Genomic DNA, 57,671 nt, shown 5'->3' with positions numbered 1-57,671 from the left:
CCGGATCGGGAACAGTGGGTACATCGGGGGAATCGGACCGTGTTCCCGAGGTGATGCCGCTCACTGCGGACCGGCCGAGTGAGCCACATCACGCCTAAATGCCCGATTTAATACGCTACTTGGGGATATCAGTAGCTGCCGGGCGAGCCGCCGATCCGGCCGTCGAGCGACCGGCTGAGCCGGTACGCGACCGGCCGGAAGCCGACCGCGGGCCAGTGCCCCGCGGCCAGCGGTGAGGCGGAGTGCCAGCGGGCCGACATGTAGCGGTGGCCGTGGTCGTACGCCCAGGCCAGCGCGGTGGCGAGCAGGACGCGGCTGACGCCCTCGCCGCGCGCGGAGGGTTCGACGTACGCCTCGGCCAGCTCCACGCAGGACTCGGGGATCACCGGGTCGGGCGTGGCGGGGACCAGCAGCACCATGCCGATCTCCTCGCCCCTGCGGGAGGCGATCCAGGCGCCGCTGCGCGGGTCGCCGAGCGCGTCGGCGTAGTAGACCCGCAGGGCGGCGAGCGCGCGTTCCGGCTGGGGCTGGAACACCGCGGACTCGCGCTGCCTGCGCGAGGACTCGGCGGCCATCCGGCCGATCTGCGGCAGGTCGCCGACGCCCGCGCGCCGGATGCCGAGCCCTTCGACGCCGCGCGGCTGGCGCCCGCGCGCCTTGACCGCCATCAGACCGTGCACCAATTCGCGGCCGAAGCCGAGGTCCGCCCAGGGCAGGGTGGCGGTCTCCCCCGCAGGCACGTCGACGTAGTGGACCAGCCGTCGCTCCGCGACGAGCCGGGCCGCGACGCGGGCGTACAGCGCGCGCAGCACCTCCGATTCGCGTCCGCCGGGCAGCGCGTGACCGCCGTGCGGGACCAGCGCGGAGTGCGGGTGGCTGCGCAGCCCCGCCGGGTCGTCCTGGGTGAGGTCCACCGGGACGGCGGCGAGGTGTCCGATCAGGCCGCCGTCGCCGTCGAGCGCGCGGGCGGCCTCGAGACCCGGAACGCCGATCAGCTTGCCCAGCAGTTCCTCACCGCGCACGGGGCCGTCGGCGAGCCACGAGCGTTGCGACGGCGGGCGGCGGGCGCGCGCGAACCAGCGGTCGTAGCGCTGCACGGCCTGGGGTATGTGCTCGGTGGTCAGCGGCGCGATGGCGACAGTCATGGTGGATGGGGACGCTAGCGGGGTGCGCGGTCCCACGGCAAGGCGAGGCCGGACCGGCGGCGGCCGGGAGGTCAACGGGCTTACGCGCGAGGGTCGTTCAGCCTGTCCAGGCGGGGTGTCGCGGGTCGTCGGCACGTACCAGGACATCGGCGGTCTGTTCCGGCATCGCCTCCCGGTCGTAACGGTCGAATGCGGGCAGCGTCCACCGGTCGGCCTGCGCCGTGCGCCGCTCCAGCGCGGCCGGGGACAGCCGCAGATGGACCGTCAGATCGAACGGCAGCCCCTGCCCGAGGAGCAGCGGCCCGTCGAGTACGAGGACGCCGCCGGGCGGCAGGCGCACGTAGTCGGCGCGCGTGGCGCGGTCGGTGGCGGCGTCCCACAGTGTCGGCAGGACGCGGCCCGAGCCGTCGGTGCCGAGCGGGTCGAGCACTTCGCGGCGCAGCGCGCCGGTGTCCAGCCAGAGCTGGTAGTACGCGTCGGCGTCCTGGTGGCCGTACTCGTAGCGCAGGGACGCGGGCCGCAGGAAGTCGGCGGCGCGCACCCGGAGCGCGCGGCGGCCGAGAGCGGGCAGCGCGGCGGCGACGGCGTCCGCCAGATCGCCGGGGCGGGCGGCGTCCGCGCCGTCGACGGCCACCCGCCACCAGGGCCCCTGCCCGTCCGCGCTCACCCCCGCGGTCGCGTCCGCGATCCGCTCGGCGAGGGTGTCGGCCAGCCGTGACCAGGTGATCGGGGTGAGCTGCACACCGGCCATCCTGCACCGCCGTCACCCGTTCGGGCGACTTCGCTGCGCCAGGAGCGGGGCGGGGGGCGCGGTGGGCACATGAACCGGTCCTGGCGGGCAATGCTCGCGCCGGGCACCGTTCGCCGCCTCCCCCACATGGTGGAAATTCGCTACAAATCACTCATTTGCCACCGTGCGTGATCTATTACTTTTTGTGAGCCTGGAAGAACTCATGGTGACCGTCCCCATCACCCAGGAGAAAGCCCAATGATCCTGTCGATCTCCGGCGTCGTCCTTCTCGGCGTCATCTGCTTCCTGTTCTTCCGCAAGGACGGGCTGAAGGTGTCCCACGGCCTCGTCTGCGCCCTCTTCGGCTTCTACCTCGCGGGCACGGCCATCGCCCCGAGCATCAAGGCGGGCGGCGCGAGCCTGGCCAGCCTGCTGGGCGGGATCAAGGTCTAGGGCCCCGGCCCGGGACCTGGCCGTCGCCGGCGGGCGGCCACTCCAGTACGGGCCCGGCGCGGTCGTCCGCTCCGGGCCCGTGTCCATTCCGGCCGCCGCCCGTCCCCCCGCCGCACCCTCAGGGCGCCGCCCTTCCCCACGCGGCCCTTCCCGCACCCGAAGCCCGAACCCGAACCACCCATGGAGCACCCCGTGGCCAGGCGTCCCCTTCCCAGCATTCTGACCAGCCGACCCGCGCTCGTCCGCGGGCGCGATCTGGCGCGCACCGCGGCAGACAGCGCCACCGACGTGCTCCATCCGGTCATCACCATCGCCCGCGGCATGCGCAAGCAGGTGCTGTGGGCGGGCGGCTGGTGGGGCCGCACCCCCAAGGACCGCCGCGGCCCCGCGCTGCTGCTGGCCGCCGCGGGCGTGGTCGTCGTCGTGATGATGCCGTACGGCCCGCTGCTGGCGATCGGCGCGATCATGGCGTCCGCCGCGTGGATGGGCCGCGACCGCACCCCCGCCGCCCCGGCGGGCCCGAGCGAGGCCGAGACCGGCCGGCTCCAGGCGCTGTACGAGGCGCTGGTGCCGTACCTGTCGGACGCCGGGGACCCCGCGCCGCTGTACGCGCACGAGGGAAGCTGGGAGAAGGTGTTCAGCGAGTACGAGTTCCAGGGCGGTCGGCTCGCCCGGCTGCACCTGCGCTACCCGGCGTACTTCACCGACGGCGAGGCCGAGTCGCGCGCCCGGGTGGAGCAGCTTCTGCACGCCAAGGCGGGCCGGGGCCGGGAGTACCGCTTCGACTGGAACGAGGAGGAGAACCACCTCACCCTCACCGCGCTGGCGCCGCTGCCGACCGACATCGTCGCGCAGCGCTTCATCACCTCGCCCGGCGAGACGGTCCTCGGCTTCACCGACGCCGGTGCCGTCCAGCGGACGGTGCCGGTGACCGGCGGCGAGGGCACCAGGGACGCCCCGCCGGTCGTCTGGCGCACCGGCCCCCGCTCCACCGAGCCGCACCTGCTGGCGCTCGGCCAGCCCGGCACCGGCACCACCAGCCTGCTGCGGTCCATCGCGCTCCAGGCGCTGGTCCACGGTGACGTGGTGGTCGTGGACGGCAGCGGCACCGGTGAGTACGCGTCGCTGATCGGGCGGCCCGGCGTCCTCGCCGTGGAGGGCGGCCTGTCCGGCGCCTCCGCCACCCTCGAGTGGGCCGCGCACGAGACGGAACGGCGGCTCATCGCCGTCAACCGGGCGCGGCAGAACGGCGATCCGGTCTCCGAGGACGTACGCCGTCCGCTGTGGATCCTGGTGGACCGGCCCACCGCGCTGACCCAGCTCGCCCTCGCCGAGGGGCGGCCCGATCCGCAGACCCTCCTCGACGTCCCGCTGCGGCACGGGCGCGCGGCCAATGTCGCCGTCGCCGTCGCCGACCAGCTCGACGCCACGGAGGCGCTGGCGCCCGTCGTGATCGCCCAGACCCGGGCCCGGGTCGTCCTCGGGCCGCTCGCCCCCGAGCACGTCGAGGCCGTTCTCGGCGCCCCGCAGCGCACCACCCCGGCCGCCGACGTTCCCCCCGGCCGCGGGTACGCCCGGCTCGGCACCGGGCCCGTCCTGCGCCTCCAGGTGCCCTCCACTCCCGACCCCTACGACGACGAGTGCGCCCAATCGCACCGCGACGCCGTCCTCGGCCTCCTCCCCACCACCTCCGAGGCCGAGGCCGACTCCGACTCCGTCGAGGTCCCCGAGCCCGAGGAGTCCTCTCCCGCCGTCCTCGAACCGGCCCCCGTCGCCCTCCGCAAGGACGCCGTCGTCCGCACCGTCGCCGACCTGGAACTCGGCTAGCCCCCTCTACGCCCCGCCGCGCGAGACGGTGAGCCGCTTTTCTTGGCCGCGCCGCGGCCCGCTGTCCGTACGTCGGGACGTGCCCCGTAGGGGCGCGGGGAACTGCGCGACCAGCCGTCGCGGCGGCGAGCTGTGAGAACCGGCCCCGGCGGGGCATTCGCTGTCGTGTCCGGGCTGACAGCCCGTCGTGGCTGGGCGCGCAGTTCCCCGCGCCCCTGAAAGAGCGGCCCTGCGCAAGGGCATCGCAAGGGGGGCGCCCCCCAAGGCGGGCCCTGCGCAAGGGCAGGGAACGAGGAGCCGGGCCGGAGGCCCTAGGCCACGAAGAGGCCGGTGGTTTCGCCGTCGGCGGCGCCGCCGGAGCGGACGACGTGGGCGGCTTGGGCAAGCCGGGCGGCAGCCTCAACGGCGGCGGCCCCGCTGACGGTGAAGGGAAGCCGGATGTACGGCTCAAAGGCGCCGTCGACGCCGAAGCGCGGCCCGGACGGCACGCGGACACCGAGCCGTTCACCGGCGACGGCCAGCCGCGAGCCGGACACGTCACCGGTGTGGACCCACATGGTCATACCGCCGCGGGGCACCGCGAAGTCCCAGTCGGGAGTGTGCTCACGCAAGGCGGCGACGAGGTCGTCGCGACACTCGCGGGCCCGCTCGCGGCGAGCCGCGAGGGCCAGGTCCCAGCCGCCGCCGCGCAGCAGCCAGGCGACGGCGAGCTGGTCGACGACGGGCGAGCCGATGTCGAGGTAGGCGCGGGCCGAGACCAGGCGGCGTACGACGTCCGGGGTGGTGCGGACCCAGCCGATCCGCAGCCCCGCCCAGACCGCCTTGCTGGCGGAGCCCACGGTCATGACGGTGCCGCCGCGGTCGAAGGCGGCCATCGGCCGCACCCCCGACTCCTCACCGTCCAGCACGAGTTCGGCCATCGTCTCGTCGGCCACGACGACGGTGCCCGCCGCGCGCGCGGCCTCGACCAGGTCGCGCCGCTGGTCCTCCCCGATGAGACTGCCGGTCGGGTTGTGGAAGTCCGGCATGACGTACGCCATGCGCGGCGCGGCGTCCCGCAGCACGCGCCGCCAGGCGTCCATGTCCCAGCCGCCGAGCCCCTCGCGGAGCGTGACCGGCACGAGCCGGGAGCCGGTCTCGCGGAAGAGCTCCAGCACATTGGCGTAACTGGGCGACTCGACGGCGACCCGTTCGCCGAAGCCGACCAGCCGCCGGGCCGCCGCCGCGATGGCGCCCATCGCCCCGGTGGTCACCATGATCTGCTCCGGCATGGTGGGCACACCGCGCGCGGTGTAGCGGTCGGCGATGGCCTCGCGCAGCACCGGCAGCCCCGCGGGGAAGTCGCCGTGCGTGGCGGCGTAGGCGGGCAGTTCGGCGAGCGCGCCCTCCATCGCGCGGGTCAGCCACGGCTCGGGCGCGGGCAGCGAGGCGCAGCCGAGGTCGATCACGGACCCGGCGGCGTCCGGCGGCAGCGGCTCCAGGCTGCGCGAGGGCAGCACATGGCCGTCGGGGATCGCGGTCCAGCTTCCGGCGCCGCGCCGCGAGCGGGCGAATCCCTCGGCGCGCAGCGCCTCGTAGGCGGCGGCGACGGTGGTCCGGCTGACGCCGAGCGCGAGAGCCAGTTCCCGTTCCGCGGGCAGCCGCGCGGCGACCTGTACCCGGCCTTCGAGCACCAGCAGCCTGATCCCGTCGGCCAGCCCCCGGTAGGCGGGCAGTTTCCGCCCGTGGCCCGCCGCCGCTCCGGCGCCGCGGCCGCTTCGCGGGCGCGGTTCGAGAAGCCGGGCGAGGTGCGCGGCGCCGACCGTCGCAGTCCACTGGGACACAGAAATCAGTCCACCTTCCACAGATTGGCCGTGGATCCGAAGCACTTACAGGCCACAGAGTGGCATGCGCGCCAACACGTCCGCCAGGGGGGTTCCGTTGTTCTCGTCGTTCCCGCACCCGTCGCTCTCGCCGGTCCCGTACCGCCGCCTCGTCCGTCTCTACGTCGGGCTGGTCCTGTACGGGGCCAGCTCAGCGCTGATGATCCTCGCCGCGCTCGGCCTGGACCCGTGGGACGTCTTCCATCAGGGGCTGTCTCGGCTGACCGGACTGAGCATCGGCGTCGTCTCCATTGTCGTCGGCGCGGCCGTTCTCCTCCTGTGGTGGCCGATCCGGCAGCGCCCCGGCCTCGGCACGGTCTCCAACGTCTTCGTCGTGGGCCTGGCGATGGACGGGACCTGCCGCCTGGTGCCGCACGTGGAGGCCCTGGCCGTACGCGTCCCGCTGCTGGTGGCCGGGGTGGCGCTCAACGGCCTGGCGACCGGCCTCTACATCACCGCCCGTTTCGGCCCCGGACCGCGCGACGGCCTGATGACCGGCCTGCACCGCAGGACCGGCCGTTCCGTACGGCTGGTGCGTACGGGCATCGAGGTGACCGTGCTGGCCGCCGGTTTCGCGCTGGGCGGCGGCGTGGGGGTCGGTACGGTGCTCTACGCACTGGCCATCGGCCCGCTCGCGCAGTTCTTCCTGCGGGTCTTCGCGGAACCGGAGGGAGCGCCGGGTCCGGGCGTGGTCAGGGACGCGAACAGGGACCGGGCCACGGACGCGACCAGGGACGGGGAGGTGAATTCGGATACGAATTCGGGTGCTGACGCGGGCTCGACCCCGGACGTAATGCCCGCTTCTGCGGTGATTCGTCGGGACGCGCCCGAACGCGCTGCGGTCGATCCGATTTAGCCGGAGGCGGTGCGGACCGGTAGTGTACGCGGTTGGCCCAGCAGCTTGACCGTTACTGCACGCAAAAGATATGACGACACCGGGTGACATCTCCGCTCAGATGTGACAAACCGGGCACCGGTGGGTACAAACAGGGGCGACACGACGGGCGACGCATCTCCCTAAACGGGAATCTTCACCGCCGACCGGACGTTGACCGGATGACGACGACAGCGACACCTGTCCTGTGGGCGACCAAGCCCGGGAGGCACGATTCATGAGTGAGCGAGCTCTCCGCGGCACGCGACTCGGGGCCACCAGCTACGAGACCGACCGCGGTATCGATCTGGCCCCGCGCCAGACCGTTGAGTACGCATGCCGGAACGGACATCGATTTGAGATGCCGTTCTCGGTTGAGGCCGAGATTCCGCCGGAGTGGGAGTGCCGCGCCTGCGGCCAGACCGCCCTGCTGGTGGACGGAGAGGGCCCGGAGGAGAAGACGACCAAGCCCGCGCGCACGCACTGGGACATGCTGATGGAGCGGCGCACGCTCGAGGAGCTGGAGGAGGTGCTGGCCGAACGGCTGGCCGTCCTGCGCTCCGGAGCGATGAACATCGCCGTGCATCCGCGCGACAACCGCAAGAGCGCCTGACAGCGCGGGCTCACCCATGGGGGCGCCCCAGGGATCACCTCCCCGGGGACCAAGGCCCCCCGACACTTCCCCGCCGGGGGCGGAGCACCTGCTCCGCCCCCGGCGGGTTTTTGCGTGGCGCGGCGCTGATCCCGAGATCCGCGGGGCGCGGACCGCCGGACCCGCGCGCGTGATCAGTCCCGGTGGTCGACGACCTCGCCCTGGATGACCTTGCCGTCGGGCTTGTGGATCCGGATCTGCTCGTTGGCGTCCCGCGCCTGCTGGAAGAGGTCGCCGACGGAGCCGGGCTCCCCGGCGGCGGGCCGCGCCGCGAGGGCGCGGGCGTTGAGCCGGTCGACGCCCTTGCCGATGAGCCTGCGGGTCGGCGGGAAGAGCAGGAACAGCGCCACGGCGTCGGAGAGGAAGCCGGGGATGATCAGCAGCAGGCCGCCGAGCATCGCCAGTCCGTTGCGCCCCTTGCTCTCGGCGGGCGGGGTCGGGGCCGCGTTCGGGTCCCGCGCGGCCTGCGCCTGGGCGGCCTGCACCTGCGCGGTCAGATTCCGCCACGCGCTGCGCCCGGCCCGCTTGACCGCGCTCGCGCCCAGTATCAGCCCGGCGACGATCAGCAGGAAGACCGTCAGCCCGCTGGTCGCCCCCGCCACCACGACGAGCAGCCAGATCTCCAGCACCGCCCAGGCCGCGACAGCCAGCGGCAGGATGGTGCGGACGCGCGAACGGCGCCGTCGCCGCGGGCCGGGCTGCTGCGGACGGACAGAGGGCGGAGTGCTCATCGTCATAGCTCAAGTGTGCCAAAGATCAGGTAAAGACCGGATCGGTGGACGCTTCCCTCTTCGGCTTCCGCGGGGGATTCCCGCGGACGCCCGTGCGCACGTCCGCGCGCCCCGCCCCCGCATGCCCCACGAAGGGGCTCAGGGGGCCGTGGGCGGCCTTACGGCTTGCGGCCGACGATCTTGCCCGCCCGGGAGCCCACGCCCCACGCGGTGACCCGCCACAGCGCCTCGACCACGATGTTGCGGCTCATCTTGCTGTCGCCGCGCTCGCGTTCGACGAAGGTGATCGGCACCTCGACCACGTGGAAGCCGCCCTTGACCGCGCGCCAGGCGAGGTCCACCTGGAAGCAGTAGCCGGCGGAGGCGATCTCGGCCATGCCGAGACCTTCCAGGGTCTCCTTGCGGAAGGCGCGGTAGCCGCCGGTCACGTCACGGATCGGGACGTCCAGCAGGAGCCGGGAGTAGGTGCTGCCGCCGCGCGACAGATACTCGCGGGACTTCGGCCAGTTGACGACCCGTCCGCCCGGGATCCAGCGCGAACCGAGCACCAGGTCCGCGCTCTTGAGCGCGGTCAGCAGCCGGGGCAGTTCCTCCGGCTGGTGGGAGCCGTCCGCGTCCATCTCGACCAGGACGCCGTAGCCGTGGTCGATGCCCCACTGGAAGCCGGCGAGGTACGCCGCGCCCAGGCCCTCCTTGCCCTGCCGGTGCAGGACGTGGACCTGCTCGTCGGCGCCCGCCAGCTCGTCGGCGAGCTTCCCGGTGCCGTCCGGGCTGTTGTCGTCGGCGACGAGGATGTGGGCGTCGGGTACCGACGTGCGCACCCGCTGCACGATCGGCTTGATGTTCTCGGCCTCGTTGTAGGTCGGGATGATGACCAGAACCTTGCCGAGCGGCCCGAAGCTCCGCTGCTCGCCGTCGTTCACTACTGCCCCTTTGCCATGCCCATGCGTGTGCGGTCGCGCCTGCCGAGCGCGAAGGCGACCGCACAGGACAGGAGCCCAACAATAGCGAGTGACCACTCAGGAAACGTACCGACGCGGTCGGCGAGAGTGATCTCGTCGCGCAGCGGGATGTCGGCACTCAGCACCTGCTGGGTGAACTCCGCGCTCTGCTGTTCGATCTTGCCATCAGGAGCGACGATCGCACTGATTCCGCTGGTCGCGGCGGTGACGATGGCGCGGCCGTGCTCGACGGCGCGCAGCCGGGACATGGCGAGCTGCTGTTCGGGCTGGCCGGTGCGGCCGTAGGTGGCGTTGTTGGTCTGGACGACCAGGGCGCGCGCCCCGGCTTTCACCGTGTCGCGCACGATGCCGTCGTAGGCGACCTCGAAGCAGATCACGTCGCCGAGTTCGGCCGGGCCGATCCGCATCACGCCGGTGCCCTTGCCGGGGTAGAAGTCCCGCGGGATCTGGTTGAGCATCGGGACGACCTTGGTCAGCGCCTTGCGGAAGGGCACGTACTCGCCGAACGGCACCGGGTGCTGCTTGGTGTAGTGGGCGCCGGGGCCGGTGACCGGGTCCCACACGATGCCCTCGTTCTGCACGTGGTCCTCGTCCGGGCCGTCGACCAGGGCGCCGACCAGCACCGGCACGCCCACCGCCTTCACGGCCTCGGTGATCTTGTCGTACGCCTCCGGGTACGTGAAGGGGTCCAGGTCGGAGGAGTTCTCCGGCCACAGCACGATGTCGGGCTTGGGCACCTTGCCCGCCTCGATGTCGGCGGCGAGCTTGAGGGTGGCCTGTACGTGGTTGTTGAGGATCTGCATCGGGCGGCCGAGGAAGTGCATGCCGGGCTGCTGCACATTGCCCTGGACGACGGCGACGCGCACGTGGCCGACGGCATTGGTGTGCACCGGCACGAACAGGCCGGACAGCAGGACGGCCACCGACAGGGCCACGGCGGTCACGCCCGGCAGGACGGCGGCTCGGCGGGCTTTGTACGCCCGGTACCCGGCCAGGGCCGCCGCGGCCAGCAGCGTGCCGCTGAGCGCCACCGCGAAGGTCACCAGCGGGGCGCCGCCGAGCGCGGCGAGCGGGGTGTACGGGGAGGCGGTGTTGGCGAACGCCAGGCGCCCCCACGGGAAGCCGCCGAACGGCAGCCGGTCGCGTACCAGCTCCTGTGCGACCCACAGGCACGCGGTCCACAGCGGCCAGCCGGGCAGCCGCCGGGCGAGCACGATCAGCGCGGCCATCAGCACGAGATACGCCGCCTCGACCGCCGACAGCAGCGGTACGGCCAGCCAGATCACCGAGCGCAGCCACACCAGGAGCCACAGGAAGAAGGGGAACGCGAAGGCGAAGCCCAGCCAGGCCGCCTGGCGCACCGTCCTGCCCTCGAGCACCAGTGCCAGGGCCGCCACCGCCACCACCGACAGCGGCCACACCCCGTACGGCGGAAAAGCCAGCGCCAGCGCGCAGCCGCTCACCGCGGCCACCGCCGACCTGGGCGCGGCCGCCCGCGCCGCCGCCGCGAACCGCTCGCGGCGCGACGCCTTCCCCTCCGCCCCAACCCCTGGCGCCGCTGACGGCTCCGTCAACGGCTCAACCGCGGTCGCCGCGGAAACGGTGTCGGGTCGCGGGCGCACGTCGCGGCCTTTCTTGCAGGTGAAGTGGTGATGAAGGCGACGGTACCCCGCCCCACCCGCCTGGGGGCACCCCCGGACGAAGTCTGGGGACCCCCAGGCCGCGGAACAGGGAGCGGAAGGGCAGCGGAACGGGCCCAGGCGCCCATCGGGCCGACGCGGGACCCTCCCCCAGACTGCGGGAAGGCAACGGAACGGGCCCGGACGCCCTTCGGGCCGACGCGGGACCCTCCCCCAGACTCCGTCCGGGGGGACCCCCAGGCTGCGGGAGGGCAACGGAACGGGCCCGGACGCCCTTCGGGCCGACCTGGGACCCGCTGGCTGCGGGTCAGTACCAAGGCCGTTGTCTACTGGGCGTCCGGGCCCTTCCCGGGTCACACCTGCCGACCGGGGCGCGTACGCGTTCCGGCGCCGCTGACGCTGGACCTGGCTGCCAGTGGCGGCGTGCACGTGCGGCGCGGCGCCCCATGGCCCAGCGGCGGTCGACAGAACCGCGGAGGGCCCCCGGTCCGACGTCCTGTGGTGGACTTGGCCGAACCTACTCGCCTCCGACCATCGGCTGTCAACACCCCCTTGACCTGCGGGGTTTCGCCAAATCAGCAGGTCAGTGCGGGGCCCTGCGACACGCCGCGACAGGCCGAGGGCACACCGTTCGGCCGCATGTGCCGAGCGATGCTCACCCGTTCGGCCGCTCGAAGACGGTACGGCCGCCGACGACGGTGCGCAGGGCGGACGGAAGCGGGCGTCCGGGGGTGAGATCGGGCAGGCCCGGGGTGCCGGAGCGCGGGTCGGTGGACCAGTTGGCGACGCGTTCGTCGGGGGCCTGGACGACGAGGTCGCCGCTGTCCCAGACGGCGTAGTCGGCGGGGGCGCCGGGGACCAGGACGCCGGTGTCGTCCCGCCCGATGGCGCGCCAGCCGCCACGGGTGTGGGCGTTGAAGGCGGCGCGAGCCGAGACGCGGTGCTCGGGGGTGCGGTGGAAGGCGGCGGCGCGGACGGCGCCCCAGGGGTCGAGCGGGGTGACGGGGCTGTCGGAGCCGAGGACCAGCGGCACCCCGGCACGGGTCATGGCGGCGAAGGGGTTGAGGTCGCGGGCCCGGTCGGCGCCGAGCCGGTCGGCGTACATGCCGTCCTCACCGCCCCAGGCCGCGTCGAAGGCGGGCTGCACGGAGGCCACGAGGCCGAATTCGGCGAAGGCCGCGATGGTGTCGGGGGTCATCAGTTCGGCGTGCTCCACGCGGTGCCGCAGGGCCCTGACGCGTTCCAGGCCGACGGCCGCGGCGGCGGCCCGTACGCCGTCGACGACCGCGCCGATCGCCGCGTCCCCGATGGCGTGGAAACCGGCCTGGAGGCCCGCTTCCGTGCAGAGGGTGAGGTGGCGGGCGATGGTCTCGGCGTCCAGGTAGCTGACGCCGGTGTGCGGCGCGTCGGCGTACGGGGCGTGCAGGCAGGCGGTGTGGGAGCCGATCGAGCCGTCCACGAAGAGGTCGCCGCCCGCGCCGATCGCGCCGAGGTCCCTGACCCGGTCGAGGTCGGCGGGGGCGGACGCGGCCTGTGCCCAGTAGCCGAAGACCCGCGGCCCGGCGTCGGCGGCGGCCAGCGCGAGGAGGCCGGTGAGGTCGTCCTCGGAGGAGATGTCGGGGCCCGCGCACTCGTGCAGCGCGCCGATGCCCTGTTCCGCGGCGTGCAGCAGCGCGGCGCGCTGGGCGGCGGCGCGCTGGGCGGGGGTGACGGCGGCGTACGCGGCGCGGCGTACCGCGTGGTGCGCGTCGCGGGTCAGCGGCGCCTGCGGGTCGAAGCCGGGCTCGTCCCGGACGCCGGGCACCAGGTCGAGCAGCGCGGTGCTGACGGCGGCCGAGTGGACGTCCGTACGGGTCAGGTAGAGGGGTCGTCCGCCGACCGCCTCATCCAGCTCCGCGCGGGTCGGTGTGCGCCGCTCGGGCCACCGGCTCTCGTCCCAGCCGTGGCCGAGCAGCACGCGGTCGGCGGGCCGCTCGGCGGCGTACGCGGCCGTACGGGTCAGCGCGTCGGCCAGCGACGCGGCGCCGGACAGGTCGAGGCCGGTGAGGGCGAAGCCGGTGGCGGTGGTGTGCACGTGCGCGTCGGTGAAGGCCGGGGTGACCAGCGCCCCTTCGAGCCGGACGACACGGTCCACGCCGTCCGCGAAGGAGTCCGCGGCCCCTTCGGAACCGACCCACGCGACGGTGCCGCCGTCCACGACCATCGCGGTCGCGAAGGGGTCGGCGGGGCTGTAGACGGCGCCGCCGCGGAGCAGGACGGTGCCGGTCGGCGCGGGGGTGGCGGGGGGCTGCGGAGTGGAGGTGCGGTGCATGGGCACAAGTCTCCCCCGGTCGGGGCGCGCGCCGGACTCCGGGGTGGCGCCCCCGGCGCCTGCGCGCCTCCCGTGACGGCGGGTCCGCGGCGGCCGGACACACGGCTCAGACGCGCGGCGGCCTGGCCTCGTACGCCGTGGACAGGACGACCGTGGTGCGGGTGGAGACGCCCGCGAGGGTGCGGATCCGGGTCAGGAGGTGTTCCAGCTCGATGGGGGCGGAGACCCGCACCTTGAGGATGTAGTTCTCGTCGCCCGCGACGCTGTGGCATGCCTCGATCTCGGGGACCTCGGCGAGGCGGTCCGCGATGTCGTCGGGGGCGCTGGGGTCGAACGGTTTGACGGAGATGAAGGCCGTCAGGGACAGGCCGACCGCCTCGGGGTCGACGATGGCCGCGTAGCCGCGGATCACCCCGCGCTGTTCGAGCCTGCGCACGCGCTGGTGCACCGCCGAGGTGGACAGGCCGGTGGCCTTGCCCAGGTCGGTGTAGCTCATGCGCCCGTCGGCGACGAGAAGTTCCACGATGTGCCGGTCCAACTCCTCCATAGCGGATGACCTTACCCATAGGCACAGCGCCGCGTTACGTATGCATGTGCACGGTTCGGTCACATCCCGCGCCGGGTGTCGCCGTCGCGCTCACGCGGGCAGCAGCCGGTCCAGGTGGGCGTTGCTGAAGGTGCGGCCCGGATCCAGCTCGGCGGCCAGCGCCCGGAAGTCCGCCATACGGGGGTAGCGGGACCTGACCTCGGCGGGGTCGGCGACGTAGACCTTGCCCCAGTGCGGGCGCGGCGCGTACGGCGCGAGGCGCTGTTCGAGGCGGGCGAGGACGGGGAGGACGGCGGCGGTGTCCGGCACCCAGGTGAAGTGGAAGGCGACGCAGTCGTGCCCGTAGGCGGGGCTGAGCCAGAGCCGGTCGGCGGCGACGGTCCGCACTTCGCAGATCTGGAGCAGCGGCGCGATGTCGGCGCCGAGCGCGGCGAGGGCGTGGAGCGCGGGCAGGGCGTGTTCGCGGGGCAGCAGGTATTCGGACTGCAACTCGGCGCCGCTGCTGGGGGTGAATCCCGGCCTGAAGTGCGGCAGTCGCTCGTGCCAGGGTCCGGCCACGCCCTGCTGCGCGGTGCAGTTCACCGGGTCGGCGCCGGGGACGGGGTGCATCGGCCCGGTGGCGGGCGCGGCCCAGGGGAATTCGGGCGCGGGCGCGTCGTCGAGCTGCTTGAGCCAGACCTGCCCGAAGCGCGGCGCGCGCCAGTCGGTGAACATGCTGACGCTGTACGCGGCCCCGGTGATCGCGTCGAAGTGCCCGTCCAGGTCGGCCAGTTCGAGCCCGGTGAAGACGTGCTGGCGGAGGGCGAAGTCGGGGACCAGGTCGAGGGTGAGGGCGGTGACGGCGCCGAGCGCGCCGAGCGAGACCACGGCGCCGTCGAAGCGGTCGCCGTCCTTGTCGCGGCTCAGCACGGTGACTTCGCCGTCCGCGGTGACGAGTTCGAGGGCGCTGACCGAGGTGCCGAGGCCGCCGTTGGCGTTGCCGGAGCCGTGGGTGCCGGTGGCGACGCTGCCCGCCACCGAAATGTGCGGCAGCGACGCCATGTTGGGCAGCGCGAAGCCGGACTCGTGCAGCCGCTGGGCGAGTTCGGCGTAGCGGACGCCCGCGGCGACGCGGACGGTGGCCGCGACCGTGTCGATGTCGATCTCCGGTGGCAGGCCGGAGAGTTCGACGAGGGCGCCGTCGGTGTCGGCGATGTCGTTGAAGGAGTGGCCGCTGCCCAGCACCCGCACGCGGCGGCTCGCGGCGACCAGGGAGCGCAGGGCGCCGGTCGACTCCGGGCGGTGCACCCGTTCCGCCGAGAAGGTGATGTTCCCGGCCCAGTTGGTCCGCATCCCACCGTCACGCATTACGCCGCCACCCGTCACGCATCACGTCGCCACGCATTCTGCCGAGCCGCTTCCACCGGTCGGCGGGGCCCTGCCCGGCCACGCCCGCTCGCACCTTATCCGGCACTCCCGCAAGATGCCGCGCGGGGGCACGAGGGGTGCGCGGAGGCATGGTGAGGGCGCATGGACCGGGCAAAAGGCGGGATGTGACGAAGGCCACACCCCATGCATCCCTATGAGGTCGATGGCGTGATTACCCGCGTAGCGCGGCGGGAAGTGCTCGCTATGGCCGCGGGATTGACGCCGGGCCGGCCCGATGGAGGGCACATCCGTCCGATGGGGGAGACGCGAATATGCGTAACCATGTGCGCCACAACCGCAGTGAGCGGACCCAGCCGGCGCCCGAGGAGGGGCACGAACGCGAATTCGCGCTCGCGCTGCTGCCGGGACTGCCGGACGCCGACGACACGGATGACTCGTTCGAGGACGATCTCGACCTGGTCCGGGTGGACTGCCCGGAGTGCGCGCGGCCGATCGCGGTCTTCGCCGACGAGGACCGGCTTCCGGAGCACGCCCTGTGCCCCACGCCGTGGAACCCCTTCGGCCTCACCGTCTGCTCCGGCTCGGGCCGCCCCGTCGAGGAGGCCCGCCCCCTCGTCGGCTCCCTGCCCGGCGAGGTCCACGACCTCGACCTCGGCACCCTCCTGGTCCTGCCCGACACCCTGGACTGGCGCACCCAGCCCTTCTCGCACGTGGGCGGCCCCGGCTCGCGCCCCTTCCGGGTACCGGCGCCCCGCGCGGCCTGATCCGGCGCCCCGACCGGGGCGCCGGGGTACCGCCCGCCGCCGGGCGACCGCTCAGCTCCGCGACTCGGGGCCCGCCACGTGGCGGGCGATCACCATGCGCTGGATCTGGTTGGTGCCCTCGACGATCTGCAGCACCTTGGCCTCGCGCATGTACCGCTCCACGGGGAAGTCGGCCGTGTAGCCGTAGCCGCCCAGGAGCTGGACGGCGTCCGTCGTCACCTGCATCGCCGCGTCGGTGCAGAAGAGCTTGGCCATGGCGGCCTGCCGGGAGAAGTCGAGACCGGCGTCGCGGGTCCTGGCCGCGGCCAGGTACAGGGCGCGGCCCGCCTCGATCTTGGTGGCCATGTCGGCGATCATGAAGCGCAGCCCCTGGAAGTCGGCCAGGGGCCGGGCGAATTGGCGCCGCTCCTTGACGTACGCGAGCCCGGCGTCCAGCGCGGCCTGGGCGAGGCCGACGGCGCAGGCGGCGATGCCGAGCCGCCCGGCGTCCAGCGCGGCCAGCGCGATGGCGAACCCCTGGCCCTCCTCGCCGATGCGGCGGCTGTCGGGGACGGTCACGCCGTCGAAGTGCACCTGCGCGGTGGGCGAGCCCTTCATACCCATCTTCCGCTCGGGCGCGGCGGCGCTCAGGCCCGGCGCGTCGCCCGGCACCAGATACGCGGAGATGCCGCGCGCGCCGTCGCCGCCGCTGCGGGCCAGGACGGTGTAGAAGTCGGCGACCCCGCCGTGGGTGATCCACGCCTTGGTGCCGTCGATCGTCCAGTTCCCGGCGTCGCCGTCCGCGCCGCCCCCGTCCGCGCCGCCGCCGGTACGTACGGCGCGCGTCCTCAGGCTGGCCGCGTCGGAGCCCGCGGCGGGCTCGGAGAGGCAGTAGGCGCCGAGGAGGCTGCCGCCGAGCATGGCGGGCAGGTGCTCGGCGCGCTGTTCCTTGGCGCCGAAGTGCGCGAGCGCGTGGCAGGCGAGGGTGTGGACGCTGACGCCGAGGCCGATGGTGAGGCGGGCCGCGGCCAGTTCCTCCAGCACCTGGAGGTAGACCTCGTACGGCTGGCCCCCGCCGCCGTGCTCCTCCGCGTACGGCAGGCCGAGCAGTCCGGTCTCCCCGATCAGCACGAAGGTCTCACGCGGGAAGTGGCCCGCGTCCTCCTCCGCGGCGGCTGCGGGCGCGATCTCCCGCTGGGCCAGGTCCCGGGTGAGCGCGAGCAGATCCCGCGCCTCCTCGGTGGGCAGGTGGCGGACAACCGGCTGCGGGCCGTGCTGCGACATCGCGGCACGCTCCTCCCTGTCGGGGGCGTCGGCGGCACGCCCTGGGTGTGGCGGCGCCGTCGGTGGGCAGTGCCCATGAACCGATGGTCCCCTGCCGGGTCGCGGCACGCGGTGATCAGCGGTTCTGGCGCGTTGGAGTATGCCTGATCGGACGCGCCACGTCACGGGCGCGAGTGTGTCGTGTCTTTCCCGCCCGCCCACCCGTGCGGGTGTTTTCTTCGTCTGCGGGTGCCGCTTGTGCCTGGTCGGTGCCGGGCCGGGGCACCTCCTCGAAATCCGTACCACCTGGCCTTCGCGAATCCGGCACCCGGCCGTCAACGTATTTCTGCGGGGGCACCCCGCCCCGTCCCCTCCTCGCCCGTCGGCGTCCGCCTGCCGGTGGGGGTTGCCGGGGAATGGGGGTGGGTGGGGGCTCGGCCCCTGCGCCCCCCGACCCGCCCGCGTAGGCGGGAGGGGGATGGATGGGCTCGGGCACATCGGCGTCCGACGGTCCACTGTGGCTAAGGAAAGTCCCAAAGACCGGCGACGGCGCCCGGCCGTTCCTCCACCGTGGAATCGACGGAGAGCGCCCTCAGGGCGGAAGACACCCGGGGCACCCTCACAATCTTGGACACCCACCCCGGCCCCCCCACGGACAGGCGGACGCCGACATACCCGAGCCCACCCACCCCTTCTCGTCCGCCCCGGCTGGACGGTCGGTCGCGCAGGGGGCCGAGCCCCCACCCACCCCGTCCCATCCGCCCCAGGCGGACCGTCGGACGCCGACGTACCCGAGCCCACCCACCCCCTCCCGGCCACCCCCACCGGACAGGCGGACGCCGACGTACCGGGAGGGGACGGGCCGGGGTGCCCCCGCAGAAATGCGGTGACAGGGACGGCGCCGGATACAGGAGACCAGGTAGCCGCATTTCGAGGAGGTGCCCCGGACCGGCACCGACCAGGCACAAGCGGCACCCGCAGACGGAGAAAGCACCCGCACGGGTGGGCGGGCGGGAAGGAAAAGAAGCAAGACACGACTGGAGTGACAGGTGAGTACGGCGACGGACGCGGATGAGTACGATCACGCTCCCCCAGGGCCGCAAGCGGCCCTACGCTGCTGCCCATGGAGAGCTTGGACGCCACGGATCCGCGCACAGTCGGCGGATACCCGCTGTTCGCGCGGCTCGGCGCGGGCGGCATGGGACAGGTCTATCTGGCGCGCACCCCCGCCGGGAGGGCACTGGCGCTGAAGACCGTACGGTCCGAGTTCGGACTCGACCCCGGCTTCGGGGAGCGGTTCGCGCGGGAGATCCGCCACGCGGACCGGGTGCGTTCGCCGTGGACGGTGGCGGTGGTGGACTACAGCCCGCCCGGCACCCGCCCCCCGTGGCTGGCGACCGAGTACGTGGCGGCGCCCTCACTGGCCGAGTGGGTCTCGGCGCACGGCCCGCTGCCGGAACCGGCCCTGGCGTCGCTGGCCGCCGAACTCTGCGAGGCGCTGCGGTCGGTGCACGCGGTGGGTCTCGCGCACCGCGACGTGAAGCCGTCGAACGTACTGCTCGGCCCTGACCGGCCGCTGCTGATCGACTTCGGCATCGCGCGGGCCGCGGAGGACTCCCGGCACACCAGGACCGGCGGGGTGATCGGCTCCCCCGGCTACATGGCGCCCGAGCAGGCGACCGCGGGCGCGTCCGCCGAGCCCGGCGACCTGTTCGCGCTGGCGGCCGTACTGGTCTACGCGGGGACCGGGCACGGCCCGTTCAACCGGCCGGGCGAGGAGCCGTCGACGCCCGCGCTGATGTACCGGATCGTGCATGAGGACGGCGACCTCACTGGGCTGCCCGACGCGGTGGCGCCGCTGGTCCACGCGTGCCTCGCCAAGGAACCGGCCGACCGGCCGACCGCCGAGGAGGCGCTGGCGCTGCTGCGGGAGGCGGGGCACCGTACGGGCGTGTGGCACGAGGTCCCGCCGCCCGGCCTCACCGACGAGCTGCGCGGCCGTGAAGCGCGGGTCCGCACGCTGCTGGCGGACCCGACGGCCGCCGTGGGGCCGTCGCCCTACTCCCCCACGGCGCCGCTGACCGCGCCCGGCCGCGGCCCCGGCTCCGGAGGCCAGACACCCGCTCCCCCGCACGCCGCGTACGCGCCGCCGCGTACGCCGTCGCCCCTGCCGGGCCCCGTCCGGCCCACCGGGCCGTACTCGGGGCCTCAGCCCGCACCGTGGGGTGCCGCGCGCCGCGCGCCGGGGATGGGCCGCGGTGCCCGCGTCGGACTGGTCGTCGCGGGCGTGCTGGCCCTGTGCGTGGTGGTCGGCGTGATCCTCGACCAGCAGCGCGGCTCCGGCGACAACAACAACGGGAATCCCGGCCCGAGCACGAGCACCCACACCTCCGCGCCCGCCGACGCGCTGCCCGCCTCGTGGGTCGGCACCTGGGTCGGTACGGGGCCCGGCAATCCGAGCGGCAGCGGCGGCCAGCCGCGCAGCGACCGGTTCACCGTCACGCTCACCCTGCACGCGGGGGCGCGCGGCGAGGCCGTCGGCCAGGACGTCAGCAACATCCCCGAGGCGGGCACGGGGGCGGAGCGGGGCTGTACGGAGGCGCTGTCGCTGGCGCAGGTCCGGGGGAACACCATGACCTTGCGGGTCACCGCCGCCGAGCCCACGGACCCCGACTCGTCGCTGACCTGTCTGACAGGGCATGAGTACTCCGTCTCCATGACGGACGCGCGCACCCTGCGGATCGAGGCGGGGCCGCAGGCCGAGGGCGCCCCGAGCACGCTCACCAAGCGGAGCTGACGGGGAAGGCGCCGGTCAGGTTCCGGTGAGCCGCAGGCCCGCCCAGAGCGCGACCGTGGAGGCGATGAGCGTCGGCGGCACCGTGAGCAGCCCGAGCCGGGTGAAGGTGCGCAGGTCGGAGTCGGTGCCGTGGTCGCGCAGCACGCGCCGCCACAGCAGGGTGGCGAGCGAGCCCGCGTAGGTGAGGTTGGGGCCGAGGTTGACGCCGATGAGCACGGCGAGCACCGGGCCGGGACCGCCCGCGGCGGCCAGCGGGAGCAGTGCGAGCACGGCGGGCAGGTTGTTGATCAAATTGGCCAGGACGGCGGCGAACGCGGCGGTCCCGAGCAGCGCGAGCAGGCCGCTGCCGTGCGGCAGCACCCGGTCGGCGGCGTCGGACAGCCCGTTGTCGACCACGGCCTTCACCACGACGCCGAGGGCGAGCACGAACAGGCAGAACAGCGGCCCGGCCGCCGCGACCAGGCCGCGGACCGTCGCCCGGCGGCGGCGCAGCGCCCGTACGCCCAGGACCAGCGCGCCCGCGAGCGCCGCCCAGGCGGGGTTGAGGCCGCCGAGCGAGGTGACCGCGAAGCCGGCCAGGGTCAGGCCGAGGACGACCAGCGTGAACACCGGTACGGCCGGCGGCTCGCCCTGCTCCGGCGGGTGCTCGCGGACGGCGAGGTCGGCGGCGAAGTAGCGGCGGAAGACGGCGTATTCGATGCCGACGGACAGCAGCCACGGCAGGGTCATCAGGAGCGCGAAGCGGGTGAAGGACACGCCGGCGGCCGTGAAGGCCAGCAGATTGGTGAGGTTGGAGACCGGCAGGAGCAGGGAGGCGGAGTTGGCCAGGTGCGCGGTCGCGTACAGGTGCGGGCGCGCCTTGGCGCCCGCCCGCGCGGCCGTCGCGATGATCACCGGGGTGAGCAGGACGACGGTCGCGTCCAGGCTGAGCACCGCCGTGACCAGCGCGGCCACGACGAACACCCCGGCCAGCAGCCGTTTGGGCTCGCCCCGGCAGGCCCGCGCGACCGCGTCGCCCGCCGCTGTGAACAGACCGTCGTCGGCGCACAGTTCCGCCAGGACGAGCACGGCCGCCAGGAAGCCGACGACCGGCAGCAGTTCCCTGGTCTCGTGCCAGGCGGCGGACGGCGTCACCGCCCCGATGCCGATGAGCAGTCCCGCGGCGGGCACCGCGGCCACCGCCTCGGGCCAGCCGCGCGGGCGCAGAACGGCGAAGCCGAGGACCAGCAGGAGAGCGAGGGCGGAGATCGTCTCCGCGGCGGCGGTGTTCAGGGGGCTCTCCTCGGACGGACCACGGGCTCGCGTACCGCCTGATTCCACCACGTGGGCCGCGCGGCTCCGCCCCGACGCCCGCCCGACGCACTCAAGTGCGTCGTTTCTCACGGCCCCGCCCGTCGGCGGAGCCGTGACGGCGGCCCGGGCGGCTAGCTGGCGTCGGCCAGCGACAGGGTGTGGAGCCGTTCCGGCGGTCCGGGGCGGGCGTAGTACCAGCCCTGGCCGGTGTCGCAGCCGAGGGCGCGCAGATGGTCGGCCTGGGTGCGGGTCTCGACGCCTTCGACGGTGACGGTCAGGTTGAGGGCGTGGGCGAGGGAGACGATGCCGCCGACGATCTTGAGGTCGACGGGGTCGGCGGCGTGGCCGCGCATGCCGCGGGTGAAGGAGCGGTCGAGCTTGAGGACGCTGACGGGGAGCCAGCGCAGGGAGGACAGGTTGGAGTAGCCGGTGCCGAAGTCGTCGAGGGCGATGGAGACGCCGAGGTCGACTATCTGCCGCAGGGGCTTGAGGGTGTCCTCGTCGGCGCCGATCAGAGCGCTCTCTGTGACCTCAAGGCAGAGCGAGGCGGGGTCGAGGCCGGTGTCCTCCAGGACGCGGGAGACCTCCTGGACCAGCTCGGGGTGGTGCAGCTGGATCGGTGAGAGGTTGACGTTCACCCGTGGCGGCGGACCGCCGCCGATGTGCTCGCTCTGCCAGGCGTACGCCTGGCGGGCGGCCCGCTCCAGGACCCAGCGGCCGAGCCCGACGATGTGTCCCGTGCTCTCGGCGAGCGGGATGAACTGGTCGGGCCCGAGTATGCCGTGGGTGGGGTGGCACCAGCGCACCAGCGCTTCGGCGCCGTGCACGGCGCCGTCGTCGAGGCCGACGAGGGGCTGGTACTCGATGAAGAACTCGTCGTGTTCCAGGGCGCTCGGGAGCTGGTTGGTCAGGCCGTGCCGGGTGATGGCGCGGGCGTCGGCGACCGGGTCGGCGACCTCGTACCGGTTGCCGCCCTGTTCCTTGGCGCGGTACATCGTGATGTCGGCGCTGCGCAGGACATCGGCGGCGATCCGGGACTCGACGGGGCCGTGGACGATGCCGATGCTGCCGTGGACGGGCAGTTCGCGGCCGTCGAGCAGGACGGGGGCGGACAGCGCGTCCAGGATGCGTTCGGCGAGCGCGGTGACGGCGGCGAGGCTCGGCGGGTCGGTGTAGAGGGCGACGAATTCGTCGCCGCCGATCCTGGCGACGAGCTGGTCGGGCGAGGTGACGCAGGACTGGAGGCGTTCGGCGACGGCGACGAGGAGCTGGTCGCCCACCGCGTGGCCGAGGCTGTCGTTGACGGCCTTGAACCCGTCGAGGTCGAGGTAGCAGACGCCGATCCGGCTGGTGCCGTTGGCGGGGTCGGCGTCGAGCGCGGCGTCGAGGCGTTCGAAGAACAGGGCGCGGTTGGGCAGTCCGGTGAGCGCGTCGTGGGTCGCCTGGTGGCGCAGTCGGCGCAGCAGTCCGCGCCGTTCCGTGACGTCCTCGACGAGCGCGAGCTGGTACTGCGGGCGGCCGGTGGCGTCGCGCAGCAGGGACGCCCGGACGTTGGCCCACAAGATGGTGCCGTCGACCCGCTGGTAGGCGCGCTCGACGTCGTACGTGTCGCGTTCGCCGCGTACCAGTTCGCCGTTGAGCCGGCGGGTGCCGGTGCCGGTGCCGTCGTCCTTGTGGACCCACTCGGTGACATTGCGGCGCATGGTCAGGGATTCGCTGCCGAACATCCGGGTCATCGCGTCGTTGACCTCGAGGACTTCCCCGTCGAGGTCGGCGATGCCGATGCCGAGGGCGGCGCCCTCGAAGACGGCGCGGAAGCGGGCCTCGCTGGCGGCCAGGGCGCCTTCGGCGTCGCGCTGAGCGTCCAGGGCGGCGCGGATGATGGACTCCTGCTCGCGCAGGGTGCGTTCGCGCAGGGCCCGCGAGAAGCCGACGGCGACCGCGTGCTGGAGGCGTGAGCAGCGGGCCCGGCAGTCGTCGGTGTCGAGGCCGGGGCCCGGCGGGCAGTACAGGACGAGGTAGGCGTCGATGACGCCGAGGATGCTGGGCAGCGCCTCGGGGTCGGTGCAGTGCGCGGCGACCAGGGCGGTGCCGACCTCGGCGGCCGGGCGGGGGTCGAACGGGCGGCCCCTGAGGGTGTCGCTCAGCACACGGGTGAGCGGCACCAGGTGGTCCTCGAACTCGGCGCGGGTCATCGAGGTGACCGTCACCGGGTAGATGGCGCGTGCCCAAATGGCGGCGAATCTGCGCAGATTGTCGCCGGGGCGTGCGCCGGGCGCGTGCGCGCCCTCGTTTCCGGCCGCGGCCGGGAGCGCGGTCACGCTTTCAGCCCCACACCGGCGAGACCGTGGAGTACGGCGGGGTCGTCGTCGTCGCTGAGCGGGGCCTCGGGGCGCCAGTGCGGCAGCGGGACGACGCCGGGCTCGACGAGTTCGAAGCCGTCGAAGAAGCGTTCCACCTCTTCTTTGGTGCGCATGATCAGCGGGGTGGCGGTGCGCTGGTAGACGGCCTGGACGCCGCGCTGTCCGGAGGGGACGGGGCCGAACTGGAGGGTGGCGTGGGTGACGACCAGGACGCTGCCGGGGGCCAGCGCGTCGCGCAGCGCGGCGACGACCTCGTTGGGATGGTCGGCGTCGGACAGGAAGTGCAGGACGGCGACGAGCAGCAGGCCCATGGGGCGGTCGAAGTCCAGCAGCCGCTTGGTCTCGGGGTTGTCCAGGACCGAGCCGGGGTCGCGGAGGTCGGCGGCGGCGATGGTCGCCTTGTCGTTGCCCTCCAGGACGGCGCGGCTGTGGGCGACGGCGACCGGGTCGTTGTCGACGTACACCACGTGGGCGTCGGGGTTGGCCCGCTGCACCACCTCGTGCACATTGCCGAAGGTGGGGATGCCGGAGCCGATGTCGAGGAACTGGTCGATGCCGCGGTCCATCGCGAAGCGCACGGCGCGGTGCATGACCGCCCGGTTGGCCTGGCCGATCTTGGGCGCCCCCGGCATGGCCCGCATGGCCAGCCGCGCCGCCTCCCGGTCCACCTCGAAGTTGTGCGAGCCACCGAGGAAGTAGTCGTAGATCCGGGACACGCTGGGCACCGTCAGGTCGATGCCCTGCGGGGCCCAGGAAGGACGGTCGGTCACGGTTGCTGTCTCCAGGTCATCGGGCTCAACGGGCGCGTCGCACACGGTGGTTCGGCCGACGGGCGCGCACCTGTCTACCCTGTGAGGCTACTGATCACGTGTTCGGAGTGAAACACGCGACCGGAGATCCAGGGTCCGTTTTTGGTCAACAACCACCAGCATGTGCATATGCGAAAACGCGCAGATGCGGACTCGCGCACACACCAGCGCGGGTCCGCTGCCGGTGACGGCCGCGGACCCGCGATAGATTTTCGGACAGCATCAGACCAGTTCAGACCAGTTCGACCGACAGCGGTTCGGCGGCCTGTGCGGTCGCCGCCCCGGAACGTCGGACGGTCGCGGTCGGCGGCCGGTCAGCAGGTGCCCTCGTCCTGCCACACTCCCCACTCACCGGTGGTGCCGGGCTCCTCGTTGGTGGTCCACCACTTGGCCTTCCACTTGTGCCCGTTGTGCGCCACCTCGTTGCCGCCGACGTAGACGGCGGAGGCGGCCCACTGGGCGACCGTGCAGGTGCCGCCGCCGGGCGGGGTGGTCGGCGGTGTGGTCGGCGGCGTCGTGGGCGGGTTGGTGGGAGGCGTGGCGCCCGCGAACTTCACCGAGTACTTGGCGAAGTCCCAGGAGTTCTGCGCCACGCTGCTGCACGTGCCCGAGGTGCTGCCGTTGTTGTCCGGCGGGCTGCACTGGCGGTCGCGGTTGAGCGACCAGAAGGTGAAGCGGCCCATGCCGTGGCTGGTCGCGTAGTCCAGCACGGTCTGGAAGTCGGCCTGGTAGAAGAACTCGCCGGTGTCGCTGCGGCCGTTCATGCCGGAGAAGCCCTCGTGGGCGTACGCGGTGGCGGTGTCCCAGCCGAAGGTGGTCTTCAGCAGGCCGTTGAAGGCGGTGAGCGCGCTGGTCTGCGACGCCGCCCCGTTGAAGCCGCCGTCGAAGGGCATGATCGAGAAGTTGTTGGGGGTGAAGCCCTGCGACTTGGCCTCGTTGAGCATCTGCTGGCCGAACCAGCCGGTGCCCGCCGCGGTGCCCGCCGTGGTCACCGAGATGAACAGGCCGGGGTTGTTCTGCTGGAGGATCTTGGCCGCGCCGATCTCGCGCGCCACGGCCGCGGTGTTCTCGTACTCCGGCTCCTCCAGGTCGAAGTCCATCGCCTTGAGCTGGTACTTGGTGATGACCTGCTGGTACGCGGCGGCCGTGGACGCGGCGTCGGAACACGCCTGGCCGAGCTTGGTGCCGCCGTAGCCGCCGATGGAGACGGACACGTCTCCGCCCTTGGCCCGGATCGCGGAGATCACGTTCGCCACCGCGGTGTCGGAGGACACCGCACTGGTCCCGTCCCATGTGGGGCTGCACCCACCGCCGTTGGGGGCAAGGATGAAGGCGAGCTGGAACGCCTTCAGGCCGGTCGCGTCCATGATGGCGGTCGCGCTCGGCGGGTTGTTGTCGTTGGGCATCAGATACGGGGCGGCGGCGTACCAGTTGTTGGTCAGGGCGTTCGTCGAGACCGTGGCTCCGCTGGCCTGACTTGGGCCGAGAGCGGCAACGGTACCGAGCCCGGCCACGGCCAGGGCGACGGCGGCCACGCCCGAGCCGATTGCTTTGAGACGGTTCACGTCTAGCCTCCTGTGGGGGAACGTGGCAGACAGAATCCTGCGGTGACGCGAACCCGTCAATAGTTGGTCCAGACCTTTGGACTAAACCACGAATTGGTCTCTACCACTTCGAGTCCAATTCCCCACGTGCGACGGCCTGTCCACCCCCGCACGCACCCCGCACGCACCCGGCCCCGCCCCTCGCGTACGAGGAGCGGGGCCGGGCCGGAAACGGCCGGTCGGCCGGTCGGTCGGTCGGTCGGACAGACGACCGGAGACGACCGGACGGACGGATGTCAGACGATGCCGACCGCCGCCAGCGCGCGGCGCTGGCCGGGGCTCGGCTGCGCCGGGAAGTAGACGTAGGCGACACCGCCGGTGCCGCCGCTGACGCCGCCGGTGGCGTTGATCCGCTTGGTCCTCAGCCAGATGGTCTCGAACTGGGCGCGCTTGTAGATGTTGCGCACCGCGTCGTCACTGGAACTGGCCGGGTCGTTGGCGACGACGTCGCCGTCCGCGGTGAAGCCCGCGATGCACATCAGGTGGCCCGAGGTGCCGTATCCCGCGCCGTCCAGTTCGGTGGCGAGGAAGGACTGCGAGGTGATGACGGGGATACCGGCCTTGATCAGCCGCTCGATGTCGTCGAGCGAGCGCAGCCGGGTGATGACGCCCTGGAGGTCCTTGTACGTGGCCGCGTAGGCCGCGTTGAAGGGCCAGTTGCCGCAGCCCTCGTACTGGTAGTCGTACGTGTAGCGCGCGCCCTGGTCGACCTGGGGGTCGGCGTAGGCGGGGTTCACCCAGGCCAGGTCGGCGGCCGTGGGGCCGCGGCCCCAGTACTCGATGACCATCGTCGAGGAGGTCGGGCTGCACCAGGCCTCGCCGCCGTTGTCGTACTCCGGGTACTCGCCCTTGTGGATGTTCTGCGAGTAGCGCGGCACCGGGAGTTCGACGCCCTTGGCCACGCCCGGCACCGACGCCGGGACGGTGAAGCGGTCCGGGATGTTGGACGCCATCGCGCCGAGCCGCCACACGGTGGGCGTGGCGCGGCTGCCGGGCTTGCGGAAGAGCGTCAGCCGCAGCCGGTACGAGGCCAGCAGTGGCCCGGCGGTGGTGTCGTCGATGGAGAAGGTGTCGGTCCAGATGCTGCTCTTGCCGTCGGTCTGGTCGTCCACCGAGGTGCGGCGGATGTCCTCGGGGCCGTCGCCCGCGGTCCACCGGCCCATGACGTACGCCGGGGTCGCGGTGCCGTCGGTGTAGGTGCCGAGCAGTTCGATCTGGATCCAGGTGCCCGCGGGGGTGTGTGCGTTCCAGGACGCGATCAGCTCGCTCGCGGGGTGCGGCACCCGGCGGACCGGCGAGGTCCAGGTGGCCGACTCCCACGTCGCGGTGGTGCCGGTGTGCGGGTCGGTGTAGTCGAGCGTGCCGGTGGCGCGGCCGATGACCACGCCGGGCCGGCGGCCCGGCAGCGGCAGCGTGCCGCGGTGGGTGCCGAACAGCCAGTCGGGCAGCGAGGTCCAGCCGTGGTAGTCGACGGGGGCGGCGTCGGGCGTGCCGCCGCCTGCCTGGTGTCGCGCGGCGTCGGGAACGGCCGCGCCGGAGGCGGTGGCCGGGGCGGCGGAGGCGGACTGCGCGGACGCGGTCGCGGTGGCCGCGGCCGCCGCGAGCGCGGCGGTCAGTACGGCACGCCGGGGCGCGGGTCTGGTCATGGCGGTGTTCCCCTCGATGTGATCGGGAATTCCTGCCCGCTCCTACGAGTGCATGACAGGTGGCCCCAACTATCGTCGTTCACCGGCCGTTTCCACCAGGGTTTCCGGCCGCGCGCCGGGAACAATATTGGACTGGACCACTGGCGCTCAACAGGGAAGAACCACCAGGTCACGCCCTGTCAGATTGAGCCGCTCGCCACCGCTTTCCGTACAGACGGCAATATCCTCGATGCGGGCGCCGAAGGTGTCGGGAAGATAGATGCCCGGTTCCACGGAGAACGCCATTCCCGGCTCTAGGGGGCGTTTGCTGCCCGCCACGATGTACGGCTCCTCGTGGGTGTCCAGGCCGATGCCGTGTCCGGTGCGGTGGATGAAGTGCTCGCCGTAGCCCGCGTCGGTGATGATGTCCCGGCCGACGGCGTCCAGTTCCTCCGCGGTGACACCGGGCCGTACCGCCGCGGTCTGCGCGGTCTGGGCGCGCAGCAGCACGTCGTACAGCTCACGGAAGGCGGCGGGCGGCTCTCCCACGGCGTAGGTGCGGGTGGAGTCCGAGCAGTAGCCCTCCGCGGTCGTGCCGCCGATGTCGATCACCACCGGGTCGCCCGCCCTGATCACCCGGTCGGACACCTCGTGGTGCGGGCTCGCGCCGTTCGGCCCCGAGCCGACGATCACGAAGTCGACCCGCTCGTGGCCCGCCTCGATGATGGCGTCCGCGATGTCCTTGGCGACCTCGCGCTCGGTGCGGCCGGGCACCAGCCACTCGCCGATCCTGCGGTGCACCCGGTCGATCGCCGCGCCCGCGCGGCGCAGCGCCGCGATCTCCGCCGGGGTCTTGCGCATCCGCAGCTCCGCCAGCACGTCACCGGCGAGGACGGCCTCGGCGTCCGGGAGCGCGGCCCGGAAGGCGAGCAGCTTCTCCGCCCACATGTGGTTGTCGACGGCGAAGCGGGCCACCGCGGCGGGCAGCCGCCGGGCGATGAGCGCGTACGCGTCGTCGGTCTCGTCGAAGCCGACGATCTCGATGCCGAGCCCGCCGGCGGGCGACGCCTGCGCGGCGGGCTTCTCCAGCCGCGGCACCACCAGGAAGGGCTCGCCCTCCACCGGCACCACCAGGCACGTCAGCCGCTCCAGCGGCAGCGCCTGATACCCGGTGAGGTAGCGCAGGTCCGCGCCGGGCGCCACCAGCAGGGCCTGGACGCCCGCCGTTTCGGCCTCGGCACGCGCCCTCGCCAGGCGCTCGGAGGTGTACAGCACGGATGCGGCTGCGCCGCCGCTCTCGGAGTGGGTCACCTTCGCACCGTACCGGGGCGCCCCCGGCGGCGCGTGCAGCGGTGGCGGGTCAGCGGCCCCGAGCCCCCGGACACGCGACGGCGCGCGGGCCGCCGGGCGGGGCCCGCCGTAAGGTCGGGGGGTGAACGGACTGACGGTACGGGAGCTGGGGCGGCTGCTCGACGGGGCGGAGCCGTCCTGCGGGCGGACGCGGCTGATCGCCGTGGACGGGCACGCGGGCTCGGGCAAGAGCACGCTGGCCGGGCGGCTGGCGGCGGAGCTGGGCTGCGCGCCCGTCGTCCATCTGGACGACCTGGCCACGCACGAGGAGCCGTTCGAGTGGACCGGCCGCCTGGTCGAACAGGTGCTGACGCCACTGAGCGAGGGAAGGGCCGCCCGGCACCAGGTGTACGACTGGACGGCGCGCCGTTTCGCGGGCGAGCGGGAGATCCCGGCCGCGCCGGTCGTGCTGCTGGACGGCGTCGGCAGCGGGCGGCAAGCGCTGCGCCCGTATCTGGCGTTGCTGCTGTGGCTGGAGGTGCCCCCGGCGACCGCGCGGCAGCGCGGACTGCTGCGCGACGGACCGGAACTGGCGCATTTTTGGACCGGCTGGACTCGCGCGGAGGACGCGCATTTCGCCACCGATCCGTCCCGCCCCTTCGCCGACCTTCTGGTGCGCCAGACCGACGACGCCGACGGCTGCCGGGCCGTCCCGAACCCCGCCCGCGATCACCGGGAGTGACGGCTCGGCGGCAGCCCGCCGCCACTCCCCCGCCGCCGGGCACACGTCCGTCAACACCGCTTGACCGGCCGGGTATCCAGCACTTACGTTTTCAACAAGCGGCCGGAGACGGCCGTTGACAAGACGCGGAGCCCCCGGTTGTTCCCCCGTGACCGGGGGCTCTGCCCTGTCTCCGGGCCGGAATCGGCCCGTCGAGAGCCGGTTTTTCTCACTCACGGTCACCGCCCGACGGCCGTACGTCGGGGCCGAGTTCCCCGCGCTCGCGCGGATTCCCGCTGTCCCGCAGGTCACGGCACCCTACGGCCCGCGGGACATCGCGGGTACGATGCGAAAAGGGCGGACCGGCAGCCGGGGGTGGACTGTCGCCTGTCCCAACTCCCGCCCGGTGCGCACGGGTTGGGACAGCGGGCGACAGTGCGGCGCGGGGGAACGATTGGTGGGGACTTGATGGACTTCGGCACCGAGCGTCCGGGCGCCCCGGCCGATCTCGCCTGGCTGCGCGGCGTCGACGCGTACACGATGGGCGCCTACGTCCAGGCCGAGGAGGAGTTCAGGACCGCGGTCCGGATCGACCCCGGCATGGCGGACGCCTGGCTCGGGCTGCACGCGCTGCGCGCCGACACCGCCACCGCGCTGCTCCAGATGTACCGGCACCGCGACCGCTTCGGCGAGCAGCGAGCCGCCCACCGCAGGACCCTCAACTCCTGGTACTGGCTGGGCTGGTGGGTGCAGCCGGTGCTGGAGACCAGCCGCGACCTGCTGCTGGCGCACGCCTCGCACTGGCTGGACGGCCGCCATGTCGCCGAGCTGGACCGGGCCCTGGCGGACTGCCCGCCGGTCGACACCGACCCGCAGGTCCGCTTCCTGCACGCCTGCCGCGCCTATCTCGTCAAGGACTGGGAGCGGCTGGTCCGGCACACCGAGCCGCTGCTGGGCGATCCCGTACTCGGCATCGAGGCCGGGCTGTTCGGCGGCATGGCCAGGGTCAGGCTGGAGATGTGCGGCCAGGCCGAGCCGCTGCTGGCCGCCGCCTTGATGCGCTGCCGCAGCGAGCAGCCGCAGCGCAAGGAGTTGCGCTACTGGCTGGCCCGCGCGTACGAGGGCACCGGGCGTACGGCGGCGGCCGTGCCGCTCTACCGGGCGGTGCACCGCGTCGACCCCGCCTTCATGGACACCTCCGCCCGGCTGGCCGCGATCCACGAGACCGACGACGGCCTCGACGAGGGCGTGGGGCTGGCGGCCGTATCGCTGGCCGGGACCGGGCAGGCGATGCCGGAGGGCGGCGCCGACATGGAGTCCGCGCTGCTGGCCGACCCCGGCGAGGGCCGCGGTCCGGGACCGGAGCCCGACGAGTCGCTGCTGTCCGCGGGCCCGCTGGACGACGACGTACGCGACCGGTCCGCCGCCCCGCTCGGCGGGTCGCTGCCGGTGCAGGTCCCGATGGGCGGCTCCGACCCGGTGCTGCTCACCCAGGCGCTGGCGGAGCTGGACAGGATGGTCGGTCTGGAGCCGGTCAAGCGCCAGGTCAAGGCGCTGTCCGCGCAGTTGCGGATGGCCCGGCTGCGGGCCGGGCAGGGCCTGCCGGTGCAGCCGCCGAAACGGCACTTCGTCTTCTCCGGGCCCTCCGGCACCGGCAAGACCACCGTCGCCCGCATCCTCGGCCGGGTCTTCTACGCGCTCGGACTGCTCGGCGGCGACCACCTGGTGGAGGCCCAACGCTCCGATCTGGTCGGCGAATTCCTCGGCCAGACCGCGGTGAAGGCCAATGAGCTGATCGACTCCGCGCTCGGCGGCGTGCTCTTCGTGGACGAGGCGTACGCGCTGTCCAACTCCGGCTACAGCAAGGGCGACGCGTACGGCGACGAGGCGCTTCAGGTGCTGCTCAAGCGCGCCGAGGACAACCGCGACCGGCTCGTGGTCATCCTCGCGGGTTACCCCGAGGGGATGGACCGGCTGCTGGCCGCCAACCCCGGACTCAGCTCCCGCTTCACCACCCGCGTCGACTTCCCCAGCTACCGGCCGCTGGAACTCACCCGGATCGGTGAAGTCCTCGCCGCGGAGAACGGCGACCGCTGGGACGAGGAGGCGCTGGAGGAGCTGAAGGCCATCGCGGGCCACGTGGTGGACCAGGGCTGGATCGACGAGTTGGGCAACGGACGGCTGCTGCGCACCCTGTACGAGAAGAGCTGCGCCTACCGGGACCTGCGGCTGTCCGAGTACCCGGCCTCACCGAGCCGCGACGAATTGTCCACCCTGCGCCTGCCCGACCTCATGCAGGCGTACGGCGAAGTCCTCTCCGGGCGCGGGCCCGGAGCGACCCCGACCGACCCGGTCGAGTAGCGCCGGGCCGCGGGGACGAGATCCGGAAGGGGCGTGCGGACCGCGTGTTCAGCGGTTCCGCACGCCCCTTCCGGGCACTGCCTACCGGACCAGTTCGCCGGAATCCTCCGCGGCGTGCGGGACGGGCACCTCCCGGGCGGGGGAAGGCGCGCGGTGGGCGGGGTCCTTCACCTCGCCGACGAGCATTTCGAGGACGTCCTCCAGCGCGACCAGGCCGAGGACCCGCCCCGAGGCGTCGGCGACGGCGGCCAGGTGCGAGGCGGCGCGCCGCATCGCGGTGAGCGCGTCGTCCAGCGGCAGGTCGGCCCGCAGGGTGGTGATCGGCCGCCAGAGCCGCTGCGGCACGGGCCGGTCGAGGTCGTCCACGTCGAGGACGTCCTTGACGTGGAGGTAGCCGAGGAAGTCCGCGCCCGCGCCCGCGATCGGGAACCGCGAGTACCCGGTGCGCACCGTCAACTCCTCGACCTGCCGCGGGGTGGCGGCCGGGTCGAGGGTGATCAACTCCGCCGGGGTGAGCAGCACTTCGGTGACCGGGCGGGTGCCCAGCTCCAGCGCGTCCTCCAGGCGTTCCTGCTCGTCGATGTCGAGCAGCCCGGCCTGCCGGGCGTCCTCGACCAGCACGGTCAGCTGCGCGCTGGTGAACACGGAGTCGACCTCGTCCTTGGGCTCCACGCCGAAGGCCCGCAGGATCAGCCGGGAGCAGGTGCCGAGCACCGAGATCACCGGGCGGAACACCCTGGCGAAGCCGACCAGACCCGGGCTCAGCCACAGCGCGGTCTTCTCCGGCGCGGCCATCGCCAGGTTCTTCGGCACCATCTCGCCGATCACCAGGTGCAGGAAGACCACGACGGCCAGCGCCAGGACGTATCCGATCGGGTGCACGAAGTCCTCGGGGACGCGCACCGCCTCGAAGATCGGTTCCAGCAGGTGCGCGACGGTCGGTTCCGCGACCGCGCCGAGGGTCAACGAGCAGACGGTGATGCCGAACTGGGCGGCGGCCATCATCTGCGGGAGGTGTTCGAGGCCGTACAGCACGGTACGGGCCCTGCGCTGTTCGGCGGCGAGCGGTTCGATCTGGCTGCGGCGGACCGAGACCAGGGCGAATTCCGCGCCGACGAAGAAGCCGTTGCCGAGCACCAGCAGGACGGCGAACAGGAGTTGGAGAGCGCTCATCACGAGGTCGCCTCCCCCGCCACGCGATCCGTACGCACGATCCGTACGCGTTCGGCCCGGTGGTGGGTGACCTCGCGGACCAGCAGCCGCCAGCCGGGCAGTTCGGCCTCGTCGCCCGGTTCGGGGATCCGGGTGAGCAGGTCGGCGACGAGGCCGGCGACCGTCTCGTAGGGTCCCTCGGGGGCGAGCAGGCCGATTCTGGCCAGGGTGTCGATCCGGCAGCTTCCGTCGGCGTCCCAGGCGGGACCGTCGGCCTCGGCGGCCGGGACCTGCGCCAGTTCGGGCAGGTCGGCGGCGTCGTGCTCGTCGCGCACCTCGCCGACCAGTTCCTCGACGATGTCCTCCAGCGTGACGACCCCGGCGGTGCCGCCGTACTCGTCGACGACCACGGCGATCGGCTGCTGGCTGCGCAGCAGCTCCAGGAGCTGCTGGCCCGGCAGGGTCTCCGGGACGAGCAGCGGGGCGACCGCGATGGTCCCCGCGGAGACGCGGTCGCGGCGCTCGGCGGGGACGGCGAGGGCGTCCTTGAGGTGGACCATGCCGATGATGTCGTCCAGCCGCTCCCGGTAGACCGGGAAGCGGGACAGGCCGGTGGCCCTGGTCAGATTGAGCACGTCGGCGGCGGTGGCGGTGTCCTCCAGCGCGCTGACCCGGACGCGGGGCGTCATCACGTTCTCCGCGATGAGGTCGCCGAGCGACAGGGTGCGCACGAAGAGGTCGGCGGTGTCCTGCTCCAGCGTCCCGGCGAGCGCCGAGTGCCGGGCCAGGGAGACCAGTTCCGTGGGGGTGCGGGCGGACGCCAGCTCGTCGGCGGGCTCGACGCCGACCAGCCGCACCAGCCGGTTGGCGGCGGTGTTCAGCACCTCGATGACGGGCCGGAAGACCCGCGAGAAGGCGCGCTGCGGTCCGGCCACCACACGGGCGACAGCCAGCGGGCGGGAGACCGCCCAGTTCTTGGGGACGAGTTCGCCGATCACCATCTGGACGGCGGAGGCGACCATCATGCCGACGACGACGGCGACCCCGGGGGCGGCGCCGTCCGGGACGCCGGCCGAGGTCAGCGGGCCGGTCAGCAGGTCGGCGAGTGCGGGTTCCGCCAGCATGCCGACGACCAGCGAGGTGATGGTGATGCCGAGCTGGGTGCCGGAGAGCTGGAAGGAGAGTTTGCGCAGGGCGGCCACGACACTGCGGGCCCGGCGGTCACCGGCCGCGGCGGCGCGTTCGGCCGCGGGGCGCTCCACGGTCACCAGGCCGAATTCGGCGGCGACGAAGAAGCCGTTGGCAAGGATCAGGACGAGGGCTGCCGCGAGCAGCAGCAGTGAGGTGCTCATGAGGCCGCCGCTCCGGATTCCCGGGAGGGAGGGGCGGCGCAGGTACTACCGGACGGTTCGTCCATCGGGGTGTGAGTGTCACTCCTTGGTTGGTCGGGGCCCCGCGGGCGGTGCTCCAGGGGTGCGGGGCAAGCGCGGTGGGCGCCGTTCGTCCCCCAGAGTAGCCATTGGTGCCGCGCCCGCGAAGGACGGCGGGGGCCGGGTTCACGGACGGGTTCGCGGACGGGTTCGCGGACGGGTTCGCGGAAAGGTCACGGACGGATCGCGGCCCGGTCCGTGGACGGAGCGCCCGCGGACGCGTGGGGCGGCGCGCACCGCCGCGCGCTCAGTGGCCGGCGGACGTCGTGCCCTGCGCCTCGCCCAGCGTCTCCACCAGCGAGCGCAGCAGCCTGGCGTCGTGCAGCGCCTGCTCCTTGGCGATACCGGGCTGGATGCCCATCACGGGCAGCGTCGTGCCGTCGGCGAGGTCGAGATGGACCCAGGCGTCGCCCGGCCGCAGATTGACCCGCACCACCTCGGCCCACGCCAGCCGCCGCTTCACCGTGAGATTCACCACGGTCACGCCGTCGGCCGTCACGGTCACCTTGGGGCGGCTGAGCAGCGCGAGCACCGCGGCGATCAGCACGCCCATCATGATCACGGTGATCCGGTCGCCGGTGCTCCAGGGCCCGGCGCCGTCGTGCGGCATCATCAGCGCGACGACGGTGAGCGCCACCACCAGCGCGGCGCCCAGGGACAGCAGCACCACGCGGGTGACGACGGGGCGGAAGGTACGCGGCAGCCCGTCGAGCGCCGCCCGCGTACGGTCCTCGGCGCCGGTCACAGCCGCGCGGCGTGGATGCCGGTGGTCAGAATCGCGCGGGCGCCCAGGTCGTACAGCTCGTCCATGATCCGCTGGGCGTCGCTGGTCGGGACCATGGCGCGGACCGCGACCCAGCCCTCGTGGTGCAGCGGGGAGACGGTCGGCGACTCCAGGCCCGGGGTGAGGGCGACGGCCTTCTCGACCTGCTCGACGCGGATGTCGTAGTCCATCATCACGTAGCGCCTGGCGACCAGGACGCCCTGGAGGCGGCGCAGGAACTGCCGGACCTTGGGCTCGTCCGGGTCGGCCCCGGTGCGCCGGATCACCACGGCCTCGGACTCCATGATGGGTTCGCCGAAGGCTTCGAGTCCGGCGTTCCGCAGCGAGGTGCCGGTCTCCACCACGTCGGCGATGGCGTGCGCGACACCGAGCTGGATGGCGGTCTCGACGGCGCCGTCGAGGTGGACGACGGACGCCTCGATGCCGTTGTCCGCGAGGTGCTTCTCGACGACGACCTCGTACGAGGTCGCCACCGTCTTGCCGTTGAGGTCCTGGACGGTGTCGGCGGTGCCGGGCTCGGCGGCGTAGCGGAAGGTGGAGCGGGCGAAGCCGAGCTGGAGGATCTCCTCGGCGACCGCGCCGGAGTCCAGCAGCAGGTCCCGGCCGGTGATGCCGATGTCGAGGCGGCCGGTGCTGACGTAGATCGCGATGTCGCGCGGGCGCAGGTAGAAGAACTCCACCTCGTTGTCCCGGTCGACCAGCACGAGCTCCTTGGACTCCTTGCGCTGCCGGTAACCGGCCTCATGGAGCATGGCCGCCGCGGGTCCGGACAATGAGCCCTTGTTGGGGACGGCGATGCGCAGCATGAGGACGGTTTCCTTCTCTGAAGAGAGTCTCGGCTCGTGGGCAGGGCTGTGGAGAGGTACGGGTGGCAGGGGTGGTGGCCGGCTGTCTCTGAGCGCGTACGGGTCGCGTACGCGCTCAGAGATGGGCGTAGACGTCGTCGAGGGAGATACCCCGGGCGACCATCATCACCTGAACGTGGTACAGCAGTTGGGAGATTTCCTCGGCGGTGGCGTCGGCGCCCTCGTACTCGGCGGCCATCCACACCTCGGCGGCCTCTTCGACCACCTTCTTGCCGATCGCGTGCACGCCCTTGCCCACCAGCTCGGCGGTGCGGGACGTGCTGGGGTCGCCGGTGGCGGCCTTGTGCCGCAACTCGGTGAAGAGCTGCTCGAATGTCTTGTTGGCCATGGTGGGCCCTAGCCTACGGGGAACCGCCGCCTGCTCAGCGCCAGGGTTCGGAGACCGAGCGCAGGATGGTGGCCGTGGCGACAGCCGCGGTGACCGCTTCGTGCCCCTTGTCCTCATTCGAGCCCGGCAGTCCGGCGCGGTCGAGCGCCTGCTCCTCGGTGTCGCAGGTGAGGACACCGAAGCCGACGGGCACACCGCTGTCCACGGCGACCTGGGTCAGCCCGGCGGTGACGCCGTGGGAGACGTACTCGAAGTGCGGGGTGCCGCCGCGGATGATGACGCCGAGCGCCACGATCGCGTCGTAGCCGCGGCCGGCCAGCACCTTGGCGACCACGGGCAGTTCGAAGCTGCCGGGCACGCGCAGCAGCGTCGGCTCGTCGATGCCGAGGTCGTGCAGGGCGCGCATCGCCCCGTCGACCAGGCCGTCCATCACCTGGGTGTGCCACTGCGCCGCGATCACGGCCACACGCAGGTCGCCGCAGTTCTTCACGGTCAGCTCGGGGGCGCCCTTACCGCTCACTTCTCTCCTCGGTGCTCGATGTGCTGTCGTGCCGGTTGTATCAAGCTGATCGCCCGTATCAAGGCCATCAGGTGTCTCATGGCAATCGTCCGTATCAGGACGCGGTCAGGATGTGGTCAGGACATGCTCAGGACGTGCTCGGAACGTCGTCGGGACGCGTTCGGGACGCGCTTCGGACGCGCGGTCCCGCCGGCCCGGCCGGGCTACTGGTTGGCGCAGGTGGTGCTCTGGCCCGCGTCGAGCCACGGCAGGTCGTGACCCATCCGGTCCCGCTTGGTCCGCAGATAGCGCAGATTGTGCTCCCCGGCGGCGACCGGCATGGGTTCCCTGCCGAGGACGTCGAGGCCGTGCCGGACCAACGCGCCGGTCTTGGCGGGGTTGTTGGTCATCAGCCGCAGCGAGCCGACCCCGAGGTCGGTGAGGATCTGCGCGGCGGCGCCGTAGTCGCGGGCGTCGGCGGGCAGGCCGAGTTCGAGGTTGGCGTCCAGGGTGTCCCGGCCGCGCTCCTGGAGTTCGTACGCGCGCAGCTTGGACATCAGGCCGATGCCCCGGCCCTCGTGGCCGCGCAGGTACAGCACCACGCCCCGGCCCTCCTCGGCGACCTTGTGCAGCGCGGTCTGGAGCTGCGGGCCGCAGTCGCAGCGCTGCGAGCCGAAGACGTCACCGGTCAGGCACTCGGAGTGCACCCGGACCAGGACGTCGGTGCCGTCGCCGATGTCGCCCGCGACCAGCGCGATGTGCTCGACGCCGTCGGTGGTGGAGCGGTAGCCGAAGGCACGGAAGTCGCCGAAGGCGGTGGGCAGCGTCGTCTCGGCCTCGCGGCGGACGGTGGGCTCCGACGAGCGGCGGTACGCGATCAGGTCCTCGATGGAGATGATCGACAGGCCGTGCTTGCGGGCGAAGGGCACCAGTTCGGGCAGCCGGGCCATCGTGCCGTCCTCGCGGGCGATCTCCACGATGGCGGCGGCCGGGTGCAGTCCGGCGAGCCGGGCCAGGTCCACGCCCGCCTCGGTGTGGCCGTTGCGGACCAGGACGCCGCCGGGCCTGGCGCGCAGCGGGAAGACGTGTCCCGGCCGGACGAAGTCGGTGGCCCGCGAGGCGGGGTCGGCCAGCAGCCGTATCGTGGCGGCCCGGTCGGCGGCCGAGATGCCGGTGGTGACGCCGTGCTCGGCGCTCGCGTCGACCGTGACGGTGAAGGCGGTGCGCATCGACTCGGTGTTGGCGTCGACCATCTGCGGCAGGTCGAGCCGGTCGAGGTCGGGGGCCTCCAGCGGTACGCAGATCAGCCCGCGGCACTCGGTCATCATGAAGGCGACGATCTCGGGCGTGACCTTCTGCGCGGCCACGACGAGGTCGCCCTCGTTCTCCCGGTCCTCGTCGTCCACCACCACGACCGGGCGGCCCGCGGCGATGTCGGCGATGGCCTGTTCGACCGGGTCGAGCACCAGGTCACCGTCCTCGTACCAGTCGTTGTGCAGTGCGGTCACGGCGTTCATGCCGTCACTCCCTCCGGAACGGTGTTCTGCGAGGTGGAGTCGGAAGCGGCTGCGTCGGAAGCGGTGGTGGCCGCGGCGGCCCTGGTCTGCTGCCACCAGGCGTACATCCCGACGATCACCAGGAAGAAGTAGATGATGTAGACCAGACCCGAGAACGGCAGGCCGCTGTGGAAGTTGAGCGGTACGCCGACGGCGTCGACCGCGAGCCAGGCGAACCAGAACTCGACCCAGCCGCGGGCCTGGGCGACCATCGCCGCCAGCGTCCCGACGAAGATGTACGCGTCGGGCCACGGGTTCCAGGACAGCGACGGGTAGGCGAGGAAGAGCGAGGCGACGGCCACGGTGCCGAGCCCGGTGGCGACGACGAGCACCGCGCGCTCGCGCCAGGTGGCGAAGCGGACCGCGAGCCGTCCGCTGCCGTCCCGGCCGCGCCGCCACTGGTACCAGCCCCACACGGCGACGGTGATCACCACGAACTGCTTGCCGACGCCGCCGCCGAGGTGCGCGGCCCAGAAGGCGGCCACCAGCACGGCACCGGAGAGCAGTTGGACCGGCCAGGTGAGCATCGCGCGCCGCCAGCCCAGCGCCAGCGCGCCGAGACCGAGCAGATTGCCGATCATGTCCGACCACATCACGTGCTGGTCGAAGGCGGTGAACGCCTCGCTGTTCAGCCAGTGCAGGGCGCTCACTTCACGGCCTCCGGTTCCGGATCCTGCCCGGTGACGGCCGCGCGCTCGCCCAGCATCCGCTCGACGTACTTGGCGATGACGTCCACTTCGAGGTTGACCGGGTCGCCGGGCTGCTTGAGGCCGAGCGTGGTCAGCGCGAGGGTGGTCGGGATGAGGCTGACGGTGAAGAAGTCGGCGCCCGCCTCCACCACGGTCAGGCTGATGCCGTCGACGGTGATGGAGCCCTTCTCGACCACATAGCGGGACAGGTCGTCGGGGAGCGAGATCTTGACGATCTCCCAGTGCTCGGCGGGCTTGCGCTCGACGACCTCGCCGGTGCCGTCCACATGGCCCTGGACGAGGTGGCCGCCGAGCCGCCCGCCCAGTGCCATCGGACGCTCCAGGTTGACCCGCGAGCCGGGGCCGAGCGCGCCGAGGCTGGAGCGGTTCAGCGTCTCGGCCATCACGTCGGCGGTGAAGTCGTCCTCGCCGAAGTCGACCACGGTCAGGCAGACGCCGTTGACGGCGATGGAGTCGCCGTGTTTGGCGCCTTCGGTCACGACGGGTCCGCGGACCCGGAAGCGGCTGGCGTCGCCCAGGTCCTCGACGCCGGTGATCTCACCCAGTTCTTCGACGATTCCGGTGAACACTTCAGCGCTCCTGAGGAGAGTGGGAGGAGTGGGACACGGCCGGTACGGCCGTGACGCGCACATCGGGCCCGAGGCGGGCGACATCGGTCACGTCGAGCCGCAACGTCTGCGCGATGGTGGTGATTCCTGCGTCGCCGAGCGCGTTGGGCCCGGCGCCGAGCAGCGCGGGGGCCAGGTACGCGGTGACCGCGTCGACGGCTCCGGCGGCGACGAACGCCCCGGCCAGCGTGGGCCCGCCCTCCAGCAGTACCGAGCGCACCCCGCGCGTGTGCAGTGCGGCCAGGAGCGCGGCCACGTCGACGCCGCCGCCCTCCGTACCGTCCTCGGTCCTGGCGTAGGGCAGGCGTACGGTGTCGACGCCCGGCAGGTGGGAGGTGTCGGCGTCCTCGCCGACGGCGATGAGCGTCGGCGCCACGTCGTCCAGCACGCGGGCGTCGGCGGTGGTACGGGCCCGGGTGTCGACCACGACGCGCAGCGGCTGGGTCACCCCGTCGATACCGCGTACAGCCAGATGGGGGTCGTCGGCCCGCAGGGTGCCGGAGCCGACCACGACGGCGTCGGACTCCGCGCGCAGCCGGTGCACGTCGGCGCGGGACTCGGCGGAGCTGATCCAGCGGCTCGAACCGTCGGCCGCGGCGATCCGGCCGTCGAGGGTGGCGGCGTACTTCCAGCACACGTACGGGCGGCCGAGGCGGACCGAGGTGAGCCAGGCGACGTTGACCGCCTCCGCCTCGTCCCGCAGGAGTCCGCTCTCGACCTCGACGCCCGCCGCGCGCAGGGTGGCGGCGCCGCCGGAGGCCGACGGGTTGGGGTCGGCGACCGCGTAGACCACGCGGACGATCCCGGCCTCGATGAGCGCCTGGGCGCAGGGGCCGGTACGGCCGGTGTGGTTACAGGGTTCGAGCGTGACCAGGGCGGTGCCGCCCCTGGCCCGCTCACCGGCCGCGAACAGCGCGTGCACTTCCGCGTGCGGGCCGCCGGCCCGCTGGTGCCAGCCCTCGCCGACCCGGGCGCCCTCGGCGTCGAGGATCACGCAGCCGACGACCGGGTTGGGGGCGGTGTCTCCGAGCGCGCGGGCCGACAGCGCGACAGCGCGTCGCATCGCGTCGGTTTCCGTGGCGGTGGCCACCGGGTCCTCCTGCCTCTTCGGGCACGGACTCCGGGGCGTTGGGATGCTGAGCGGGGAAACCGAACCATCGCGTACGCCGGTGACGGCCGCGGACCGCTCGCGCTGTGCGCGCGGGGCCGCTGACGGCGGCGTACCCGAGTGAACGCCCGCCGCGCACTGCCTCCCATCCGGACTTTCACCGTCGGTCCAGGAATTTCACCTGGTCAACCGGCCGCTGGCTGCGGACGGGTCGCGGACTGTAACCGCCGGTTCGGAATTACACCGACCCCGGAGTGCGCAAACGTCACTGGTACGGCACCAGTGTGCCACGCACACCCCCGCGGCCTCCAGGGCGTCCGTGTGCCCTGCCTCACACCGCGGGGGCGAACAGCTCCTCCTGGGCCGCGTCGGTGGCGGTGACCACGGCCCCGCGCAGGACGGCGCCGCCGTGCACGGCGCTGGCCCGTACGACGGTCGGCAGCGGCGAGATGCGTCCGAGGCACTCGGCGACGCGTTCGGCCAGGGCGGCCCCTCCGGCCTGGGCGACCTCACCGGCGAGGACGACCCGTCCGGGGTCGAGCACGGCGCAGATGGCGGCGGCCCCGACGGCGATCCGCGTGGACAGCTCGGCGAGGAAGCCTTCGGTGGCGGCGCCTCCGGCGAGCGCGGCGGTGACGGCCGCCGCGGCCCCCTCGGCCTCGTCGGCGCCGCCGACGGGGATTCCGTGCTCGCGGGCGAGCGCGCAGACGGCGCGGCTGCCGACCAGCCCGTGGTAACCGTTGTCACAGTCGGTGGCGGTCGGCAGTTCGGGGGTGCCGAGCAGCGGGAGGAAGCCGACCTCGCCGGCTCCGCCCGACGCGCCGCGGCGCAGTTTGCCGTCGAGGACGACGGCGGCGCCGACTCCCCCGCCGATCCAGAGCAGGACGAAGGTGTCGTCGTTCCGCGCGGCGCCCACGCGCTGTTCCGCGACGGCGGCGAGGTTGACCTCGTTCTCCAGCAGCACGGGCACGCCGAGCCGGGAGCGGATCTCGTCGACCAGGTCCGCGTGCCAGGAGCGCAGCGCGTTGGCGGCGCGCAGCCGCCCGGTCTCCGGGTCGACGAGGCCGGGCGCGCCGCAGGCGACGGTGTGGAGTTCGGTGGCGCCCGCGGTGCGGATGGCGCGGCGCAGCAGGGCCACGCCCTCGGCCACGGTCCCGGCCGGGTCGGCCCCGTCCGGCACGTGCAGGTCGGCGCGGGCGACGGTGCGGCCGAGGAGGTCGGCGATCTCCACGCCGATGCTCTCGACGCGGATGTCGAGTCCGGCGACGTACGCCCGGTCGGCGACGATGCCGTACACCCGCGCGTTGGGCCCGCGTCTGTCCTCGCCCGCCTCGCCGACCACCTCGATCAGTCCGGAGTCCTGGAGCCGCTCGACGAGGTCGGCGACGCTCGGCCGGGACATTCCGGTGAGTTCCTTCAACTGCCCCGCGGTGAGCGGGCCTTCCTGCTGGAGGAGGCGCAGGGCGAGGCGGTCGTTGATGGCGCGGGCGGTGCGCGGTGACGCGTTGCGGCCCGGAAGCGCGCGGGTGACGGTCATGCGGGGATCCTTCCAGACCGGGCCGGTGGGCCCGTACGCCGTACGGCTTCCCGGAGCGGGTGCCCGACGGGAGCGCGGACTGATCGAGCCCGTGAACCCGTAGAGCCGTCGGCCCGGCAACCCGGTCTCCTGGCAGCCGATGACCCCTTAACTTTCAGGGAGCCTTCCTGATAGTTTACGCCGCATGAAAACCGCCGCCGCCGACGACAAGACGGCTCCGTCCCGGATCCGCCGGGCCCATATGGCCATCGCCATCGCGTTCGCCGTCCACGGCGCGGCGAGCGGCACCTTCGCCACCCGTATCCCGTGGATCAAGGACCATCTGTCCCTGAGCCCCGGCGCTCTCGGTCTGGCGCTGGCCTGTCCCGCGATCGGCTCGTCGCTGATGATGCCGCTGGCGGGGCGGCTGATGCACCGCCTCGGCTCCCGTACCGCGCTGCGCGTCCTGCTCGGGATGTGGACGGCCGTACTGGCGCTGCCCGCGGTCATGCCGGGCCTGCCGTGGCTGTGCCTGGCACTGCTCGCCTTCGGGGCCAGCGCGGGCATGGCGGATGTCGTCATGAACGCGATCGGCATCGAGGTGGAGCACCGCAAGGGCAAGTCGATCATGTCGGGGCTGCACGGCATGTGGAGCGTCGGCACGCTGGTGGGCGCGGCGATCGGCGTGCCCGCGGCGCACGCGGGGCTCGACGGCAGGATCCATCTGGGCGCGATGGCCGCGGCGCTGCTGGTGACGAGTTACCTGATCTGCGCCGGGGTGCCCGACATCCGGCCGGACGCGGAGGAGGCCGCGCCGCCGCGCTTCGCCCTGCCGCCGCGCACGGCGCTCGTGATCGGGGCGATCGGCTTCTGCGGGGTGTTCGCGGAGGGCGGCAGCTCCGACTGGTGCGCGGTCTACCTGCGCGATGTCGCCGGGGCCTCACCCGGCATCGCGGCGGTCGCGTACACCGCGTTCTCCTGCACGATGGCGGTCACCCGGCTCTTCGGCGACTTCGCGGTACGGCGGCTGGGCGCGGTACGGACACTGCGGTCGGGCGGGGTGCTCGCCACCCTCGGCGGTCTGCTGGTGGTGCTCTCGCACTCGCCGCTGCCCGCCATCGCGGGCTTCGCGCTGCTCGGCATCGGGATATCCGTGGTCGTGCCGCTGTGCTTCGCCGCCGCCGGGCGCAGCGGCCCCAATCCGAGCCAGGCCATCGCGGGCGTCGCCACCGTCACGTACACCTCGGGCCTGGTCGCCCCGGCCGCGATCGGCGGTATCGCCGGGGCCACCTCGCTGACGGTCTCCTTCACGCTGGTCACCGTCCTCACTCTCGGCCTGGTGGTGGGCGCGGGCGTCGTCCGCCCGGCCGCGGGCAAAACGGTCACCGGCTCCTCCCCCGCGCCCGCGCCGGGGGTCGCCGCCGCGGCCGACTGATCCGGTACGGGGACGGCCGGGCGAAGCCGTACGGTCCCGCTCGGCCCTCCCCTTACGGCGAACACCTCGGCGGGGCACTCGGCACGCGGGGTGGCGGCACGGTCCGGAACGTCCGGGAAGCCCCTGGGAATCCCGGGGAATCGAAGGTCCGGCGGGCACGCACGGGGGATTCGTGCCCGCCGGACCGTGTCTTCACGTTAGCGGCCCTTCACTCACTGTTGGGCATACCCGGGGGCAAATCATGCCGCGGGAATACGCCATGGCACAGGCGCGCCTCCATACCCCTTACGTAGGCACCATCGCCCGTACGTACGAAGGGAGTTGGGCCGTGACAGTCACATTCCGCGGCGCGCCGGGGACGACGGTCCGGGGACCGTTTCAGCCGACGGCCAGGTCCTGGAGGCCGACCACCTTGAGCAGCCGCAGCCGCTCGTACGCGGCGCTGCCGGGGCGCGCGGTGTAGACGATCAGCCGCTGGTCGTGCTCGGGGCTGAGCAGCACCTCGCAGTCCAACTCCAGCTCCCCGACGACCGGATGGCGGAAGCGCTTGGTGTCCGAGCGGCGCACCGCGACCTCGTGGTCGTCCCACATCCGGGCGAACTGCGGGCTCTGCGCCCGCAGTTCGGTGACGAGCGCGGCCGGGCGCGGGTCGTCGGGGCGGGCCGCGAGCACGGCGCGCAGATTCGCCACATGGTGACGGGCCAGCGTCTCGTGGTCCTCCTCGGGGAACAGCGCGCGGGCGGAGGGGTCGGTGAACATCCGCCGTACGACATTGCGCAGCGCGGGCGGCCGCGCCGACACGTCGCCGAGCAGGGCCGCGGCCATCGCGTTCTGCGCGAGGACGTCGCCGAAGTCGCTCACCACCTGCGCGGGCGTGTCGTGCAGCCGGTCGAGGACCAGCAGCAGCCCCGGCCTGACGTGCCCGCTGCCGCCCGCCTCGCGCGGCGGCTCCTCCCCCGACAGGTGGAACAGGTGGTCCCGCTCGTCCGCGGTCAGCCGCAGCGCGCGGGCCAGTGCGGTGAGCATCTGGCGCGAGGGGCGCGGTCCGCGGGACTGTTCGAGCCGCGTGTAGTAATCCGCCGACATCCCGGCGAGCTGGGCGACCTCCTCGCGGCGCAGCCCCGGCGTACGGCGCCTGACCCCCTCGGCCAGGCCCACGTCGGCGGGGGCGAGGCGGGTGCGGCAGCGGCGCAGGAAGTCGGCGAGCTCGGGTCGGTTCACCCTTCCAGCATGCGTCCGCGCGGCGCGGCTATCCAGGGAGTGCCACTCCCCGGATAGAGAGGTCTCTGCCGCCCGCGCTCCGGGCCGCGCAGGGTGGGAGACAGCGGCGGAACACCGGGTCCCGCCGCAGGTCCGCACCACGAGGAGCACCCCATGAAGATCCTGGTCACCGGCGCGACGGGACAGGTCGGACGCCGGTTCGTACCCCGCCTGCTGCAACGGGCGGGGACCGCCGACACCGTACGCGTCCTGGTACGCGACGAGGCGCGCGCCGAGCCCTTCACCCGGCTCGGCGCGGAGGCGGTGGTCGGCGAGCTGCGTGACGCCGACGACGTCCGCGAGGCCGTGTCGGGCGCCGACGCCGTGCTCAACATCGCCGCCGCCTTCCGCGGTGTCCCCGACGAGGAGGCGTGGGCCGTCAACCGCGACGCCGCGCTCGACCTCGGCCGCGCCGCCGCCGACGCGGGCGTGGGCCGTTTCGTGCAGGTCAGCACCACCTTGGTGTACGGCGCGGGCCGTGGCCGACCGGCCGTCGAGGACGACGAGACGCTGCCCGGCGCCTCCCTGTGGGGCGCCTATCCCGCCGCCAAGCGCGAGGCCGAGGTCGGGCTGCTCGCCCTCGGCCGCGACAGCGGGGTCGACGTGCGCGTCGGGCGGCTCTCCTTCGTCTACGGCGAGGGCGATCCGCACCTGCCGCAGGCGCTGCGGTGGGCCCAGGACTGGCCCGCCCACCGCCGGATGTCCATGGTCCACCACGCCGATGTCGCCCAGGGCCTCCTGCGCGTCCTGTACGCCCCCGGTGTGGCCGGGCGGATCTACAACATCACCGACGACGCGCCGGTCACCGCCCTCGACATCCACTGGATCAACGGGGCCGAGGTGCCTGCCGGTATGGCCGACCGCCCCCTCGCCGACCCCTGGGAGGGCATCTCCTCCCCCCTCCGCATCCACCACGAGCTGGGCTTCCGCCCCCTCCACCCCACCGTCTGGTCCGCCGCGGCGGCGGGCGCCCTCTAAGCGGCGCGTCCGGCGCCGCACCCGCACAGGCGCGCCCGCCGGCGAACTCTGATCCGCACGGGTGGTGCGGGCGGTGAAACCGGTCGCGCCGCGGGCGCGGGGGTGGAGCGGGCCGGGAGGGTGGGGGGATGCGGACGACGGACGAGGATGTCGCCTCGGTGGTGGGGCGGATGCGGCGGGTGGGGGGCCGCCGCGACGGACTGGGCGTGTTCAACGCCGTGTACGTGGAGGTGACACGCGCGGTGGGGCGGCAGTTGGCCGCGAACGGTTTCGAGGACGCCGAGACGGCGGCCCGGTTGGCGGTGCGGTTCGCGAACCGCTACCTCAAGGCCGTCGAGGACGACGCCGGGGGAAGGCAAGCGCCGGCGTCCTGGCGGCCCCTGCTCCGTATGCGCGCCCACCGCGACATCCACCCGCTCCAGTTCGCGCTGGCGGGCGTCAACGCCCATGTCGGCCACGACCTTCCCCTGGCGGTGGTCGACACCTGCCGCGCCACCGGCTGTGAACCCCCCGCCCTGGCCGCCGACTTCGACCGCGTCGGCGAGATCCTGACCGCCGTCGAGGAGCGCGTGCGCGAAGAGCTGATGCCCGGCCCCGACCTGCTCGAACTCGCCGATCCGCTGACCCACGTCGTGGGTTCGTGGAGCCTGGACCGGGCGCGGGACGCGGCCTGGGCGGCGGCCCGGCTGCTGTGGGCGCTGCGCGACAGGCCGGACGCGTACGAGGAGTGCGTGCGCCGCCTGGACGCGGGCGTCGGCCTGATCGGCCGCTGCCTGCTCACGCCGGTGGGCCGTCGCAGCTGACGTACCGGTCCGGTACTTAGTCCTCCGGCAGCAGCACCGGTGCGATCTCGTCGTAGCGGTCGCCGGGACCGGGATTCAGCGGGTCGGTCGCGCCGCCGAGGTGCCGCATGACACCCCACACCGCGTTGAGCGCGGTCTGCACGGCGCCCTCGGCCCAGCCCGCGGTCCAGGAGATGTCGTCGCCCGCGAGGAAGATGCCGCGCTTGTCGGCGGGCAGCCGGTCCTGCATGAAGTGGGTGAACAGCCGCCGCTGGTACCGGTAGTGGCCGGGCAGGTTGGCCTTGAACGCGCCCATGAAGTACGGCTCGTTCTCCCAGGAGACCGTCACCGGATTGCCGATGATGTGCCTCCTGATGTCGACGCCCGGGTAGATCTCGCCGAGCGACTTCAGCATGACCTCCATGCGCTCGTGGGCGCTGAGCGGCAGCCACTTGAGGCTGTCGTCGCACCAGGTGTACGACAGGCAGATCGCGGCGGGCCGGTCGGGTCCGTCGTCCAGCAGGTACGTGCCGCGGGTCATCCGGTCGGTGAGCGTCATCGACATCAGGTCGCGGCCGGTCCGCGGGTCCTTGTCCAGCCAGAACGGCCGGTCCACCGGCACGAAGAGCTTGCTGGACTCCATGTAGTGGGTGCGCTCCATCGCCGTCCAGTGGTCGATCGGGAAGAGCGAGTCGTCGCAGGCGATCTTGGACAGCAGCAGCCAGCTCTGCGCGGTGAAGACGGCGGCGCGGTACGTACGGATGTCCCCCGACGCGTCGGTGACGGTGATCCGGTTGCCCGCGGTGCGGTGCAGCCCGGTCACGGCCGGGCGCGGCCGGCCGTCGCGGGCGGCGTGCAGCGAGCGCAGCGAGGTGCCCTTCGGCCAGTGCACGGTCTTGTCGGGCTCGCGTTCCCACAGTCGCAGCGGGAGCTGCTGCGAGCCGCCGACGATCCCGCGGTGGTCGTCGTCCGCGCCGGTGTAGACGACCCGCAGGATCTCCAGGATCGAGTTGGGGAAGTCGGTGTCCCAGCCGCCGGTGCCGAAGCCGACCTGCCCGAAGATCTCCCGGTGCCGGAAGGACGCGAAGGCCGGGGAGTCGCACAGGAAGCCGTAGAAGGTCTGGTTGTCCAGCTTCTCGACCAGCGCCGACCAGATCTCCCGGATCACGGGGATGTCCCGCTCGCGCAGGGCCCGTTGCATCGCGGAGAAGTCGGCGCCGTCCTCCAGGCACGCGTTCCAGGCGTGCATCACCTGGTGGTAGACCTCGGGAAGGTCGTCCACCGAGGTGGCGTAGTGCGACTCGCCCTTGAGGTCCACGACGGTCGAAGGCGTGCCGGGCGCCAGCGGGTTGGGGAACGGCTTGGTCTCCAGGCCCACCAGGTCCACGTAGTGCTGGAAGGCGGTGGACGAGGGCGGGAAGCGCATGGCGCCCAACTCCGCGGTGAGGCCGGGGTCGCAGCCGTCGAAGCCGACCGTGCGCAGCCGCCCGCCGATCTGGTCCGCCTCGTAGACGACGGGCTTGAGGCCCATCTTCATCAGTTCGTACGCGGTGACGATGCCGGACAGGCCGCCGCCGATCACCGCGACCTCCGTGCCGTGCTCGGTGGGCGGCACCGCGCCGAGGCCCGCCGGGTGCGCCAGGAAGTCGTCGTAGGCGTAGGGGAAGTCAGGACCGAACATGGTGACGGGCGGCTGCTCCTGGGCTTCGGCGTGCTGCTCGTCGTGGACCGCGGTGGGCACGGACGTCATGGGGCGGCTCTCCTGGCTGAACTGGCGTGCGGGAAAAGGGGGGTTACGGGCGCTCGCGGGGCACTCCGGCGCGCGGGCTCAGCCGAGCGCGCGGTACAACTCCGGGCGGCGGTCGGCCAGATACGGCGTCTCCGCGCGGGCGGCGTCGATCAGCGCCGGGTCCACATCGGCGAAGACCAGTTCCTCGCCGGTCCCGGCCCGCGCGCGCACCGCGCCGTCCGGTCCGACGAGGCAGCTCAGCCCCGCGAAGTGGTAATCGCCCTCGGCCCCGCAGCGGTTGGCGTACGCCAGGTGCAGCTGGCTCTCGTACGCGCGGGCCGGGACGAGGGTGTGCGGCACGAATTCGTACGGCCGCATCAACGCGGTCGGCACGACGAGGAGTTGGGTGCCGCCGAGCGCGTGCACCCGTACCGCCTCGGGGAATTCCACGTCGTAGCAGATCAGCAGCCCGATCCGTACGCCGTCGACGTCGGCCTGTACGACGGGTGTGTCACCGGCGGTGAAGGCGGACCGCTCGAAGTCCCCGAACAGGTGCGTCTTGCGGTAGTTGGCGAGCGGGGCGCCGTCCGGGCCGATCAGCCGCGCCGCGTTGTGCACGGCCGTACCGTCCCGCTCGGGGTAGCCGTAGACGATGGCGATCCCGTACCGGGCGGCGATCTCCGCCACCCGCCGCGCCGACGGTCCGTCGGCCTCCTCGGCCAGCGCCGCGAGGCGGTCGCCGACCGCGTAGCCGGTCAGCGACAGCTCGGCCGTCACCAGCAGCCGCGCTCCCCCCGCGGCGGCCCGTCGAGCCGCCTCCTCGAACCCGGCGAGCGCCGCGTCCACCGACTCGGGTACGCCGCCCGGCCCCTGATACAGCGCAGCGCGCAACGGTGCCATGAGTCTCTTTCGCCTGTTCAGAGGGGGTGTACGGGACTCCTTCGACAGTACGGTTCCGTGCGCGGCGGCGGCAAGACGCGATCATTGCGGCTGCTGCCGCTGTTCGTTGCGTCTTGTCCGGCACTACCGGCGATTCGTTGCGCCGGGTCGCCGCTGAGGGGCTCGCGCGGCGCGAGCTGAGGGGCTCGCGGGGCGCGTCCTGGGGGCACGGAAGCGGGCCCCCACCCCGGGATTCAGGGGTGGGGGCCCGCTCGCGTGGTGCGGTGAGGCCGTTCGACCGGCCGTCAGGTCGGTTCAGCTACCGAAGCGGCGGTCCTTGCGGCCCTGCTCACCCTCGTAGCCGCTGGTCTCCTCGGTGGTCGCGGGACTCGTGTCGGTCTCGATCCGCTCCTTGCGGACCCGGCCGTGCACGGTCTTCTGCTCGACGTGCTCGTCGACGCGCATGCGGACGCGCTCCTTCGGCACGACCTCGGTCTCGATGATCGCCTTGTCCTCGTGGAGGGTGACGACCTGTTCGGCCTCGCTGATGTCGCCCGTACGGCCCGCGGCGGTCTTCGGGTCGATGGGCTCACGGACGAGGTGGACCTCTTCGTGCCGGATCGGCACCGTCTGCTCGACTTCCTCGACGTCCACGACCTTGTGGAGCCGCGCCTGGCCGATGGTCTCCCGCTCGACCCGGACGTGCATCTCCTCCTCGGAGCGGATCATGGTCTCGCTCTCGGGGTCGAGACCGTCCGCGGCGAGGCGCTGCGGTGCGCCCGAGGCCACGGCGGGCGTGTCCTTGCCGGTGGAGGCGACCGGTGCGCCCGCGCGGGCCGCGGCGGTCTTGTCAGTGCTCGGCGCTCCGGTGTCCGCGGTCCGCGCGTGACGGCCCGCGGCGGTGCCCGCGGCCACTCCGGCGGCACCGGCCGTACCGGCGGCGGCTCCGGCCTTCGCGTCACCGGTCCCGGCGCCCTGCCCGTTCGCGGCGCGGCCCACGGACCCGCCGGACCTGGCTTCCATGCCGTAGTAGCGGTAGAGGTTCTGCTCCTCCGACGCCGAGAGGTGTCCGCCCGAGTCCACGTCCACATTGGGCGCGCCCTTGACCTGGTCCTTCTCGTACGGAACCTCAAGATGGTCCTCGACCAGGCGGGCGGCACGCGTCGGCACGAATGTCTCGTTGTTGCCGAAGAAACCGGTCTTCACCGCGACCCACTCGACTTCGCCCGTGGCGTCGTCCAGGTACAGGTGGGCGGCTTCGCCGATCTTCTTCCCCTGAGCGTCATGCACCGCATGGCCCATGACCTTGGGAATCTGCTCACGCGTGATCATGTCGCCTCCTTCGTGCTGCCGGGGCCGATCTGGCCTCAGTACCCGTTGTACCCCGATCGGGTGACTTCAGCCACAATTCGCATGATTTGCGACATTACCCAACTTATGCCTCGGCAGGCGCACTCCGCGCTCTCACTCCGGGGCGCCTCCGCCGTAGCGGCGCAGCAGCGGGGAGAGGATCAGCACGGATTTGGTGCGGGTCACGAACGGCTCCCCCGCGATCTTCTCCAGCACCTGCTCGAAGTGCCGTACGTCGGAGGCGAAGACCTGGACCACGGCGTCCGCCTCACCAGTGACGGTGGAGGCGGACGCGACTTCCGGGTAGCGGGCCAGGCCGCGCCTGATGTCGCCGGGCGAGGTGTTGTGGCGGCAGTACAGCTCCACCAGCGCCTCGGTCTGCCAGCCGAGCGCGGCGGGGTCGACCCGTACGGTGAAACCGGTGATCGCGCCCGCCGCCAGCAGCCGGTCCACCCGGCGTTTGACGGCGGGCGCCGACAGGCCCACTTGGGCGCCGATGTCCGCGTAGGACCGCCGGGCGTCCTCGGCCAGGGCGTGCACGATGCGTTCGTCGAGATCGTTGAGCGGCTTCACAGCTCGCAGGATAGAGACATCTCCGACGACTCGGGACCAAGGCCCCCTGGCGACACCGGGACGGGTACCGGCGAACGCACCGGTACCGGCGCGGCCACGGGCACCGCCGAAGGCACCGGTACCGGCGCGGCCACGGGCACCGGCGAAGGCACCGGCGCCCGACCCCGCGTCAGTTCCAGCTCGCGTGCAGCGGCTTGCCCTCCGCGTAGCCCGCCGCGCTCTGGATGCCGACGATCGCCTTCTCCGCGAACTCGTCGAGCGAGGCGGCCCCGGCGTACGTGCAGGAGCTGCGTACCCCGGCGATGACCGAGTCGATCAGGTCCTCGACGCCCGGCCGGGCCGGGTCGAGGAACATCCGCGAGGTGGAGATGCCCTCCTCGAACAGCGCCTTGCGCGCCCGGTCGTACGCCGACTCCTCGCTCGTACGGTTGCGGACCGCGCGCGCCGAGGCCATGCCGAAGGACTCCTTGTACAGCCGCCCGTCGGCGGCCTGCTGGAGGTCGCCCGGCGACTCGTACGTACCGGCGAACCAGGAGCCGATCATCACGTTGGACGCGCCCGCCGCCAGCGCCATGGCGACATCGCGCGGGTGCCGGACGCCGCCGTCGGCCCAGACGTGCTTGCCGTGCTTGCGCGCCTCCGCGGCGCACTCCATGACGGCGGAGAACTGCGGGCGGCCGACGCCGGTCATCATGCGGGTGGTGCACATGGCGCCGGGTCCGACGCCGACCTTGATGATGTCGGCGCCCGCCTCGATCAGGTCGCGGACGCCCTCGGCGGCCACGATGTTTCCCGCCACGATCGGCACCCGCGGGTCGAGCGCGCGCACGGCGCGTACTGCCGCGAGCATCGACTCCTGGTGGCCGTGCGCGGTGTCGACGACCAGGGTGTCGACCCCGGCGTCCAGGAGCTGCTTGGCCTTGCCCGCCACGTCGCCGTTGATGCCCACGGCCGCGGCGATCCGCAGCCGCCCGTTCGCGTCGACGGCGGGCTCGTACAGCGTGGCGCGCAGCGCGGCCTTGCGGGTCAGGATGCCGACGAGCAGGCCCTCGGCGTCCACGGCGGGCGCCAGCTTGCGGTGCGCGTCCTCCAGCCGGTTGAACGCCTCGCGCGGGTCGATGTCCGCGTCGAGCAGCAGCAGGTCCCTGGACATGACCTCGGAGAGCTGCGTGAAGCGGTCCACGCCGCTGAGGTCGGACTCGGTGACGACGCCGACCGGCCGCCCGTCCTCGACCACCACGCCCGCGCCGTGCGCCCGCTTGGGCAGCAGGGACAGCGCGTCGGCGACGGTCTGGGAGGGGGCGAGCGTGATCGGGGTGTCCAGCACCAGATGGCGCTGCTTGACGTAGGCCACGACATCGGCGACGACGTCGTGGGGGATGTCCTGCGGGATGACGACGAGGCCGCCGCGCCTGGCCACGGTCTCGGCCATCCGGCGGCCCGCGATGGCCGTCATATTGGCCACGACCAGGGGGATGGTGGTGCCCGTCCCGTCAGGGGACCTGAGGTCCACGCCCTGGCGGGAACCGACCGCGCTGCGGCTCGGCACCATGAAGACGTCGTCGTACGTCAGGTCGTACGGCGGCCGAATATCGTTGAGGAATTTCACGCTGTTGCTCCCACCTGCGGCTTTGCCTTGCAGGCGAGCCGAAGTCAGCACGGAACCAGCACGGTGGCACTGGTCAGTACCTCGTCCATCACACGCTTCAGCTTGTCGTCCGAGCCCGGGGTCAGGTGACCATAGATGTCCGCGGTTATCTGAATTGTAGAGCGCCCCGACCAGCGGGAGACCTCCAGGAGGGACACCCCGTCGGGGCCGCCGCGCAGGGGCCTGCCGGAGGAGGTCCGCAGCGTACCGGAGCAACCAGGCTGAATCTTTCAGTCTGCGTGGTCGATGCACGATGAATGACATAATCGCATGGCATCATGGCCTTTCGGACGGCCGGCAGGTGTGAGCGATCGGGGACCCGTATGGAGGCCAAGGGCTACGGCCACGCGGGAGCGCGCATTGATGTCACAGCGCTGATCCGAGCCGAGCTGCCGCACCTGACGGGCTCACTGCGGAAAGTGGCCGAGCTGGTGCTCGCCGACCCCAACTCCGTGATCGGCTGCTCGGCCGCCGAGCTGGGGCGGCGCACCGGCACGTCCCAGCCGACGGTGACGCGGTTCTGCCGTGCGGTGGGCCTGGAGTCGTACCAGCATCTGCTGATCGAACTGGTCCGTGAGAGCGCGCGCGGCGACGAGCCCGCCTGGGGCACCTCGGAGATCGGGCCGGACATCTCCCCCGACGACGACTTGCGGCGGGTGGTCACCGTCGTCGGCCAGGCAGATCTCGGCGCGGTGCAGCGGACGTTGGACACCATCGACCTGGCGTCGCTTGAGCGCGCGGCCCAGGCGGTCGCCCGAGCGCGGCGGATCGACGTGTACGGCGTCGGCGGCAGCGGCGCGGTGGCGGTGGAGACCGAGCTGCGGCTCTTCGGGATCGGATGCGCGGTGCGCGGGTGGAACGAAGTGCACGCCGCCACGACGTCGGCGGCCCTGCTCACCCCGGCCGATGTCGCCATCGGCATCTCTCACTCCGGATCGACCCGGGAGACGATCGAGCCGTTCGAACTCGCCCGCGCGCGGGGCGCCACCACAGTGGCGATCACCGCCGACCACAGGTCACCGTTGGCGCGGGCCGCTGAGGTCCGGCTGATCTCCGCAACCGCCGAGACCTCCTTCCGCGCCGGCAGCATCGGAGCCCGGCACTCGGTGCTGGTGCTGATCGACTGCTTGTACGTGCGCGTGGCGCAGCTGTCGTACGGCCGGGCCAGCGCGTCCATGGCGCTCACCGGGCACATCCCGGGCGACCACATGGTGAAGGGGCGCCGCGGGCGCTGAGTTTCAGCGCGCTGAGTTCAGTGCGCCCGAGTTTCAGTGCGCCGAGTTCAGTGCGCCGAGTCCGTCTGCCGATACCGGGGCGCGGGCGCGGCGGTGCACGCCGCATCCTGCATGATTCATTCATCATTTCTGCGCATCGTGGTTGATTGAACCACCACCGTCTGCCAGCATGTGTGCGTCCGCCACGGTCGCCGGTGCACCGATGGGACCTTCAGCCCCCTCCCCGCTCCCGCGTTCCAACGATCGGAGTAGGCCATGCCAGAACAGAACTCCTCAATCTCCAGCGCTTCACAGCCGATGCACCGCCGGATGCTGCTACAGGCCGCGGGCCTGGGCGCCGGCGTCCTGGCCGCGGGCGGACTGGCCGCCAACCGGGCGGCGGCCGCACCGGGGCCCGGCGACCCGACCGCCGGGGCGCTGAGTTCGGTGGATTCCGGAGACGGCACGCACGCCGCCGACGCGGCGGACTCTTCCGCCGCGAGCGTGGACCTTCCGCTCACCGGAGGGCCGGACTTCCCGATCGGGCTGTTCTGGCCGCCGCACCCGTACGAGACCACGCTCGACCGCTACCAGGAGATCAAGGACGCCGGGTTCACCTTCCTGATCACCGGCAACTACCAATTCGATCCGCAAAGCGGCGGCTACGCCTTGCAGATGGCCGACCAGGTGGGCCTGAAAGTGCTGATCTCGGGCGACCCCCGGATCCAGGCGATCGCGCAGTACCTGTCGGTCACCGATGACCGGAGCGTGCCGTCCTCGCTCACCACCGCTGACGCGACGTCATGGGTGCGTGCGGCACTGGCCAGTTATGCGAACCACCCCTCGCTCGCCGGGTTCAACGTCTTCGACGAACCGGCCCAGTCCAGATTCCCCACGGTCGGGGCGCTCACCGGCATCGTGCGTGACGTCGCACCGGGGCTGCTGCCGTACTCCAACCTCGTGCCGGGTAACGGCCCGGGCTACGCGGCCTTCGTGCAGGCGTACATCGACACCGTCAAGCCGCCGCTGATCTCGTTCGACCGGTACCCGATCCTCACCGACGGCATAGACCTCAACTACTTCGACAACTGGGCGATCTACCGCGAGGCGTCGCTGAAGTCCGGGCTGCCGGCGTGGACGTTCATCCAGTCGGTCGGCTACAACAACCACCGGGTGCCCACCGCCTCGCAGTTGGCCTGGCAGACCAACATCAGCCTGGCGTACGGCTGCAAGGGCATCCAGTACTTCACCTACTGGACGCCGGACCCCGCCCGTGGCGAGGGTTTCACCAAGGCGCTGATCACCGCCGACGGCAAGCAGACCCCGCTGTACGGCGCGGCGCGCAGGCTGAACCGCACCTGGCTCCAGCCGGTCGGCCGCCAACTCAAGCCGCTCCGCTCGGAGTCGGTCCAACACGCCAACGACGACCCGCTGCCGCCGAGCGCGGTGGCCTTCACCCCGGGCGATCACCTGACCTCGGCCACCGGGGACGCCGCCGTCATCGGTCTCTTCAGGAACACGCAGGACGACGGCACCCGCTACCTGCTCGTGGCCAACCGGAACCCCGACGCCCCCGCCTCGGTGCGGCTCGGCGTCAACCAGGCGCACGTCGGAAGCGTGGCGACCTTCGAGCCGGCCACCGGCCGCTACCGCGGAGCGGCCCAGCACGGCACGCTGAAGGTCCACCTCAAGGCGGGCGCGGCGGCGCTCTACCGCCTGTCGCCGCGCTGAGTCCGGAGGCTGAGCGACACTGGGCGGCCCCGGCCCGCCCGGTCGACTCTCCTGGGTCGGTGATCCAGGTGGCTGTTCGCCGGGAGGGCTTCCTGCGGACGGCGACCCCTCGGAACACGGTCCGGGCACAACCAGATGAGGTCTGTTCGGCTGGGTAGACGCCCCCGGTGAGACACGGCGTACCGGCGTGTTGTGAGGGAGAGTCAGCTGATGCAGTTCGACGACGATGCCGCCCTGGACACCTCCGAGGTGCAGGACAACCGAGGCGGCACACGGGGCGGGATTCCCGGTGGCGGAAAGACCGTGGGCGGTGGGGTGGTAGGGCTGCTGGTCGTGATCGCCTCTGTGGTGTTCGGGGTGGACCCGGGTCTGCTCAGCTCGGGCGGCACCTCTGACAGCGCCGCGCGATCCGGCGGCTCCCAGGGCGTCGCGCCCGGCGATCTCGCGGCGAACTGCCGGACCGGGGCGGACGCCAACAAGAAGGACGACTGCCGGATCGTGGCCGTGGTCGACAGCGTCCAGGCATTCTGGAAGCAGACGGAGACAGCCGCAGGAAAGTCCTACACCCAGGCGCCGACCCTGCTGTTCACCGACAGGGTCAACACCGGCTGCGGGGAGGCGACGTCGGAGGTGGGCCCCTTCTACTGCTCCGCCGACGACAAGGTCTACCTCGACCTCGGGTTCTTCGACGAGCTCACAGGCAAGTTCGGTGCCAAGGGAGGCCCGTTCGCCGAGGCATACGTCATCGCGCACGAATACGGACACCACATTCAGGACCTCAGCGGCACCATCTCGCGCGGCAGCGGCCAGGGCGAGAACAGCGGCTCGGTGAAACTCGAACTCCAAGCCGACTGCTACGCCGGAGTGTGGGCCCACCACGCCACGACAACCCCGGACCCCGCGAGCGGAAAGCCGCTGATCACCGACCTGACGCGGGCCGACATCACTGTGGGCCTGGACGCGGCGGCCGCTGTCGGCGACGACCGTATCCAGCAGAAGTACCAGGGCAAGGTCACGCCGGACACCTGGACCCACGGCTCGTCGGCGCAGCGCCAGCAGTGGTTCACCAAGGGCTACACCTCCGGAGCCGTCTCGGCCTGCGACACCTTCGCCTGAGAGGTCAGCTCGTCCGGCCCCGTCCGCGGTGAGCGCGGACGGGACATGCCGAACACCCGATACCGCGCGCGGACAACGCCGTGCGCGGCGCGGAATGAGCGCCGCGTTCCTGAACGCTGAATGTCAATGATGTCAATGCCGCTGAATGCCACTGCCCCTGAATGCCAGTGCCGGGGTCGCCCCGGCCCGGTCGCGGGCACTGGAGCGCTGCCCGCTGGAGGTGGAACCGCTGGTGATGCGGGCGGCGCCCCAGCATTGTCATCCTGTCCCGGAATATCCGGTGCACCCGCCATCGGAGAATGTTGTCGCAATACGACTGAGCGGTGGGCGCCCCCCCCGGGGGGGGCCCCCCGCCCGGGGCGGGGGGAGGGGGGGGGGTCCCCCCGGGGCCCCACGCCCCCCCGCCCCCCCCCAAAGGGGGGGCGCCCACCCAAACCAACCCCCCCAC

General features: G+C 72.7%; 47 protein-coding genes and 1 riboswitch. Of the genes, 14 read left to right on the top strand and 33 right to left on the bottom strand.

The genetic code is table 11. The features are described 5' to 3' along the window. Positions 1 to 128 precede the first annotated feature (128 nt). Together ACFZAM_RS30790 and ACFZAM_RS30785 are read right to left on the bottom strand one after the other, a co-directional pair. Positions 129 to 1,145: a GNAT family N-acetyltransferase gene (locus ACFZAM_RS30790; RefSeq protein WP_391050649.1), complete on the bottom strand. Its 1,017-nt coding sequence runs from the start codon at positions 1,143 to 1,145 to the stop codon at positions 129 to 131. Between the two features lie 97 nt (positions 1,146 to 1,242). Next, on the bottom strand, positions 1,243 to 1,887 hold the full coding sequence (locus ACFZAM_RS30785; protein ID WP_391050647.1) for a uridine kinase: 645 nt from the start codon (positions 1,885 to 1,887) through the stop codon (positions 1,243 to 1,245). 246 nt (positions 1,888 to 2,133) lie between these two features. On the opposite strand from ACFZAM_RS30785, the gene ACFZAM_RS30780 reads away from it, so the two are divergent. Together ACFZAM_RS30780 and ACFZAM_RS30775 are read left to right on the top strand one after the other, a co-directional pair. After that, the gene (locus tag ACFZAM_RS30780) at positions 2,134 to 2,328 is read left to right on the top strand and encodes a hypothetical protein (RefSeq protein WP_188279792.1); all 195 of its coding nucleotides are present in this window, start codon (positions 2,134 to 2,136) and stop codon (positions 2,326 to 2,328) included. A 192-nt stretch (positions 2,329 to 2,520) separates the two neighbouring features. After that, positions 2,521 to 4,155: a hypothetical protein gene (locus ACFZAM_RS30775; protein WP_391050644.1), complete on the top strand. Its 1,635-nt coding sequence runs from the start codon at positions 2,521 to 2,523 to the stop codon at positions 4,153 to 4,155. Between the two features lie 311 nt (positions 4,156 to 4,466). Here the strand turns inward: ACFZAM_RS30775 and ACFZAM_RS30770 are convergent, their stop codons facing one another. Further along, positions 4,467 to 5,978, bottom strand: a complete 1,512-nt coding sequence (locus tag ACFZAM_RS30770) for a PLP-dependent aminotransferase family protein (protein WP_355347155.1) — start codon at positions 5,976 to 5,978, stop codon at positions 4,467 to 4,469. A gap of 64 nt (positions 5,979 to 6,042) precedes the next feature. Between ACFZAM_RS30770 and ACFZAM_RS30765 the strand changes: the two genes are divergently transcribed. Both ACFZAM_RS30765 and ACFZAM_RS30760 read left to right on the top strand, forming a co-directional pair. Then, entirely contained in the window at positions 6,043 to 6,873 is an 831-nt protein-coding gene (locus tag ACFZAM_RS30765; protein WP_391050642.1) for a YitT family protein, read from the top strand. Between the two features lie 256 nt (positions 6,874 to 7,129). Then, complete coding sequence (locus ACFZAM_RS30760; protein ID WP_093713023.1) at positions 7,130 to 7,504, top strand: RNA polymerase-binding protein RbpA; 375 nt, start codon at positions 7,130 to 7,132, stop codon at positions 7,502 to 7,504. 173 nt (positions 7,505 to 7,677) lie between these two features. Here the strand turns inward: ACFZAM_RS30760 and fxsA are convergent, their stop codons facing one another. The 6 genes from fxsA to ACFZAM_RS30730 all read right to left on the bottom strand — a co-directional run bounded on the left by fxsA (position 7,678) and on the right by ACFZAM_RS30730 (position 15,081). Continuing rightward, a complete protein-coding gene (gene fxsA / locus ACFZAM_RS30755; protein ID WP_391050640.1) occupies positions 7,678 to 8,280 on the bottom strand; it encodes an FxsA family membrane protein in 603 nt (200 codons plus the stop codon). A 152-nt stretch (positions 8,281 to 8,432) separates the two neighbouring features. After that, a complete protein-coding gene (locus ACFZAM_RS30750; RefSeq protein ID WP_391050638.1) occupies positions 8,433 to 9,197 on the bottom strand; it encodes a glycosyltransferase in 765 nt (254 codons plus the stop codon). Continuing rightward, on the bottom strand, positions 9,197 to 10,810 hold the full coding sequence (gene lnt / locus ACFZAM_RS30745) for an apolipoprotein N-acyltransferase (protein ID WP_391050636.1): 1,614 nt from the start codon (positions 10,808 to 10,810) through the stop codon (positions 9,197 to 9,199). The genes ACFZAM_RS30750 and lnt overlap by 1 nt, the downstream gene beginning before the upstream one ends. 721 nt (positions 10,811 to 11,531) lie before the next feature. Continuing rightward, on the bottom strand, positions 11,532 to 13,187 hold the full coding sequence (locus tag ACFZAM_RS30740; protein WP_391050634.1) for an amidohydrolase family protein: 1,656 nt from the start codon (positions 13,185 to 13,187) through the stop codon (positions 11,532 to 11,534). 106 nt (positions 13,188 to 13,293) lie between these two features. Continuing rightward, positions 13,294 to 13,734, bottom strand: a complete 441-nt coding sequence (locus tag ACFZAM_RS30735) for an Lrp/AsnC family transcriptional regulator (RefSeq protein WP_355347139.1) — start codon at positions 13,732 to 13,734, stop codon at positions 13,294 to 13,296. 90 nt (positions 13,735 to 13,824) lie between these two features. Continuing rightward, on the bottom strand, positions 13,825 to 15,081 hold the full coding sequence (locus ACFZAM_RS30730) for an FAD-binding protein (RefSeq protein WP_391050631.1): 1,257 nt from the start codon (positions 15,079 to 15,081) through the stop codon (positions 13,825 to 13,827). 332 nt (positions 15,082 to 15,413) lie between these two features. On the opposite strand from ACFZAM_RS30730, the gene ACFZAM_RS30725 reads away from it, so the two are divergent. Next, the gene (locus ACFZAM_RS30725) at positions 15,414 to 15,866 is read left to right on the top strand and encodes a hypothetical protein (RefSeq protein ID WP_355347133.1); all 453 of its coding nucleotides are present in this window, start codon (positions 15,414 to 15,416) and stop codon (positions 15,864 to 15,866) included. A gap of 51 nt (positions 15,867 to 15,917) precedes the next feature. On the opposite strand, the gene ACFZAM_RS30720 is transcribed toward ACFZAM_RS30725, so the two are convergent. After that, the gene (locus tag ACFZAM_RS30720) at positions 15,918 to 17,129 is read right to left on the bottom strand and encodes an acyl-CoA dehydrogenase family protein (RefSeq protein ID WP_391050629.1); all 1,212 of its coding nucleotides are present in this window, start codon (positions 17,127 to 17,129) and stop codon (positions 15,918 to 15,920) included. A 1,102-nt stretch (positions 17,130 to 18,231) separates the two neighbouring features. On the opposite strand from ACFZAM_RS30720, the gene ACFZAM_RS30715 reads away from it, so the two are divergent. Further along, positions 18,232 to 19,905, top strand: a complete 1,674-nt coding sequence (locus tag ACFZAM_RS30715; protein ID WP_391050627.1) for a protein kinase — start codon at positions 18,232 to 18,234, stop codon at positions 19,903 to 19,905. Positions 19,906 to 19,920: 15 nt separating this feature from the next. On the opposite strand, the gene ACFZAM_RS30710 is transcribed toward ACFZAM_RS30715, so the two are convergent. The 6 genes from ACFZAM_RS30710 to ACFZAM_RS30685 form a co-directional block, all read right to left on the bottom strand. Further along, complete coding sequence (locus ACFZAM_RS30710) at positions 19,921 to 21,177, bottom strand: SLC13 family permease (RefSeq protein ID WP_391050743.1); 1,257 nt, start codon at positions 21,175 to 21,177, stop codon at positions 19,921 to 19,923. A 152-nt stretch (positions 21,178 to 21,329) separates the two neighbouring features. Continuing rightward, complete coding sequence (locus tag ACFZAM_RS30705; RefSeq protein WP_391050625.1) at positions 21,330 to 23,519, bottom strand: EAL domain-containing protein; 2,190 nt, start codon at positions 23,517 to 23,519, stop codon at positions 21,330 to 21,332. Continuing rightward, positions 23,516 to 24,331, bottom strand: coding sequence for an SAM-dependent methyltransferase (locus tag ACFZAM_RS30700; protein ID WP_391050623.1), 816 nt, complete (start codon positions 24,329 to 24,331; stop codon positions 23,516 to 23,518). Before ACFZAM_RS30700 ends, ACFZAM_RS30705 begins: the two co-directional genes overlap by 4 nt. Positions 24,332 to 24,684: 353 nt before the next feature. Then, a complete protein-coding gene (locus ACFZAM_RS30695; protein WP_355347117.1) occupies positions 24,685 to 25,935 on the bottom strand; it encodes a carbohydrate-binding protein in 1,251 nt (416 codons plus the stop codon). 275 nt (positions 25,936 to 26,210) lie between these two features. Continuing rightward, positions 26,211 to 27,620 carry a C39 family peptidase gene (locus ACFZAM_RS30690; protein ID WP_391050620.1) on the bottom strand — a complete coding sequence of 470 codons (1,410 nt, stop codon included), beginning with the start codon at positions 27,618 to 27,620 and terminating at the stop codon, positions 26,211 to 26,213. Between the two features lie 147 nt (positions 27,621 to 27,767). Then, positions 27,768 to 28,910 (bottom strand): Xaa-Pro peptidase family protein, encoded by a 1,143-nt coding sequence (locus tag ACFZAM_RS30685; RefSeq protein ID WP_355347111.1) that lies wholly within the window; start codon positions 28,908 to 28,910, stop codon positions 27,768 to 27,770. A gap of 121 nt (positions 28,911 to 29,031) precedes the next feature. On the opposite strand from ACFZAM_RS30685, the gene ACFZAM_RS30680 reads away from it, so the two are divergent. Both ACFZAM_RS30680 and ACFZAM_RS30675 read left to right on the top strand, forming a co-directional pair. Beyond that, entirely contained in the window at positions 29,032 to 29,631 is a 600-nt protein-coding gene (locus tag ACFZAM_RS30680) for a uridine kinase (RefSeq protein WP_391050618.1), read from the top strand. A gap of 447 nt (positions 29,632 to 30,078) precedes the next feature. Beyond that, the gene (locus tag ACFZAM_RS30675; RefSeq protein WP_391050616.1) at positions 30,079 to 31,971 is read left to right on the top strand and encodes an AAA family ATPase; all 1,893 of its coding nucleotides are present in this window, start codon (positions 30,079 to 30,081) and stop codon (positions 31,969 to 31,971) included. An 81-nt stretch (positions 31,972 to 32,052) separates the two neighbouring features. Here ACFZAM_RS30675 and ACFZAM_RS30670 read toward each other — a convergent pair whose 3' ends face one another. From ACFZAM_RS30670 to ACFZAM_RS30620, 11 genes are all read right to left on the bottom strand, one after another. Then, positions 32,053 to 33,144, bottom strand: a complete 1,092-nt coding sequence (locus ACFZAM_RS30670) for a hemolysin family protein (protein ID WP_355347102.1) — start codon at positions 33,142 to 33,144, stop codon at positions 32,053 to 32,055. Then, a complete protein-coding gene (locus ACFZAM_RS30665; protein WP_391050613.1) occupies positions 33,144 to 34,475 on the bottom strand; it encodes a CNNM domain-containing protein in 1,332 nt (443 codons plus the stop codon). The genes ACFZAM_RS30670 and ACFZAM_RS30665 overlap by 1 nt, the downstream gene beginning before the upstream one ends. A gap of 325 nt (positions 34,476 to 34,800) precedes the next feature. Then, complete coding sequence (locus ACFZAM_RS30660; RefSeq protein ID WP_355347096.1) at positions 34,801 to 35,298, bottom strand: PH domain-containing protein; 498 nt, start codon at positions 35,296 to 35,298, stop codon at positions 34,801 to 34,803. Beyond that, the gene (gene hisG, locus ACFZAM_RS30655; RefSeq protein ID WP_355347093.1) at positions 35,295 to 36,143 is read right to left on the bottom strand and encodes an ATP phosphoribosyltransferase; all 849 of its coding nucleotides are present in this window, start codon (positions 36,141 to 36,143) and stop codon (positions 35,295 to 35,297) included. The genes ACFZAM_RS30660 and hisG overlap by 4 nt, the downstream gene beginning before the upstream one ends. Positions 36,144 to 36,258: 115 nt before the next feature. Then, positions 36,259 to 36,531, bottom strand: a complete 273-nt coding sequence (locus ACFZAM_RS30650) for a phosphoribosyl-ATP diphosphatase (RefSeq protein ID WP_188279811.1) — start codon at positions 36,529 to 36,531, stop codon at positions 36,259 to 36,261. 34 nt (positions 36,532 to 36,565) lie between these two features. Beyond that, complete coding sequence (gene ribH, locus ACFZAM_RS30645; RefSeq protein WP_188279812.1) at positions 36,566 to 37,051, bottom strand: 6,7-dimethyl-8-ribityllumazine synthase; 486 nt, start codon at positions 37,049 to 37,051, stop codon at positions 36,566 to 36,568. Between the two features lie 203 nt (positions 37,052 to 37,254). Then, a complete protein-coding gene (locus ACFZAM_RS30640) occupies positions 37,255 to 38,547 on the bottom strand; it encodes a bifunctional 3,4-dihydroxy-2-butanone-4-phosphate synthase/GTP cyclohydrolase II (protein WP_391050610.1) in 1,293 nt (430 codons plus the stop codon). Then, on the bottom strand, positions 38,544 to 39,236 hold the full coding sequence (locus tag ACFZAM_RS30635) for a nicotinamide riboside transporter PnuC (protein WP_188279813.1): 693 nt from the start codon (positions 39,234 to 39,236) through the stop codon (positions 38,544 to 38,546). Before ACFZAM_RS30635 ends, ACFZAM_RS30640 begins: the two co-directional genes overlap by 4 nt. Further along, positions 39,233 to 39,865, bottom strand: a complete 633-nt coding sequence (locus ACFZAM_RS30630; RefSeq protein ID WP_355347085.1) for a riboflavin synthase — start codon at positions 39,863 to 39,865, stop codon at positions 39,233 to 39,235. Before ACFZAM_RS30630 ends, ACFZAM_RS30635 begins: the two co-directional genes overlap by 4 nt. A 1-nt stretch (position 39,866) precedes the next feature. Beyond that, positions 39,867 to 40,994, bottom strand: a complete 1,128-nt coding sequence (ribD, locus tag ACFZAM_RS30625) for a bifunctional diaminohydroxyphosphoribosylaminopyrimidine deaminase/5-amino-6-(5-phosphoribosylamino)uracil reductase RibD (protein ID WP_391050607.1) — start codon at positions 40,992 to 40,994, stop codon at positions 39,867 to 39,869. 149 nt (positions 40,995 to 41,143) lie between these two features. Next, positions 41,144 to 41,274, bottom strand: a riboswitch (FMN riboswitch). Between the two features lie 69 nt (positions 41,275 to 41,343). After that, entirely contained in the window at positions 41,344 to 42,549 is a 1,206-nt protein-coding gene (locus ACFZAM_RS30620; protein ID WP_355347079.1) for an ROK family transcriptional regulator, read from the bottom strand. Positions 42,550 to 42,733: 184 nt separating this feature from the next. Between ACFZAM_RS30620 and ACFZAM_RS30615 the strand changes: the two genes are divergently transcribed. Beyond that, complete coding sequence (locus ACFZAM_RS30615) at positions 42,734 to 43,963, top strand: MFS transporter (protein WP_391050604.1); 1,230 nt, start codon at positions 42,734 to 42,736, stop codon at positions 43,961 to 43,963. A 378-nt stretch (positions 43,964 to 44,341) separates the two neighbouring features. Here the strand turns inward: ACFZAM_RS30615 and ACFZAM_RS30610 are convergent, their stop codons facing one another. Then, the gene (locus ACFZAM_RS30610) at positions 44,342 to 45,184 is read right to left on the bottom strand and encodes a helix-turn-helix domain-containing protein (protein WP_391050603.1); all 843 of its coding nucleotides are present in this window, start codon (positions 45,182 to 45,184) and stop codon (positions 44,342 to 44,344) included. Between the two features lie 153 nt (positions 45,185 to 45,337). On the opposite strand from ACFZAM_RS30610, the gene ACFZAM_RS30605 reads away from it, so the two are divergent. Both ACFZAM_RS30605 and ACFZAM_RS30600 read left to right on the top strand, forming a co-directional pair. Beyond that, positions 45,338 to 46,201: an NAD-dependent epimerase/dehydratase family protein gene (locus ACFZAM_RS30605; protein WP_391050601.1), complete on the top strand. Its 864-nt coding sequence runs from the start codon at positions 45,338 to 45,340 to the stop codon at positions 46,199 to 46,201. Between the two features lie 128 nt (positions 46,202 to 46,329). Next, a complete protein-coding gene (locus ACFZAM_RS30600; protein WP_355347067.1) occupies positions 46,330 to 47,004 on the top strand; it encodes a DUF5995 family protein in 675 nt (224 codons plus the stop codon). A gap of 16 nt (positions 47,005 to 47,020) precedes the next feature. On the opposite strand, the gene ACFZAM_RS30595 is transcribed toward ACFZAM_RS30600, so the two are convergent. The 5 genes from ACFZAM_RS30595 to ACFZAM_RS30575 form a co-directional block, all read right to left on the bottom strand. Further along, on the bottom strand, positions 47,021 to 48,733 hold the full coding sequence (locus ACFZAM_RS30595) for an FAD-dependent oxidoreductase (protein ID WP_391050599.1): 1,713 nt from the start codon (positions 48,731 to 48,733) through the stop codon (positions 47,021 to 47,023). A gap of 78 nt (positions 48,734 to 48,811) precedes the next feature. Then, positions 48,812 to 49,612, bottom strand: a complete 801-nt coding sequence (locus ACFZAM_RS30590) for a nitrilase-related carbon-nitrogen hydrolase (RefSeq protein WP_391050597.1) — start codon at positions 49,610 to 49,612, stop codon at positions 48,812 to 48,814. 294 nt (positions 49,613 to 49,906) lie between these two features. Next, the gene (locus ACFZAM_RS30585; protein ID WP_391050595.1) at positions 49,907 to 50,923 is read right to left on the bottom strand and encodes a DUF2382 domain-containing protein; all 1,017 of its coding nucleotides are present in this window, start codon (positions 50,921 to 50,923) and stop codon (positions 49,907 to 49,909) included. Between the two features lie 132 nt (positions 50,924 to 51,055). Beyond that, positions 51,056 to 51,514 (bottom strand): Lrp/AsnC family transcriptional regulator, encoded by a 459-nt coding sequence (locus ACFZAM_RS30580; RefSeq protein ID WP_355347055.1) that lies wholly within the window; start codon positions 51,512 to 51,514, stop codon positions 51,056 to 51,058. 169 nt (positions 51,515 to 51,683) lie between these two features. After that, entirely contained in the window at positions 51,684 to 53,123 is a 1,440-nt protein-coding gene (locus ACFZAM_RS30575; protein ID WP_391050593.1) for a GuaB1 family IMP dehydrogenase-related protein, read from the bottom strand. Positions 53,124 to 53,485: 362 nt separating this feature from the next. On the opposite strand from ACFZAM_RS30575, the gene ACFZAM_RS30570 reads away from it, so the two are divergent. From ACFZAM_RS30570 to ACFZAM_RS30560, 3 genes are all read left to right on the top strand, one after another. After that, positions 53,486 to 54,397, top strand: coding sequence for a MurR/RpiR family transcriptional regulator (locus ACFZAM_RS30570; protein ID WP_355347049.1), 912 nt, complete (start codon positions 53,486 to 53,488; stop codon positions 54,395 to 54,397). Between the two features lie 309 nt (positions 54,398 to 54,706). Next, positions 54,707 to 56,107 carry a hypothetical protein gene (locus ACFZAM_RS30565; protein WP_391050590.1) on the top strand — a complete coding sequence of 467 codons (1,401 nt, stop codon included), beginning with the start codon at positions 54,707 to 54,709 and terminating at the stop codon, positions 56,105 to 56,107. 210 nt (positions 56,108 to 56,317) lie between these two features. Continuing rightward, positions 56,318 to 57,223, top strand: a complete 906-nt coding sequence (locus tag ACFZAM_RS30560) for a neutral zinc metallopeptidase (protein ID WP_391050588.1) — start codon at positions 56,318 to 56,320, stop codon at positions 57,221 to 57,223. Positions 57,224 to 57,671 lie beyond the last annotated feature (448 nt).

The sequence above is a fragment of the Streptomyces sp. NPDC008079 genome, from assembly GCF_042957385.1.
Lineage (GTDB): Bacteria > Actinomycetota > Actinomycetes > Streptomycetales > Streptomycetaceae > Actinacidiphila.
The sequence above is the reverse complement of the archived record's forward strand: the minus strand, read 5'-3'. Positions and strand labels throughout refer to the sequence as shown.

Excerpts from the sequence above, each read along its gene's own strand:
- ACFZAM_RS30790 (WP_391050649.1), bottom strand. The coding sequence starts at position 1,145 with ATGACTGTCGCCATCGCGCCGCTGACCACCGAGCACATACCCCAGGCC.
- ACFZAM_RS30780 (WP_188279792.1), top strand. The coding sequence starts at position 2,134 with ATGATCCTGTCGATCTCCGGCGTCGTCCTTCTCGGCGTCATCTGCTTC.
- ACFZAM_RS30765 (WP_391050642.1), top strand. The coding sequence starts at position 6,043 with ATGCGCGCCAACACGTCCGCCAGGGGGGTTCCGTTGTTCTCGTCGTTC.
- ACFZAM_RS30760 (WP_093713023.1), top strand. The coding sequence starts at position 7,130 with ATGAGTGAGCGAGCTCTCCGCGGCACGCGACTCGGGGCCACCAGCTAC.
- fxsA (WP_391050640.1), bottom strand. The coding sequence starts at position 8,280 with ATGACGATGAGCACTCCGCCCTCTGTCCGTCCGCAGCAGCCCGGCCCG.
- ACFZAM_RS30740 (WP_391050634.1), bottom strand. The coding sequence starts at position 13,187 with ATGCACCGCACCTCCACTCCGCAGCCCCCCGCCACCCCCGCGCCGACC.
- ACFZAM_RS30735 (WP_355347139.1), bottom strand. The coding sequence starts at position 13,734 with ATGGAGGAGTTGGACCGGCACATCGTGGAACTTCTCGTCGCCGACGGG.
- ACFZAM_RS30730 (WP_391050631.1), bottom strand. The coding sequence starts at position 15,081 with ATGCGTGACGGTGGGATGCGGACCAACTGGGCCGGGAACATCACCTTC.
- ACFZAM_RS30725 (WP_355347133.1), top strand. The coding sequence starts at position 15,414 with ATGCGTAACCATGTGCGCCACAACCGCAGTGAGCGGACCCAGCCGGCG.
- ACFZAM_RS30720 (WP_391050629.1), bottom strand. The coding sequence starts at position 17,129 with ATGTCGCAGCACGGCCCGCAGCCGGTTGTCCGCCACCTGCCCACCGAG.
- ACFZAM_RS30715 (WP_391050627.1), top strand. The coding sequence starts at position 18,232 with ATGGAGAGCTTGGACGCCACGGATCCGCGCACAGTCGGCGGATACCCG.
- ACFZAM_RS30690 (WP_391050620.1), bottom strand. The coding sequence starts at position 27,620 with ATGACCAGACCCGCGCCCCGGCGTGCCGTACTGACCGCCGCGCTCGCG.
- ACFZAM_RS30675 (WP_391050616.1), top strand. The coding sequence starts at position 30,079 with ATGGACTTCGGCACCGAGCGTCCGGGCGCCCCGGCCGATCTCGCCTGG.
- ACFZAM_RS30670 (WP_355347102.1), bottom strand. The coding sequence starts at position 33,144 with ATGAGCGCTCTCCAACTCCTGTTCGCCGTCCTGCTGGTGCTCGGCAAC.
- ACFZAM_RS30665 (WP_391050613.1), bottom strand. The coding sequence starts at position 34,475 with ATGAGCACCTCACTGCTGCTGCTCGCGGCAGCCCTCGTCCTGATCCTT.
- hisG (WP_355347093.1), bottom strand. The coding sequence starts at position 36,143 with ATGCTGCGCATCGCCGTCCCCAACAAGGGCTCATTGTCCGGACCCGCG.
- ACFZAM_RS30650 (WP_188279811.1), bottom strand. The coding sequence starts at position 36,531 with ATGGCCAACAAGACATTCGAGCAGCTCTTCACCGAGTTGCGGCACAAG.
- ACFZAM_RS30640 (WP_391050610.1), bottom strand. The coding sequence starts at position 38,547 with ATGAACGCCGTGACCGCACTGCACAACGACTGGTACGAGGACGGTGAC.
- ACFZAM_RS30620 (WP_355347079.1), bottom strand. The coding sequence starts at position 42,549 with ATGACCGTCACCCGCGCGCTTCCGGGCCGCAACGCGTCACCGCGCACC.
- ACFZAM_RS30615 (WP_391050604.1), top strand. The coding sequence starts at position 42,734 with ATGAAAACCGCCGCCGCCGACGACAAGACGGCTCCGTCCCGGATCCGC.
- ACFZAM_RS30605 (WP_391050601.1), top strand. The coding sequence starts at position 45,338 with ATGAAGATCCTGGTCACCGGCGCGACGGGACAGGTCGGACGCCGGTTC.
- ACFZAM_RS30600 (WP_355347067.1), top strand. The coding sequence starts at position 46,330 with ATGCGGACGACGGACGAGGATGTCGCCTCGGTGGTGGGGCGGATGCGG.
- ACFZAM_RS30595 (WP_391050599.1), bottom strand. The coding sequence starts at position 48,733 with ATGACGTCCGTGCCCACCGCGGTCCACGACGAGCAGCACGCCGAAGCC.
- ACFZAM_RS30590 (WP_391050597.1), bottom strand. The coding sequence starts at position 49,612 with ATGGCACCGTTGCGCGCTGCGCTGTATCAGGGGCCGGGCGGCGTACCC.
- ACFZAM_RS30585 (WP_391050595.1), bottom strand. The coding sequence starts at position 50,923 with ATGATCACGCGTGAGCAGATTCCCAAGGTCATGGGCCATGCGGTGCAT.
- ACFZAM_RS30570 (WP_355347049.1), top strand. The coding sequence starts at position 53,486 with ATGGAGGCCAAGGGCTACGGCCACGCGGGAGCGCGCATTGATGTCACA.
- ACFZAM_RS30565 (WP_391050590.1), top strand. The coding sequence starts at position 54,707 with ATGCTGCTACAGGCCGCGGGCCTGGGCGCCGGCGTCCTGGCCGCGGGC.
- ACFZAM_RS30560 (WP_391050588.1), top strand. The coding sequence starts at position 56,318 with ATGCAGTTCGACGACGATGCCGCCCTGGACACCTCCGAGGTGCAGGAC.